This window comes from Arthrobacter sp. NPDC058130 (assembly GCF_042884475.1).
Taxonomy (GTDB): domain Bacteria; phylum Actinomycetota; class Actinomycetes; order Actinomycetales; family Micrococcaceae; genus Arthrobacter.
In genome coordinates this window covers 1-56933 of record NZ_JBHVTV010000019.1, presented here as the reverse complement: position 1 = coordinate 56933, position 56933 = coordinate 1, and the positions used below count along the sequence as shown (strand labels likewise).

Here is a 56933-nt window from a genome sequence, read left to right as displayed (position 1 = left end):
ACCAGCACCACGCCCGCCTGCGCCTGCATGGCTAGGCGTACCCGAGCCGGCTCGTGTCGGCCGTACAGGGCGGTGAAGGCACCGATCGCCGCATACAGCAGCAGGTCGCCGCGACCGGACGCCAAGCAAGCCACCAGCGGCACGAAGATCGCCAGGCTTGCGCGCAGGGCGGTCCAATGGGCGCCGGCATGCGGGCCCAGGTCGAAGACTGCCGCCCACCAGGACCGCGCGGGGGTGGCCTGCGTCATTTTAACCTTCCGAGGTGGTACAGGAATGAAGTACTTCAAGGTTACTACACCTATGAACTACTATTGTGGTTGACCGAGGCGACGGCCACGGGGGCGCGGAGGAGCCGGATGGATCAGGACACAGACGGCCTGCCCGCTCATGGCGACGTCGTGGACCGGATGCAGCGTGAGTGGGCCCGGCTGCGCCCGGACCTGAGCTTCACCAGCCTCGGGGTGATCCACCGCGTGCTGCGCGCTTCCCGCCTCATCCTCGAAGCCAGCGACGCCTTCCTCGCCGACTACGGGCTCACCCGCGGCGAGCTGGACGTGCTTTCCGCGCTGCGCCGTACGGGCGAACCTCTGAGCCCAACGACGCTGGCCCAGACGCTGCTTGCCCCGCGCTCCGCGATCACCATGCGGCTGAACGCCCTCCAGGCTCGGGGACTGCTGAGCCGGACGGCCAACCCGGCCGACGGCCGCTCGTCCCTGCTCGTCCTCACCGACACTGGCGCCGCGCTCGTGGACGAGGTGATTCCCGCCCAGCTCGCCCTCGAAGATGCCCTACTCGCCGAAGCCCCGGCCTGGGCCGTCGAGGGCTTGGTCGATCCCCTGCGGGCACTGACCTCCGTGTGGGAGCAAGGACGCGGCCACCAAGCCGGGTCCAGCAAGGACCGGCGGAACGACGCGCTCGAGCCCTCCGGATGAGCCGCAGCAGCGCGCGCTTCGGGTGAGCATCAGCCGACGCGCTACCGGGTTCCGCGTGGTAGACCACCAACGGCGCTCTTCTCCAACCTGAGGACGAAGAACTACCGCGCGATGTGTCCTGTCGCCTGAGTCCACCCGTGTCTAGTCCCGCCGCTGCACCGGTCTGATCGGCGGCCAGACGGCCGAGCACGGCGAACCCAAGCCCTTGCCCGGTTCAACGATCCTCTCGGTGGACCAGCCGTAGGCGTGTCCGCTCATGCCGCATTCCGCGCAGCGCCGCGCCGGCGGCGCTCTACGGACCTTGCAGACCAGCCGCAGGGAACGCATCAGCTTCAGAACCGTCTTCTTGGCGACCGTCCGTCCTAGCTTGAGCAGTTCAATATGGATCCGGCGGTGCCCGTAGCGGCTGTGGTTCTTCGTGAAGATACCTGTGATAGCGGCCTTCAGGGACGCCCGACGATCGGGGCCATTAATTCGGGACTGGTGGTAGAAGAATGTGGACCGGGCTAACCCGGCTACGTCCAGGAGAACTTCCAAACGGTGTTGAGCCTTGAGAGCGATGACAGCACGGACCTTTAGCGCCCTTCCTCGTCCCTCAAGGCATTTACTTTTCCCAGGAACGCCACCTCGGCGCGCAGGCGTTCGTTCTCACGGCGCAGTCGCTCTACCTCAGACTCAGGGTTCCTGGCTGTCCCAGGATTCGTCCTCGGACGGCCTTTCGGCTTGGGGCGCAGCCCTTCTTCGCCTTCGGTCCGGACTGACGCGCCCACTTCTCGAGCAACATTGGAGAGGACAGCCCAAGCTCTTTCGCCAGGGCGACTTTGGGCTCACCCGCGCGGTATCGCTTCACAGCATCAAGTTTGAACTCAAACGAGAACACCGGTCGTGTTGGCTTCGCCACGGGTCGCTACCGCCCAAGCACCCCAACCCGTTTCAAACAACGCTACCGCGGCCTCGCGCTGCTCCTCGGACAACGAACTTCCATGCATAAAACTGCTCCCCGAAAGTCGGAACTGATTTCTCAGTCCAACTTTCGGGGAGCAGTTCAATCGGCCGGGTCCCTCTGCTCTTGAGTGTGCTTTAGACGAATGATTTTCCGGCGGCTATTTCCGGCCGATGAACCAGTCCTGGAGCTTCCGCAGGCGGGTCTGCAGCTGCTCCTCGTTGGCCTGCGCGACGGCGGGGCCGCCGCAGACGGTCCGGAGTTTGGTGTGGATGACGCCGTGCGGGGTCCCGGTCCGGGCCGACCAGGCCGCCACGTTCTTGGCCAGCTCGGTGCGCAGGTCCATGAGCATCCGGTGGTCGGGCACGGCCGGGGCCGCCGCGGGTTCGGCGCCGGCCTGCGGGGCGCGTTTGTTCTTCCGGTTGAGCTGTTCGTGCTGGCGCTGGCGCAGCAGCGTGCCGACCTGTTCGGCGTCGAGCAGGCCGGGGATTCCCAGGAAGTCGAGCTCGTCCTCCGAGCCCACCTCGCCGCCGGTGCCGAACTCGCCGCCGTCGAAGAGCACCCTGTCAAAGGACGCCTGGGAGTCAAGGGCCTCGAACTTGCCCTTCATCAGCGAGTCGGAGGCCTTTTCCTCGCGGTTGGCCTCGTCCATGAGCGAGTCCTCGGGATTGAATAGGCCGTCGCTGTCTTCCTTCTCGGGGCGGTCCAGGGCGTGGTCGCGCTCGGCCTCCATCGAGTTCGCCAGCGCCATCAGCTGCGGCACGGAGGGCAGGAAGACCGACGCCGTCTCGCCGCGCTTGCGGGCACGCACGAAGCGCCCCACCGCCTGGGCGAAGAACAGCGGGGTGGACGTCGAGGTGGCATAGACGCCGACAGACAGCCGCGGGACGTCCACGCCTTCGGAGACCATCCGGACAGCCACCATCCAGCGCTTCTCGCCGGCGGAGAACTCCTCGATCTTGCTGGAGGCCTTGGCGTCGTCGGAGAGGATGACCGTGGGCGATTCGCCGGTGATCTTCTTCAGCTGGCCGGCGTACGCCCGGGCGTCCTCGTGGTCGGTGGCGATGACCAGGCCGCCGGCATCCGGGACACTGCGCCGGACTTCGCTGAGCCGCTTGTCCGCGCCCGCCAGGACAGCCGGGATCCATTCGCCGGCCGGGTTCAGCGCGGTCCGCCAGGCCTGCGAGGTGATGTCTTTCGTGACGGCCGACTCGCCGAGCGAGGCCGCCATTTCGTCGCCGGCACTCGTGCGCCAGCGCATCTGGCCGGAGTACGCCATGAACATGACCGGACGGACCACGTGGTCGCGCAGCGCCTTGCCGTAGCCGTAGGTGTAGTCGGCCTTGGAGCGGCGGATCCCGTCCCTGTCCTCGGCATACTCCACGAACGGGATGGGCGAGGTGTCGGAGCGGAAGGGGGTGCCGGTCAGGGAGAGCCGCCGGGCCGCGGGGTCGAACGCCTCGCGGAGGCCGTCGCCCCAGGAGAGCGCCTCGCCGCCGTGGTGGATTTCGTCCAGGATCACCAGCGTGCGGGCGGCTTCGGTCTTGGCGCGGTGCAGCATGGGCTTGCTGGCCACCTGGGCGTAGGTCACGGCGACGCCGATGAACCCGCGGCCGTGCTGGCCGTCGGCGTTCTTAAAGTTCGGGTCGATTGCGATGCCCACTTTGGCGGCGGCGTCGGCCCACTGGCGCTTCAGGTGGTCGGTCGGCGCCACGATCGTCACGCGGTTGACCACACCGGAGTCGATGAGCATGGACGCCACGCGCAGCGCGAAGGTGGTCTTACCCGCGCCGGGGGTCGCGACGGCGAGGAAATCCTTGGGATGGGTGCTGAAGTAGTTGTCCAGCGCCTCCTGCTGCCAGGCGCGCAGCTTGGGCGCGGTGCCCCAGGCAGCCCGCTCGGGATAGGCGGGAGGAAGCGTGGGGCCGCCGAAAAGTGTCTCCGTCATTGAGGCGCCCTCCATCCGCGCATGGCTGCAGCCGACGGAGAAACCCAATTAAGCACAAAAACACCAATCTCTTTCGGATGGACCCGGCGGAACCCCGCACAGGGCAGTATCCGGACAGCAGGGACGGGAGAACAGGAGAACAGGAAAACAGGAAAACAGGAAAAACCCAGTTGCGCAGCGACGCACCTAAAGAAGCGCAAAAAATGACGCGCCGTGAAGCAGCGCCGTGAAGAGGCGCCGTACTAAGGGACGGCTAACGGATCCCGTGCGGGCGTTACTTGTCGCCGGAGCCCTTGCCGCCGTCGTTCCCGGGGCGCAGGCCCTCGTAAACTTCCTTGCATTCGGGGCAGACGGGGAACTTCTGCGGGTCCCGGCCCGGCGTCCAGACCTTGCCGCAGAGCGCGATGACCGGTTCACCGGTCATCGCGGATTCCATGATCTTTTCCTTGCGCACGTAGTGCGAGAAGCGTTCCCGGTCGCCGGGTTCCACTTCCTGGCGCAGTTCCTCGCGCTCGATCGTGGCCGTTGACGTCCCGGCTCCGGAGAGCTCGCGCATCGGATCGTTCTCGAGAGGATCGGTCATGCTAGTCATGACACCCATCTTAGCCGTTGGATGGGCTCCGCCGGACCTGCGCAATGGCACCGCCGGAGCCTAGAGGCCCTGCCAGGCTGGTTTGTGGTCATAGCTGTGGCGGTAGTAGTCCGCCAGCCGCAGCGACGACGCCGCCGCCTCGTCCACGAGGATGGTGGCATGCGGGTGCAACTGCAGCACGGACGCCGCACAGATGGCGGCCACGGGGCCCTCGACGAGATCCCGGACGGCCTGGGCCTTTTGCGCACCGGTGGCGGCCAGGATGACGTGGCGGGCATCCAGGATGGTGCCCAGGCCCTGGGTCAGGACATGGTGCGGCACGGCGGCCAGGCTGCCGAAAAAACGTGCGTTGTCCCGGCGTGTCTGCTCGATCAGGGTCTTGATCCGCGTCCGGGAAGCCAGCGATGAGCCCGGTTCATTGAAGCCGATGTGGCCGTCCGTTCCGACGCCGAGCAGCTGCAGGTCCACTCCCCCGGCGTCGCGGATGGCGTCCTCATAAGCCCGGCAGGCAGCAGGGATATCCTCCGCGGCGCCGTCGGGCACGTGGACGTTGGCCGGGCTGATGTTCACGCGCGCGGTGAATTCGCGCGCAATCACCTCCCGGTAGGACTCCGGGTGGCCCGCCGGCAGGCCCACGTACTCGTCCAGGGCGAAGGCATGTGCCTGGCTGAAGTCCAGGCCGTCGCGCTCGTGCCGCAGGGCCAGCTCACCGTAGATCGGCAGCGGTGTGGAACCCGTCGCCAGGCCCAGGACGGCGTTGGGCTTGCGGCGAAGGAGGGCCTCCACCGCATCCGCCGCGAGCGAAGCGATCTGCTTGCTGCCGGGAAGGATGACAACTTCCATGGTCCCTGCCTTTTGCCGGGTGCTCGAGACTGTGCAGTCCCGATACAGTGCAGTCCCGATACTGTTCAGTCCCGATACAGTGCAGTCCCGATACTGCGCACTCCCAGCATGCACCCGTCAGCGGTTGACGGCCAGTTGTGCCAGCAGCTCCGGCGCCCGCCGGTCCAGCCATGCCCCGCCCGCCCGGACACCTGTGGCGAAAAGCGCGAGGCCCAGCACGGGTCCAAGGACCAGGGCAATCCAGCCCGGCACGGGGCTCCCGGTGATGAACTGCGCGGCCACAAGCGCCACCTCGGGCGCCACGAGGACCATGAGGACGGCCATGCCGCCGAACTGCACGGCGAGGGTCTGGGCCACATTTCCCGGCGGTTTCTTGAACGGGCTGTCCCCTGGCAGCGGGACGCTCACGGTGTAGCGCGCGGAGATCACCGAGGCCAGGCCCAGGCCGGTGAAGAGAACCCCGAGCGAGAGGCCCAGGACCGCGGGCAGCTTGTCCCAGTCGCCGGTGAAGAAGAAGGGCCCGACGCTGAAAACAAGCACCACGGGCAGCGCGAAGCTCAGGCACGCCAGGGCCCGGCCGAGCCGGTCGTCGGCGCCGCGCACACCGGTGGCCACGTGCAGGGCGAACGCTGTGCTGTCATAGGAGACGTCCGAGGAGATGGACCAGGCCAGGAGGAAGGCCGTCAGCGGCCCCACGAACTGGAACGGGCCGTAGAATCCGCTCTGGCTGCCCTGGAACAGGAACAGCACAGGCAGGAGCGGAACCACCACGAGCGCGCCGGCGTAGCGGGGGTCCCGCAGCCAGTAGTACAGGCTCCTCGCGGCGACGGCGGCGGCCGGCGTGGCCGGGAGCAGCCTGAACAGGCCCGCGCCGCCGGTGCGCCGCTTGGAGGTCCCGGCGTAGGGCGGCGTCACCAGGGCACGCTGCAGCAGGACCTTCCATGCGACGGCCAGGCCCGCCAGCGTGGCCATGGCGATGAGGAATTTCACGGCCGCCGGGCCGTAATGGCCGGCGGCGAGCTCGCCGCCAAGCGCGAAGGCCGCACCGGCCGGCGTCCAGGACAGTGTTCGGGCCAGGCCGGTCAGGAAATCGCCCGACCCCGCGATCCCCCTCGCGATGCCCGCCACGATGGGGCCCGTGAGCACCAGCGGGATGAGGAAGGCGACGGCACTGATGTCCTTGAAGCGCCGGGAGCTGGCCAGGCCGGCCGTCGCGGTGGTCACGACCTTGGAGAGCACAACGCAGCTCAGCACGCCCAGGACCGCGCCCACGAGCGCACCGGCCGCGGCAGGCACACTGCGGGACCAGGTGCCCACGGTGGCGAGCGCAACCAGCGACGTCGCGAGGCCCGGTATGCCGATCAGGCCGCCCAGCGCCAGGCCCGCCAGCATCTGCGGCATGGGCACGGCGAAGGTGGTGAAGCGGGCCGGGTCCAGGGTCATGTCGGCGGCGGAAACGGCGACGGGGATGATGGCCCAGCCCAGGAGTGCCGCCGCGCCGCCCAGGACCACCACGGTCTGCGCGAGCTCGATCTCCTGGCCGCGGAGGACCAGGAGCCCGGCCACGCAAACACCGACCAGTCCCAGGGCATAGAGGGCGCCGATCCCGAGGCCCACAAGCTGCCACGGGCTGCGCCGGACGCTGTTGCGCAGCAGGGTCAGCTTCAGCCTCAGAAGGTGCGCAACCATTCCAGGCCTTCCGTGTGGTTCCGGCCGCCCACGAGCTGCACGAAGCGGTCCTCGAGGCTGGCCCCGGCGCGGACGTCCTCCACGGTGCCGGCTGCGAGGACCCGGCCGCCGGCGACGACGGCGACGTGGTCGCACATGCGCTGGACCAGGTCCATGACGTGGCTTGAGACGATGACGGTTCCGCCCGAGGAAACGTAGCGTTCCAGGATGTCGCGGATGTTCGCCGCCGAGATGGGATCCACCGATTCGAACGGCTCGTCGAGGACCAGGAGCCGCGGGGCGTGGATCAGCGCCGAGGCCAGTGCGATCTTCTTGGTCATGCCGGCGGAGTAGTCCACCACCAGCGTGCCGGCGTCGTTGCCCAGGTCCAGCGCGGCGAGCAGTTCCGCCACCCGCGAGGCCACCATTTCCCGGTTCATCCCGCGCAGCAGGCCGGCGTAGGTGACCAGCTGTTCGCCGCTCAGGCGGTCGAACAGCCGGACGCCGTCGGGCAGGATTCCCATCAGCTTCTTGGCTTCCAGCGGATGCTGCCAGACGTCGACGCCGTGCACCAGCGCGGTCCCGAAGTCGGGCCGCAGCAGGCCCGTCGCCATGGACAGCGTGGTGGTCTTGCCGGCGCCATTGGGGCCGACCACCCCGTAGAAGGATCCGGCCGGAACGTTCAGGCTGATGCCGTCGACGGCGATTTTGTTGCCGAAGCGCTTGGCGAGGCCGAGCAGGGACAAGGCAGGCACCTGCGGGACAGACGCCGGCGGCGACGACGGGCCAGGCGGCAGCGGGGGCTGGAAAGTCATGACGCCAGACTAACCGTCCCCTTGCGCGATAAGGATCGTCCGCAAGGCGTAAGTTGCCGGAGCACTCCCGGAGGAGGTACCGCCCTAGAACGAGTGCCGCGGCCTGGCGCGCTCGTACTGCGGCGGCCACGAGAGGTCGTGGCCGAGCTCGAACGCGGCCCGCAGCCACCAGTGCGGGTCCCGCAGCGCGGCCCGGGCAATGAACACGCCGTCGGCCTGGCCGGTGGCCACCGCGTGCTCGGCCTGCCCGGCCGAGGTCAGGAGCCCCACGGTGCCGGTCTTGACCCCGGTTTCGCGCCGGATCCGGGCCGAGAATTCGGTCTGGTAGCCGGGGCCGACGGGAATCTGCTGGTGGGCGACGGCACCGCCGCTGGAAACGTCCACCAGGTCCACGCCTCGCTCCGCGGCGGCGCCGGCCAACCGCACCGAGGCCTCGGCCTCAATGCCGCCCGGTGCCCAGTCCGAGGCCGAAATTCGCAGCAGGAGTGGCATCGAGTCCGGGATGACGGCGCGGACGGCGTCCACCACGGCAAGCGTGAGCCTGTTCCGGCCCGCCTCGTCGCCGCCCCAGCGGTCGGTGCGGTCGTTGACCAGCGGGCTCTGGAACTGGTGCAGCAGGTAGCCGTGGGCGCCGTGGATTTCGATCGTGTCGAACCCCGCGCCGACGGCCCGCACGGCTGCGGCGGCGAAGTCGGCGATCACGCCGTCGATCTGCGCTTCAGTCATGGCCGACGGCGGCGCGTACCCGTCGAACGCACCGGTTCCTGGCCCCACGGTGTCCCAGCCGCCCTCGGATTCGGGCACGCTGCCCGTCTTGCCGGAGAACGGCCAGTAGGAGGACGCCTTCCGGCCGGCGTGCGCCAGCTGGGTGCCGATCTTGGCCTCTGCCGTGCCGTGGCGGTGCACGAAGGTGGTGATGCGTTCCCAGGCCGCGGCCTGGTCGTCGTTGTAGAGGCCGGCGTCGCGGGGGCTGATCCTGCCCGCGGCGTTCACGGCGTTGGCCTCGGTGAGGATGAGGGCCGCTCCGCCGGCGGCAAAGGAGCCCAGGTGCATGAGGTGCCAGTCGGTGGGCACCCCCTCGCCCAAACCGGGCTCGCAGCTGTACTGGCACATCGGGGACACCCAGCCGCGGTGCTGCAGCCGCAGGGACCTCAGGTCCAGCGGCGCGAAGAGGGCCGATCCCACTAGAACAGCACCCGGGCCAGTCCCTGGCGGGCCTTGGCGACGCGCTCGTCGCCGGTGCCGACGACGTCGAAGAGTTCCAGCAGCCGGACCCGGGCAGTCTCCCGTTCCGGGCCGAAGTTCCGGCCAATGAACGTCACGATCCGGCCGAGGCCGTCCTCGATATGGCCTCCGGCGATGTCCAGGTCCGCGACGCCGAGCTGGGCCTCGAGGTTGTCCGGCTCATCGGCGGCGAGCCGGCGGAGGGCATCTGCCTCGGGCCCGGAGAAGGACTGCAGTCGCTCCATGAGTTCCACCTGCGCCAGGCCGGCCTTGGCCTCGGCGTCGGTGGGCATTTCGGTCAGGGCCTGCCGGTAGGCCGCAGCGGCGGCCGCGTAGTCGCCGGCCTCGATCGCGTCGAACGCTTCCTGATGCAGCGGCGGCAGCGGCGGGGCCTCAGGTTCCCCGGCGCCGGGGGCGCCGGCCCCGATCTGTCCGGTCACGCCGTTGGCGGCCGCGACCTTGAGGAGTTCGTCGAACAGGCTGCGTATCTGCTGCTCGTCCGCGCCGCCCTGGAAGAGCGGAACGGGCTGGCCCTTGACGACGGCGACGGCGGTGGGCACGGCCTGGACCTGGAAGGCCTGGGCAAGCTCCGGGAAGACATCGATGTCCGCGGCCCCTAGGACCAGGCGGCCGTCGTAGCTCTCGACGATGCGTTCGAGGACGTCCACCAGCTGGTCGGAGCCCGGCGAGTAGGTGGCCCAGAGGGCGATCACCACGGGCACCTGGGCCGAGAGCTGCACGAGCTCCTGGAAGTTGCCCTCGGTCACGTCCACGCGCAACGGCCGGCCGTGCTCGGCGGCTTCCGGCGCGGGCGCAGCGGCGGACCCGGCGGCTCCGGAGGCGGCTGGGCCCGGAGCGGCGGGGGCCGGACGCTGTTTCAAAGCGGAAAGATCGACGGCGCCGCGCAGGTTCAGCGGGCTGGCGGCAACTGGCGGGACCGGGCGGGAAGCTGGCGTTGTCATAGCACCACTCTAGCCATTGAAGTCCCTCCCGGCGCCACCGCGCCCGCCGGCGACGGCTACTTGAAAGCCGCCCCGACCAGGCCGCGGGTGGCGGCCACGAGCTTCATCGGATCCGATGAACCGGCGGGCGGAACGTAGACAGCCACGGACTCGGCGAAGTTCAGCACCATGCCGGTGCTGGTCTCCTTGCCGCCGGCCAAGGCAGCCGCGTCGTCGCCGATCGTTAGCTTGTCTCCGTCAGCCTTCGGGGTGCCGTCGAACGCGAAGTTCAGGCGCCCCAGGACCAGAGCCCCGCCGTCGGCGGTACGGAACACGACAGTGTTCTCGGGGGCCACCTTGTGCGTAAAGGCGAACGTGCCGTTGACGCCTGAATTGACGACGTCGGTCTGGTACGCGAGGGTGTCCGCGATGTACGGGGAGGACTGGCCTTCGACGAGCTTGTCCTTGAATGCGGAGTCGGTCTTGGTCAGGCGGTCACCCAGCCCGGCGAGCGCCTCGTCACCGCTGTACAGGAGCCCAGACTTGTCCGAGGACGCCAGCGTCTCCGTGCCGGCCCGACCGATCGCCGGGAAGGTGGCGCCCGGCTGCAGCGGCGTGCTGCTGACCAGCTTGTAGTTCTCCCGCGGGGAGGCCTGGGTCAGGGTCAGCAGCTGCGGCACAACGTTGCCGTCGCCCTGCGTCACGGCCATCACAGAGCGGGGCCAGCTGCGCTTGTTGGTGACCACTGTGGTCAGGAGCTTGGTGGAGCGGACGGGCATGCGGGCCTCAACGGAGCCCACCTGGGAGCGGATCTTGTAGTTCTGCGTACGCACCTCGAGCTCGGATTTCGCCACCCGCGGCGCCAGCTTGGCGGCGTCCTTGGCAGCGTCTCCGGCATCGACCGCACCGGCAACCTGTTCCAGGACGCGGCGGAACTGGGCGTCCAGCAGCACCGGCGCATCGCCGGCCTGCTCCGCAGGAGAACCGCCCGGGGTCGCTGCGTCAGAAGCCGGAGCGCTGGCGGCCGGAGCGCTGGGAGACGGCGCAGGCGTCTGGCTGGCCTGGGCCGCCACCGACGTTCCTGCCACGGCGGCGGCCGTCAGGACGGCCACCACGATGCCGGAACGGCGCGCCGCGCCGGAGAAACCCATGCTGGAGAAGGCAGAGCCCCTGCGCTGCTCGGGGGCTGATTTCCCCGGGGTGGCCTGCCCGGGCGCTGCCTTCCCGGGCACGGCCGGCTGCCGCGCGGTTTCGGGTGCAGTCGTTTCAGGTGCAGTCGTTTCGGGTGCGGCGGGCTCCTGCGTTCCGGCAGCCGACCCCTGTCCCCCGAGCCGCGCCGCGGCCTTGGCCTGCACGCGGCGGGCGAATGTGCTGTCGCCTGCGCCGCCGTCCCCGCCGCCGGTCCGCTTACCTGTCCCGTTGCCTGACTGATTGCCTGACTTGGGCTTGCGGACCAGCATCGCGCCGCCGGCGATGATCAGCAGGCCGCCGAGCACCATGAACGGAATGGCCCACGGGGTGGAGGTGTCGTTCGGGAAGGTCATCGTGATGGAGCTCGGTGCGGGCTTGGTGCCGTCGGCCGCGAGCAGGAGGGACCAGTCGCCGTCGGCCGGCGCGTTCCAGGAGTATTCCATTTCGCCCGTGGCGTTCTCGGTGGTGACCCAGAGATCCGATCCGGCGGGCGACGGCGCGGCAGCATCGCCGTCGGTATGCGTCAGCTGCAGTGCCTTGCCGTCGTCCGAGACGCCGGCGACAGTATTGTGTGCTGTCTTGCCGACCCAGGCGTCGACGTCGTCCGGCCGGCCCGCGGCCAGCAGGAAGGCACCCTCACCCTTGACCTGGATCTTCACGGTCCCGGGGTGCTGCGTCCTCAGCTTCTCGTCGAAGACGGTCAGCGGGGCGGCAGTACCAGCCGGAGCGGTGGCCGTGATGGTCTCCGGTGGAGCCCAGAACGTCTTCTGGCCAATTCCGGCCAGCAGTGTCAGGAGGCCGAGCAGCACCAGGGCGACTGCAGTCTTGAAACGCAAAATACTACCTATCATCAGCGGACAGTTAGCTTCAATAGTAACCATTTTGTTACCCGTGAGTCAGATCGGCGGCCCGTTCCGCCCCCATCCACAGCCCCCGCGCCGGCCCGCCACCCCTGCGCTGACAAGCCTGCTGATAGTGTTTGCGGTGATCATCACACCAGCGCCGCCCCAGGGGCGCCGCAGAGAATTAAGGGCCTTCAACGCAGTGACTGAACACACGGATTCGTCCGCCGCCGGACCAGATGAAGCCCAGGAATCCGGCAGCCAGGAACTCGGGCCCCAACCATCTGATTCCAGCCCCCGGCCGGCCGCCTCCAGCCCCAGGAATGCCGCGGCCAACGTCCTTTTGTCCGCTGCCCGGCGCCTGCGCCAGCCGCTGCCGGGGGCCCAGCCGAGAATCCGCTTCGAGATGCCGCCGGAGCATGAAGCCGAGGCCGGGGCCGGGTCCGAGGCCCCCTTCGGCAGTCCAGGCCCCCGGATGTCCGCCCAGCACCCGCTGTACATGGGGTTCATGGGCACGGTCGGCGTCGGCGTCGCGCTCCTGGTCTACTGGATCGGTTCGAACACGACGCAGCTGCTCTTGTGGATCGTCACGGCGCTCTTCATCACCCTTGGGCTGGACCCGGTGGTGCGCTGGCTCGAACGCAGGAATGTCCCCCGGGCGGCCGGCATCCTCCTGTCCGTTTCCACCCTGGCAGTGGCGGTCGCCGCGTTTTTCGCCACCCTGATCCCCACGATCGTGCAGCAGGTGACGCAAATCGTGCAGCAGGCGCCCAAGTGGGTCCAGGAGTTCATTGACTCGGAATTTTTCCGGTCCGTTGACAGCCAGTTCGGCATCCGGGACCGCATCTCACAGGAGCTGGAGAAGTTCGTCAACAACCCCGAGGCCATGGGCGGCATCTTCGGCGGGGTGGTCGGCTTTGGCTCCACCGTGGCAAACGGGCTGTTCGGCGCGCTGATCGTGCTGGTCCTGAGCCTGTATTTCCTCGCTGCCCTTCCGGCCATGAAGAAGTGGGGCTACCGTCTCGCGCCGCGCTCGCGCCGGCCCCGGGTCGAGGCCCTGTCGGAGGAAATCACGGGTTCGGTGGGCAACTACGTGATTGGCCAGGCTGCGGTGGCAGTGCTGAACGCCACCTTCGCCTTCATCGTGATGTCGATCATCGGAGTGCCGTTCGGCACGCTGCTGGCGTTCGTGGTGGCCCTGCTGGCGTTCATCCCGCTTGTGGGCGGCATGATTGCCGGGTTCCTGGTGACGCTCGTGGCGCTGACCGCCGGCTGGCAGACGGCGCTCGTCTTCGCTATCTGCTACTTCGCCTACCTCCAGTTCGAGGCGTACTTCATCTCGCCGCGGATCATGCAGAAGGCCGTGGCGGTCCCCGGGGCTGTGGCTGTCATTTCCGTGATCGCCGGAGGCAGCCTGCTTGGCGTGCTCGGCGCCCTGATCGCGATCCCGACCGCGGCGGCGATCATGCTGCTGATCAAGGAAATCTACATCGTCCGCCAGGACAGCCGCTGACTCGTTTTCGCGCCGAAAAAGGACAGCCGCACCGTGGATCCACGGTGCGGCTGTCCTTTTTCGTAGCGGTCTTCCGTGCGGGCTCAGGCGTGCGCCGTGGCGACCGGACCGTCCCATTCCTGCGGCAGCACCGTTCCTGCGCTTCCATTTCCGGCGCTTCCGGGGAGGACCTCGTCCACGATCTCGTTGAGCACCCGTCCGGCGTACTTCTCCCCCACCCACAGGTGCTTGGCGCCGTCGACCCCGGTCACCTGTGCCTGCGGCACGAGCGCGAACCTCGCGGCGGCGGCCGCCGGCTGCAGGTAGTCATCATGCTCGGGGACCAGCACCTTCAGCGGTTTACCGGCCTGCGCCCATTCCTTCAGGTGCACGTCCGTGGCCCGGTGCAGCGGGGGCGAGAGTAGGATGGCCCCCTCGATCTCGGTGGCGACGGGCTCAGTGGCGCCGTACATGAGGGCAAGCTCGGTGCCGAAGGACCAGCCCACCAGCCACCGGTTCGGCAGGCCCCGGTCGACGGCGAACCGCACGGCGGCCTCGACGTCGAGACGCTCGCCGATGCCTTCCTCGAACGCCCCCCCGCTGGTTCCGCGCGGCGAGGAGGTGCCCCGCGTGTTGAAGCGCAGCACGGCGATCCCGGCGAGGGCCGGCAGCCGGTAGGACGCCTTGCGGTAGACGTGCGAATCCATGAAGCCGCCGTGCGTCGGCAGCGGGTGCAGCGTGATGAGTGTCGCCTTGATCTCGCCGGATTCCGGGACTGCGAGCTCGCCCACCAGCCGGTGCCCGTCCGAGGTGCGGAGTTCGACGTTCTCACGGCGGGCCGGGAGGACGGTGGAAGCGCGGATGGCGGTCGGCGCAGACGGCTGGGTGAAGACGTACGACGCGGGATCAAAAGTCATGCTCTCCACCTTAGCGAAACAGCTTAGCGATACCGGTAGGTCCGTGAGGTCCAACAGTTGGTATGCCAGTGGCGGCGTTCGGCGAGGCCCGCGGCGGCGCCGAAAAGGTGGTCCTCGGACCAGACCACCAGGTGAGCGATCCCCGGCAGCACGGCAGTGGAGCAACCGGGGCAGATGTAGGTCTTCTCTGCACGGCTCGCGGTCATGGAGCGGACCATCCATTCACCGTCCGGAGCGCTTTCCCGCCGGGCGAAACCGGAGCGGGCGCGCTCCAGATCAAGCTCCGGCGCCGGGCCGTGCTTGGCGCCGGCTTTGCCCTTTCCGGCGGCTGCGCCCTGGCCGGAGCCTGTCTTGGCAGAGCCTGTCTTGGCAGAACCTGCTCGGCGGGGTCGGTTGGAACGGGGCATGATTCCATTCTGCCCCAGCCGGACGCCCGCCCCAGCCCCGGGGACCGCTGCGCAGACGGTAGAGTGGACCGGGTGCGTTTAGTCATAGCCCGCTGCTCCGTTGATTACGTCGGCCGCCTCAAAGCCCACCTGCCGCTGGCCACAAGGCTCCTGCTGGTCAAAGCCGACGGCTCCGTCCTGGTCCATTCCGACGGCGGATCCTACAAACCCCTGAACTGGATGAGCCCTCCCGCGTCCCTGCGGGTCTCCACGCCGGACGAGGTCGACGTCGAGGTCGGCGTCGTCGAGCAGTGGACGGTTCAGTCCGCCAAAACCGATGACCGGCTCATCATCAATATTCATGAGCAGCTGCACGACACGTCCCATGAACTGGGCCAGGACCCCGGGCTGATCAAGGACGGCGTCGAGGCGGACCTCCAGCGGCTCCTGGCCGCCCAGATCGAGCTGCTCGGCACCGGGTTCTCGCTGGTCCGCCGCGAGTACTTCACCGCGATCGGCCCCGTGGACATCCTGGCCCGGGACGCGGACGGCGCCACCGTGGCCATCGAGCTCAAGCGGCGGGGCGACATCGACGGCGTCGAGCAGCTCACCCGGTACCTGGAGCTGCTCAACCGGGATCCGCTGCTGGCCCCGGTCCGGGGCATCTTCGCAGCCCAGCAGATCAAGCCGCAGGCCAAGGTCCTCGCCAAGGACCGCGGAATTGACTGCGTGACCCTGGACTACGACGCCATGCGCGGCGTTGACGACAGCGAGTCCAGGCTCTTCTAAGCACGCTGCAGGGGTCTTTGCGCGGCGAGGATTCGGGTTAATCGGTTCTTTGCACAAAATTTATGCAATTCTCCCGTTCGCCCGTTGACCTGACGCAAGTGTCATGAAATTCTTATACGAGTCTTTGTGTAGGTGTTTTTTCATGCTCGCAAGACATGTTGCGAGCGTGAAGCTCCTGCCGCCAAGGTCCGGGAATCCGGCCGACGCCAAAGGTTCTTCTCGCAGAGTGACCAAGTGCGGTGCGAAGTGCGCCGGGCTTATTCAAGATCCACAATGAGGAGAAACAAATGGCACAGGGAACCGTCAAGTGGTTCAACGCAGAAAAGGGCTTCGGCTTCATCACCCCGGATGACTCCGACGGCGATGTCTTCGTTCACTACTCCGAGATCCAGACCGGCGGCTTCAAGACCCTCGACGAGAACCAGCGCGTTCAGTTCGAGATCGGCCAGGGCGCCAAGGGCCCCCAGGCTACCGGCGTAACGCTGGTCTAGTCTCCCGCTAGGAAGTGCCTTAGGGCAATTCCGGCATCAAAAATGATCCCCGGCATTTGTGCCGGGGATCATTTTTTGTGCATTGTTGGGCGCTGCGTTCCGGTCCCGTGCTCTTGCCCGGAGGCATTGTTCATCCGAATTGCACGGCCTTGCGAATGACAAACGCTTCAGGCTAACGCACCAGGGTGCGCAACAGGCGGGCGCTCTGCCGGACGGATAACCCGGGAAGATACGCCCGGCTCAGCGCACGGCCCATCGCGGGCAATTGCAGCGGATCCTGGTAGTAAAGGTAAAGCGTGCGGTAGTCCGGCTTGAAACGCGACTTAAAGGTTGCCAGCGAACGGAAGCCGTAGACCGGTTCCAGGGCCCGGCCCACCACGTCAAGAATCCCGGCCAGCCCCTCCGGTCCGGACCCGCCGGCCCCGGCAGCGCCGCCGGCGGCATCCCCGGCTTTGTCCCCATCCCCGGGAACCTGAACAGCAGTGTCTCCGGCCTGGTCCTTCGCCAGTGGCGAGCCGGACAGGGAGATCACTTCGACCGTGCGCTTGAGCTCCTGCACGGCAGACGCAATGAGGAACTCCATCACGCCAGGGAAGGCGTCCCCGCGCCGGCGCATGAAGTCCAGGGTCCAGCTCACCAGCTGCCCGTCCCGGTACACCGGCAGCCAGCTGGTGACGCCCTGCACCCGTCCCTCGGCGTCCACCGCCAGGCAGCACAGCACCGCGTCGTCGTCGAGCTCGTCCATGCTGCCGAGGGTGAATCCCATTTCCGGCACCTGCTTTTGCGCCGCCCACTCTTCGGAGACCTCGCTGAGCTGGGTCCGCAGCGGCGCCGGGAATTCGCTGTAGCGCCCCCAGACGGCCTGGACACCGGTCTTCGCCGCGCGGTTCAGCGCGGTGCGGACGTTCTGCCATTCCTTGCCCTTGAACTCCAGTTCGCGCACGGCGAGCCGGGTTTCCTGGGCCACGGCCACCCGGCGGAAACCACGGGCCTGGAGCATTGGCCAGAGCTGGTCGGTGCAGGAGTAGAAACACGGGATCAGGGCGTGCTCGGCGCAGTAGCGCATGAAACCCGCCGCGGTCTCCTCATGGTGGGCAGCGGGTCCGAACGGACCCGCCAGGGTCAGGGCCACGTTGCCGTGCTGCTGATAGGCCACACCGCCGCGCCGGTCCGGCGTGAACCAGTATTTGTTCGGTTCCCAGAGCGCCATCCAGGACAGCGAGTCTCCGCCCTGGCGGATGAGCTCACGGGCCGTGTCCCGGTCCCCGGAGCCGACGTCGGTGCTGTTCATCCCGGTACCGTGCAGCCGCCGCCGCAGGACCAGCCAGACCGCTGCCAGGGCGACGCCCCAGAAGATGATCCCGGCGAAGGCGAACAGAAAGGACTCGACGGGATAGCGGTTCTGGAAGAGCCTGCTGTAGACCCCGGGAATCGGCAGCGGCAGGTACTGCCGGGTGAGTTCAGCCGCGAGGCCCAGCAGTCCGCCGTCGCGGTCCATCCCGCCGGCCGCCAGCCACGCCACCGTGTAGGCCCCGGCGAGCCCCAGCCAGGTCCCGCCGACCACCATGCCCAGAATCTGACGGGCCCGGGTAGCCGTCTCCACCCGGAACTGTCTGCGGTTCAGCCATAGCAGCACTGCCAGCAACAGCGGAACCGCCACGAGCGGAAGGACGTGGACGAAGCCTGAACCCATCACGGCCGTGCGCGGCCGGTTGGGGTAGTGCGGAATGCGGGCGAACAGGGACAGGTATACGGCGGCCAGGGCGGTCACGGCCAGCTGGACGATGATGGCGATCCGCAGGGCAAGGCGGCGCCCGTGCCGCATGCCGTCCGCACAGATCAACAGCAGGACCACCGGGACGACTGCCAGCGCGAAGCCTAGTGGACCGGCGAATCCCGCCCGGCCGGCCTCCAGGCAGCTGACATCAACCGTCCCGCCGCAGTTTTGCTCCAGCTGGCTCAGCGTGGGCAGCGGGTTCAGCACGACGTCGCGCAACAGGGCCAGGGGCCCGGTGGGGCTGCTGACGGCGGCCGTGAGGATCGGCCCCACGGCAAAGATCGCGATCGTGAGAGCCAGCAGGTTGCGCGTTTCGCGTCCCGTGGAACGGTGGCGGTGCAGGGTTCCCCGGTCGTCCTGGATCCACCAGCCCGCGGCCAGGCCGGCGAGGGCACCGCAGAGCCCGACGACCGTCTCCGGATGCCCGACGTAGAGCACCAGCAGCAGGGACGCTGACAACGCGGCGGTCCGCAGCCGCCGCTGCCAGAGCGTGGGCAGCAGACCGCTGGCGGCCAGCGCAACGGCCAGGACCGCGGCGTACGGGCCGATCAGCCGGGCATCGACCATGAGGCCAAGCCAGCCGTCCCCGATATACCGGGCCACCTGCGTGATCAGCAGGAACAGCGTCACAGCCGCGAACTGGCCAACAAAGAAGAACACGGCGGTCCGCAGAGTGCCCAAGTGCCGTTCCGCGAGGCCCAGGAGCAGCAGGATCATCAGTGAAGCCGCAAGGTAGGCCAGCAGATTGGTGGCAAAGAACAAGGAAGTGAACATCGACCACCAGTGCCCCGCCATCAGCCCCGGCGCGGTGACGGAGGCGATGGGCAGCAGGGCGTGCGGCGGTCCGGACAGGAAACTGCCCGTGAGCGCCCCGATGACCAGAAAAGCCGCGAGGACTGCCAGGGTGAACGGGACGGCACGGAAATGTGCGAGTGTCCGGCGCAGGCCGTGCCGCCCGACGCCCAGCAGCGACGCCCCCTGGGGTCCCTGGCCTGAGCCGGTCCGCGTGCCGCCGGGCCGGGTGCTGCCGGTGTTGGCCTGGCTCATGGCGAGATCCCCCAGCGCCGCGCCAGGAAGTCCAGGCCGCCGGGCAGTCCGTTGGAGGCCGTGTCCCAGGAGTGCCCCGTGTTGGCGACCCGGTGTGATTCGACGCTGAATCCGGCGCGGCGTGCCGCGCCGGAGAGCACGTCCATGTAGCCGGTGAATTCCGGGTCACGGTCTCCGGCGGCGAAGTACACGCCGTGGCCATCGAACCGCTGTTCCGCCATGACACGCAGCGGAGTCTGCCGGTCGAAGGCCGCCGTGTCATCGCCGAAGGAGGCCTCAATGGTCTTCGCGCGCTCCTTCGCGAGGGCCGGCTCGTTCTCGCTGGAGAAGGCCAGCGCCGCGCTGTAGATGTCGGGGTGCCTCGTCACCATCTGCATGGCGCACGTGCCGCCGAAGGAAAACCCGCCCACGGCCCACTGCCGGGGATCCGGATCGACGTCGAGCGTGCTGTTGATCCAATCCGGAACGTCACGGGACAGGAAGGTGTCCGCCTGGGCAATCCGGCTGTCCATGCACAGGGTGTTTCCCGACGGCGACCCGTTCGGATCGACCACCACCGTCACAGGCGCCACCCCGGCGTGCTGGGCGGCGAACCGGTCCAGCCGGCCCCGGAGCGCTCCCCCGGTGAGCCAGTCCGCCGGCGACCCGGGCTGGCCGGAAAACAGGACCAGCACCGGCAGCGCGGGACGGGGTGAACTCTGGTAGGCCGGCGGCAGGTAGATGTAGGCCTCCCGGCTCTGGAAACCGGAGAGCGTGCCGGGGATGACAGCCTTGCGGACGACGCCGCCGGGAAGGTCCGCGGGCGCGTGCCAGTGGGCGAGCCCGGACGCGGCAGGGCCGCCGGCCGCGCGTGTCAGGCCGGCCTCGAGCGGCTGGATGCGGGCCACGGCCGTGCCGGTGAGGTCACTGACGGTGTGGTTCAGCCCGAAGTAGATGTTGATCTGGGCGGCGGAAAGCAAGAAGACGGCCAGGACGGCGCCCGTGGCTGCGGCGCCCGGGCGCCAGCGTTTGGTGCGGTTGCCTCCGCGGGCCCAAAGGCCGGGCAGGCCCATGAGCCACAAGAGCAGGGCGACGACGGCGGCCACGGACCAGGCGAGGGTCTCCCCCGGCAGTTCGTCGGGGAACACGGAGATCGCGTAGATCAGGAACCAGTGCACGGCCGCAGTCAGCGCCGCGGCGAGCAGGATCACGGCGGACAGAACGACGGCGGCCGGAACGGGTTGGCGCTGCCCTGTTTGCCGGAAAGTAGTTTGCCGGAAACCCTGCCGGAAACGGGCCCGAAGAACGGCGTGCCAGAGGAGGTAGGCGAGGCCGGCCGCACCGGCGAACCAGGTGAACCACACCACCGGCCCGTCAACCAGGCGGAGGTCATTGAGGTAGTCCACGGGGGCTAGCGCCAGGTCCCGACGCCGATGACGGGTCCGGCCTCGAGCCAGGACGACAACCCTGCGTAGGCGTCGAATCGCATGGCGAGAAGGACCTGTTGCCCCTCGTAGCGGAGCTCCACGATCACGGCGTCGGGCTGGACCTTGAGGAGTTCGGATTCAGTGGGTTTGCGCCGGCCCAGCAGCTCCAGGGAGCTGCGCCGGTACGTGTGTTTGGGACGGACGCTGAGTGAGGCCAGGCGGAACCACTCGAGGTCGTTGTCCTGATAACGACAAACCCCCATCTGCCAGCTTTTTCCAGCTGTGCAAATGGAGGCGTCCACTGTGCCGAGGGCGCGCCGCAGATTGAAGCGGCGCACCCCCGCAAGGCACAGTGCAAAGGCCAGCAACGCAAACGCAGTTGCCAGGACGATGAACGGCAAACCAATATCGTTCATCAAGGTCGTGCTAGCGGATCCCCGCAGTAGCCGATTCGCCCATTTGGGCGTTGTCAGCAACAATAACCACCCTGTTGTTGTCGACGGAGAAGAATCCGCCGTCGACAGTTACAGCAATACGGTCACCGGACACCGGCTCGATTGCCAGCTCACCTTCGGCCAGAATCGCCAGCAGGGGCGAGTGGCCGGGCAGGATTCCGATTTCACCATCGCTGGTGCGGGCCTTGACCATCTTGGCCGCTCCGGACCACACGAAGTGGTCCGCTGCGACAATCTCAACCTCAAGCTCAGCCATATTACTTGGTCTGTTCCTGGATCTTGGCCCACTGGCGCTCGACGTCGTCCAGGCCGCCGACGTTGAAGAACGCCTGCTCTGCTACGTGGTCGAGTTCGCCGTCGCAGATCGCGGTGAAGCCTTCAACGGTGTCCTTGATGGACACGGTGGAGCCCTCGACGCCGGTGAACTGCTTGGCGGTGTAGGTGTTCTGCGAGAGGAACTGCTGGATGCGGCGTGCACGCGACACGACGATCTTGTCCTCTTCGGAGAGTTCGTCAACGCCAAGGATGGCGATGATGTCCTGGAGTTCCTTGTTCTTCTGCAGGATCTGCTTCACACGGACAGCCGTGTTGTAGTGGTCCTTGCCGATGTACTGGGGGTCCAGGATTCGGGAGGTCGACGTCAGCGGGTCAACGGCCGGGTACAGACCACGGGAAGCGATCTCGCGGGAAAGTTCCGTGGTCGCGTCCAGGTGTGCGAAGGTGGTGGCCGGAGCCGGGTCGGTGTAGTCATCTGCGGGAACGTAGATGGCCTGCATCGAGGTGATGGAGTGGCCCTTGGTGGACGTGATGCGCTCCTGGAGGAGACCCATCTCGTCAGCCAGGTTGGGCTGATAGCCCACGGCCGACGGCATGCGGCCGAGGAGGGTGGAAACCTCGGAGCCTGCCTGGGTGAAACGGAAGATGTTGTCGATGAAGAGCAGCACGTCCTGGTTCTGCACATCGCGGAAGTACTCCGCCATGGTCAGGGCGGACAGGGCCACGCGCAGACGCGTTCCCGGCGGCTCATCCATCTGGCCGAATACAAGGGCGGTGTCCTTGAGGACGCCTGCCTCTTCCATTTCAACCCAGAGGTCGTTACCTTCACGGGTACGCTCGCCGACACCGGCGAACACCGAGGTGCCACCGAAGTTGCGGGCAACACGGGTGATCATTTCCTGGATCAGAACGGTCTTGCCGACACCGGCGCCACCGAACAGGCCGATCTTTCCACCCTTGATGTACGGGGTGAGGAGGTCGATGACCTTGATGCCGGTTTCCAGCATTTCGGTGGAACCTTCGAGCGTCGCGAAGGCGGGAGCCTTGCGGTGGATCGCCCAGTGGTCCGAAGCCTGGATCTCGGACTCGTCAACGTCAAGCGGCTTGCCGAGAACGTTGAAGATGTGGCCCTTGACGCCGTCGCCGACGGGAACCGTGATGGGCGAGCCGGTGTCCACTACGTTGGTACCGCGGACGAGTCCGTCGGTAGCCTGCAGGGAGATGGCGCGAATGAGGTTGTCACCCAGGTGCAGGGCGGTCTCGAACGTGATGGTCTTGGTCTCACCGTTGAGAGTAATCTCCGTGGTGAGTGCGTTGTAAATCGCGGGGATTGCGTCAGCCGGGAATTCGACGTCGACAACCGGGCCAATGACACGTGCAATACGGCCGGTTGCACCGGTCGTTGCGGCTACGTGTTCGGTAGCGGTGGCAGTCATCTCTCTCACTTCACTCAGTAGATGGCGTGGGGGTTAAGTTTATCTTTGGTGCAGGTACAGCTGGATCCGGAACCGTGCTGGCTAGGACGCGCTCAAGGCGTCGGCGCCGGCCACAATTTCAGAAAGCTCCTGCGTAATCTCAGCCTGGCGGGCAGTGTTGCGCAGACGCGTGTACTTCTTGATGAGGTCCGTGGCGTTGTCGCCGGCGGACTTCATCGCCCGCTGACGGGCTGCCAGCTCGGAAGCTGCGGCCTGCAACATGGCGGCGAAAATGCGTGATTCGATGTAGCGCGGAAGCAGGGCGTCGAGAACCTGCTCGGCTTCCGGCTCGAATTCGTAGAGCGGCAGGAGGTCCGATTCGGACGCAGCCTGCTCTTCGACAACCTCGAGGGGAAGCAGGCGGACGACCGTCGGCTCCTGGGTGACCATCGACTTGAAGCGGGTGTAAACAACGTGGATCTCATCCACGCCTTCCTCTTCAAATGCCGTGCCAAAGTCCTCGAGCAGTGCGGCGCCGATTTCCTGCGCGGTAGCAAACTCCGGTGCGTCCGTGTTGCCCGTCCATACCCGTGCGTAGGGACGGCTGCGGAAGTCGAAGTACGCCTGCGCCTTGCGGCCGAGAACGTACGTCTTGACTTCTTTGCCTTCCTCACGCAGCAGCTCGGTGAGGCCTTCGGCCTGCTTGAGCACGCTGGCCGAGTAGGAACCTGCAAGGCCGCGGTCCGAGGTGATCACCAGGACGGCGGCGCGGCGGATCTGCTCGGGCTCGGTGACCAGCGGGTGGTCGATTTCGCTCTGGCTTGCGACAGCAGAAACGGCACGCGTAATCGCGTTTGCGTAAGGCAGTGAAGCCGCTACGCGTGCGCGGGCCTTGCCGATGCGCGAGGTAGCGATCAGTTCCATCGCCTTGAAGATCTTGCGCATCGACGTCGTCGAGCTGATCTTCTGGCGGTAGACCCGAATCTGGGCTCCCATACTTATCCTTTCCTAAGATCCCGGTGGCCGGGACTGCCGGAACCCCTCAGGGTTCCGGCAGTCCCCGCCAGCGAAACTAGCGCTTCTGCTTGACGATTTTTTCCTGGTCGACCTGAGCCTCGTCGATGGCGGCGTGCTCCTCGTGCCCCGCACCCACCAGGAGGCTGTCGCCCTCGCCGAAGAAGCCCTTCTTGAAGGCCACGATCGAGGTCTTCAGCGCTTCCGCGGTGTCATCGTCCATGACGTTGGTCTGGGCCAGCGTCGTCAGGATGGAGGACTTGTGCTTCAGGTGCTCCAGGAACTCGGTCTCGAAGCGGTTGATGTCCTCAACCGGAACGTCGTCCAGGTAGCCGTTGGTGCCGGCCCAGATGGAGACAACCTGGTTCTCGACCGGGAACGGCGAGTACTGGCCCTGCTTGAGCAGTTCCATCAGGCGTGCACCACGGGTCAGCTGCTGGCGCGATGCGGCGTCCAGGTCCGAGGCAAACATGGCGAAGGCCTGCATGTCGCGGTACTGGGCCAGTTCCAGCTTCAAGGTACCGGAGACCTTCTTCATGGACTTCACCTGAGCGGCGCCACCGACGCGGGAGACGGACACACCGACGTCGACAGCGGGGCGCTGGTTGGCGTTGAAGAGGTCCGACTGCAGGAAGATCTGGCCATCGGTGATGGAGATCACGTTGGTCGGGATGTAGGCGGAAACGTCGTTCGCCTTGGTCTCGATCAGCGGCAGGCCGGTCATCGAGCCTGCACCGAGCTCGTCGGAGAGCTTGGCACAACGCTCCAGCAGGCGGGAGTGCAAGTAGAAGACGTCGCCCGGGTAGGCTTCGCGTCCCGGCGGGCGGCGGAGCAGCAGTGACACTGCACGGTAGGCCTCGGCCTGCTTGGACAGGTCATCGAACACGATCAGGACGTGCTTGCCGCCGTACATCCAGTGCTGGCCGATGGCCGAGCCGGCGTACGGTGCCAGGTACTTGAAGCCTGCGGGGTCGGACGCGGGGGAAGCCACGATCGTGGTGTATTCCAGTGCGCCGTTGTCCTCGAGGGTCTGGCGGACGGCCGCGATCGTGGACGCCTTCTGGCCGATGGCGACGTAGATGCAGCGCACCTGCTTGTTGACATCGCCCGAAGCCCAGTTGGCCTTCTGGTTGATGATCGTGTCGATAGCGATGGCAGACTTGCCGGTCTGGCGGTCACCGATGATCAGCTGACGCTGGCCGCGGCCGATCGGGATCATGGCGTCGATAGCCTTGAGCCCGGTCTGCATCGGCTCGTGGACCGACTTACGCTGGGTCACGCCCGGTGCCTGGAGTTCCAGGGCGCGGGTGGTCTCGGCCTTGATGTCGCCGAGGTCATCGATGGGCTGGCCCAGCGGGTCAACCACGCGGCCGAGGAAGGCGTCGCCGACCGGCACGGACAGAACCTGTCCGGTGCGGTGGACTTCCTGGCCTTCTTCGATTCCGGTGAAGTCACCGAGGATGATGACACCGATCTCGCGGACGTCGAGGTTCTGGGCCAGGCCCAGGGTGCCGTCTTCGAAGCGAAGCAGCTCGTTCGCCATGACCGAGGGAAGGCCCTCAACACGGGCGATGCCGTCACCTGCGGTTGTTACACGGCCGACCTCTACGCGCTCTGCGTTTCCGGGTTCGTAGGACGCCGCGAACTCGTTCAACGCATTACGGACGTCGTCGGCGTTGATGGTCAATTCGGCCATCTGCAGTCCCTGCTCTCCTGTTTTCGTGATCATCGTTGCTCACGATGACCGGGGTTTCTTGTCGTTAAGTTGTGCTTGTCCGGCTGGCTAGGCAAGCTGACGCTGGAGCTGGGCCAGGCGGGCGGCGATCGAAGCGTCAACCACTTCGTCACCAACCTGGATCCGGATTCCACCGATCAGTGCCGGGTCAACGTTCAGGTTGATCTTGAGCTCGCGCCCGTAGAGGGCGTTCAGCCCCAGCTGCAAGCGGCTGGTCTGGGTCGCCGTCAGCGGACGGGTGACGCTGACCTTTGCAATCCAGCGCTGCTGGCGCTTGGCGGCAAGCTCGGCGAAACGGCCAACCAGCTTGGTGACCTTGAGCCCGCGCGGTGCCGTGACGGCCTGTCCGATCAGGACTTTCGCTTCCTCGCTCGCACCGGGTACGAGCTTTTCGGCGAGGGACACCTTGGCGGCCGGGCTGGCCTGCGGCTCGGACAGAGCACGCTGGACCTCGTGGCTGGACTCGACGGACTGGATGAAGGAGAACAGATCGTTCTCCAGCGCTTCCAGTCCGGTGAGTCCGGAGGCAGAGACGGCCGACTTGTTCTCGGCAACAGCGATGACCACCGAAGCGGCAAGAGTCTCGAGTGCATCGCCGATATCCCGTGCGGATGCCCAGCGGGAGCTGGCCAGTCCGGCAACGATCTGGACAGCGTCAGCGGATACTTTCCCGCTGAAGAGCTTCTTGACCAGCGCCGACTTTTCGTCACCGCTGCGGGACGGGTCAGTCAGGGCGCGGCGCAAGCCAGCCGAGCTGTCCACCGTTCCCAGGATTCCGAAGAGTTCCGTTGCCAACTGCAGCGACGCGGAGGGAAGCTTGGCTTCCAAGGCCGCCAGCGCAGCGGCCAGCGATTCGCTCGATACACCTGCCATTACTTAGCTACACCCGCGTTCTGGTTCTCCAGATCTGCCAGGAAACGGTCCACCACTCGGGCCGACCGTGCGTCGTCGCTCAGTGCTTCGCCGACGATGCGGCTCGCCAGCGTCGTGGCCAGCGTGCCGACCTCCGCGCGGAGCGACACAACGGCCGCCTGGCGCTCGGATTCGATCTGTACGTGGGCCTGCGCGGTGATGCGTGCCGACTCGGCAGCCGCCTTCTCCTTCAGCTCTGCAAGGATCTGGGCACCTTCGGCGCGTGCTTCCTCACGGATGCGGTTGGCTTCGGCGCGGGCGTCCGTGAGCTGCTGCTTGTACTCTTCGAGGGCTGCGGAGGCCTCGGCCTGGGCCTGTTCGGCCTTGGCGATGCCGCCCTCAATGGCCTCGGCCCGCTCGGCAAAGGTCTTCTCGAACATCGGGACAACGTACTTGACCACAATGAACAGGAGGAGAGCAAAGCCGGCGAAGACGACAAGCATTTCCCAGGGATTGGGAACGAGGGGGTTAGTACCGCCTTCGGTGGCGGCTGAGATGATCGCTTGATTCATATTTCACCCGTCCTTATCTACTCGGTTCTGGATTTTCGGTTTGTTCTGTTTACTTGAGAACGAACGCGAAGACCAGGCCCAGGATGGCGAGGGCTTCAGTCAGCGCAAGGCCGAGGAATGCGATCGGCTGCAGGACGCGCTGGGCTTCCGGCTGACGTGCCACGCCGTTGATGTAGGCCGCGAACACGAGACCAACACCGATACCACCGCCGATGGCGGAGAGGCCGTAGCCGACGAGGTTGAGGGAGCCGTTGATGGAGCCTTCCATTTTTTGTTCCTTTCAAGATGCCACCCATGTGGCAGGTTGTTTGGGTTGCTTCATCCCCGTGAGGGGAAGTCTGTGTGTGCCTGCTGGCTTTGCGCCTCTGGCAGTGTGCCTAGTGGCTGTCGGCGTGCAGCGCGCCCTCGATGTAGATCGCGGTCAGCAGCGTGAACACGTAGGCCTGGAGCACCATGATCAGTGCTTCGAGCATGTACATGGCAATCGCGCCGCCGAGGACGAGTACGGACGCGCCCTTCAGCAGGACGCTTTCCTGCATCACGAGGAACTCAACGCCTGCGCCCGCGATCATGACGATCAGGTGGCCGGCCAGCATGGTGGCGAACAGACGGAGGCTGTGCGTGACCGGGCGGACCAGGAAGTTGGAGATGATCTCGATCGGGATGACGATCGGGAGGATGTACCACGGAACGCCGGTAGGAACCGTTGCGAGCTTGAAGTACTTCAGTCCGTTCTTCCTGACGCCGATGGCGATCCAGGTGACGTACACGATGCCCGCGAGCACGTAGGCTCCGCCGACGTGCGAGAAGGTCGGAAGCTGGATTACGGGGATTGCACCGTAGATGTTGTTCACCAGGATGAAGAAGAACAGGGTGAACAACAGCGGGACATACTTCATGAAGTCCCGGCCGCCGATGATGTCCTTGGCGATGCCGTTGCGGACGAAGCTGTAGGCGGCCTCGCCTGCGAACTGCAGCTTGCCGGGAACCAGCTGCTGCTTCCGCGCGGCCAGCACAAAGAATGCAGCGATAATGACAACCGACAGGATCACCAGCAGCATCTGCTTGGAGAATCCTTCGGCTGCACCCCAGGGGATGATAGCCGGCAGGTGAAGTTCTTCAATTCCAGGAGGCGTGAAGGTTCCTGAATCTTGGGCCGGGAGCGCAAGCGCGATCAACGCGTTTCCTCTCTGCAGTGTCCATCATTGGGCGTTGGGCGGGGACCGGCGACATTGGTGCCCGCCTCTCCCCCTGTGAAATTATTTGGCATTACTGTTCCTCGTCCTTGGACGGGCCACGTGCAGCATTGCCGTCATCAGCTGAAAGTCTGTTACTGGTGAGGCCGTGCATATGAGAAAGATAGAACCCTCCCGCAGCTCCAAGCAGAGCGCCTGCGAGCACAATCCAGCGGGTTCCCCACAGATTATCCAGTCCCCACCCTATCAAACTCCAGACGATGATTCCGCCAACAATGTAGCTGAAGACGGCGATTCCGGCGTTGTATCCGCCGTCGCTGCCGTCGGTCGATACACCGGGGGCACCGGCCGTGATTTTAGGGGTTTTAACTGGCTTGTTAATTGGTCTGGCAAGTGGCCTGCGACCAGTTTTACGGCTAAACATCGGTGCCGTCTTTTCGGGTTTCGGGGTCGTTGTAAATTTGGAGCCTGGCCTTGCTGAAACCGTAAATTTCGGCTGCCTGCCAAAACACCACGGTCACGACAGCGCCGATAAGGAACCAGCGGCCGTGCAGCCAGGCCGGAGCCCCGATGACGAAGAGGACCACGGCAAAGCCGACAACCTTGACGAAGTATGTCGCGACGAACAGTCCGATCGCTCCGGAAGGATTGTTGCGGCCAACGAAGTGGCCCACCGCGAGGCTGATGGCAAAGAACGCCATCACCAGGGCTCCCCCGAAGAGGGCGGACCAGAACCCGACGGCACCATTGAAGACGAAGGCGGCGATGCCGGTCAGGACAAGGGCGACGGCGGAGGCGGCGGAGCTCATGGCCAGCAGTTTGAGCCACAGGGATTTTGTGGGGCCAGAGACACCAACGGGTCCGTTGCCGGACGCGGGTCCGGGTTCGGCGTTGGAGGTCATGAGATCCCAATCGTCGATGGCGTAATGCTGGTCAAGGTGGTGGTCGGCGTAGCGCCGCCCCTGAATTCTACATTAGATAGAAATTATTCGGAAAAGCGCGTCGGACGCCGGCGGTAAAGGTTACTCCGGTGTGCTGGCCACCTGCCCCGGGCCCCGCTGCCGCAGGTACGGCCAGGCCGTCACCACAGCCATGATGACCGCGGCAGCCAGGTCGATGGCGAGGACGATGTGCCAGGGGAAGATCGCGAAGGCGAGGCCGCCGAAGGCAAGAATGCAGGTCCACAGGTACATCAGCACCACGGCGCCGCGGTGCGAGTAACCGATGTCCAGCAGCTTGTGGTGCAGGTGCCCGCGGTCGGCCGACCACGGCGATCGTCCGAGCGCCGTGCGCCGCACCACCGCCAGGCCCAGGTCCAGCAGCGGCAGGAACAGCACAGCGAACGGCAGCAGAATCGGGATGACCGTGGGGATACCGTTGGCCCGGTCGTAGAGACCGGAGCTGATCTGCCCGGTGGACACGATGCCGGCCGAGGCCATGATCAGGCCGATCAGCATGGCGCCGGAATCGCCCATAAAGATCTTTGCGGGGAACCAGTTGTGCGGCAGGAAGCCGACGCAGCTGCCGACCATGATGGCTGTCAAAAGGGTCGCCAGGTCCGAGCGGTCCAGTAGGACGGCCGTGCGGTGGACCCAGTAAGCGGTAAGGAAGAACGCCGCTCCCCCGATGATCGCCACACCGGCGGCGAGGCCGTCGAGTCCGTCGATGAAGTTGAACGCGTTCATTGTCGTCACGATCAGCCCGGCCGTCAGCACGATGCTCAGGGCCTCGTTCTGAATCACGAACGGCTCGGGGACGAACGGGATGATCGTCATCCGGACCCCCCACGTGGCCACAACCAGCGCCGCGGCGCTCTGGCCGATCAGCTTGATCCACCACCGCAGATCCAGCAGGTCATCCGCCACACCGACCAGGACGATCACGGCGGCGCCGGCAAGGATCCCCCAGGGTGCCGTGTTGTTCCGGAAGATGTCCTTGACGAAGAACGAATTGCTCGCCGTGACCAAGGCGACCAGGACCCCCGCGAAGATGCCCAGGCCGCCAAGCCTGGAAATCGGCGTGGAGTGCATGTCACGGCTGCGGATCGGGGAATACAATTCCAGCCTGTTGCCCACCAGCCGGGCACCCCATGTAGCCGCGTAGCTCACGAGCGCTGCCGTCAGCATCATGAGCAGGTACATGATCACGGGAAGACCACCAACCAGGTACCGTCCGCGCAGGCGAGACAAGGCGGCACGCTCCGCAGCAGCGGAGGCACCGGTGAGCTGCGGAAATGGGGGGAATTAAGTTGCCGTGGAACAGTCTTTCGAAAAATGAAACTTCTCCGTCGCCGTGCGCAGGGCAGGCAGTGCGTAGTGCCTGACAGGGCTGTATTACAGTGGACTCTAGTCAAGATACTAATGCCAACGGCCACCTGTCTTCGCGTCACACGGCCCTCCGCCGGCGGGAAAACCACTGACGGTCGTGCTGAAAGGACCCCGCGATGACCCCCTCGGTTGCAGTCGCTGCCGTGACGTTTGACCGTCCCAGGGAGCTGGCGGTCCTACTGGACGCCATCAACAGCCAGACCGCTGAAGTGCGGTCCATCTGCCTTGTAGACAGCGGCACCGCGCCCTCGAAAGAAGTCGCCGACCGGCACGCCAACGTGGACTATGTCAGGTCCGAGGCAAACCTCGGCGGAGCCGGCGGATTTTCCCTCGCCATTCTCAAGGCCGTGGCCAGCGGGGCTGACTGGATCTGGATGATGGACGACGACGCCGAGCCGGCCGACCCCGCATGCCTCGCCACGCTGCTGCGTGAGGCACAGGCACGCGACCTGGACGCTGTGGTTCCGCTGGTCGTCGCGCCCGGCCACCCGGACCAGTTGTCCTTTTTCTTCCGCCTCGACGGCAAGGTCACCCATGAGCGTGCCGAGGTGGAAAAGGTCGGGTTCCTGCCCAACGACGGCCACTTCTTCAACGGCGCCCTGATCCGTTCCGATGTCTTCTTCAAGGTGGGCCTGCCGGACATGCGCCTGTTCATCCGCGGCGACGAGGTGGACTTCACCCTGCGCCTGAGGAAGGCCGGGATCCGCTTCGGCACAGTCACCACCGCTGCCATCACCCACCCGCACGCGTTCTCCGAGACCAAACACGTCTTCGGCGCACGGTGGCACGTGATCGTTCCGGACTCCGCGTTCAAGCGGTACTTCTACTACCGGAACCGCGGGTACATGATCCGCCGCCATTTCCGGGTCAAGTCTTTCGTCGCGGATGTGGGCGGGTACCTCGGCTACTTCCTGCGCAGCGGCGATTTCCGCGGGCTCGCAGACTGGTTCCGCGCCTTTTCCGCCGGGCTCCGGGGCAAGGGCTTCGGTCCGCTGGAGGACCAGAAGTTCTGACCGCAGGCGCCGCAGGCGCCAGGGTTGCCGACCCTAGGGCTGCCGGCCCAGCCGCCGGCGCAGCAGCAGGCCCAGCAGCACCCAGGGCTCGCCGAACACCCGGTAGGCCACTCGTTGCGGGTGAAGCATGAGCCGCCAGGCCCACTCGAGGCCGAGCCGCCCAATCCAGCGCGGCGCCAGCTTCTGCACACCGGCAATCTGTTCGATGGCGCCGCCCACGGCGCAGTAGACAGCCGGCGGGAGCATGGTAAGCCGCCGTGCCAGGACCTGTTCCTGCAGCGGCATCCCGAGGCCCAGGAGCACAAGTTGCGGGCGGAGCCCGGTAAGCCATTCGACGGCGGCGTCCTCGACGTCCGTGTTCCAGTCTTCGCCGGGCATGCCGTCCACCCGCGCCCCGGGCACGATCTCCCGCAGCTTGGCCACGGCACCGGCGTTGGCCACGGCACCAGCCCCGATGACCGCAATACGCTTCAGCCCCGCGACATTGCCCAGCGCGGGAATCCAGTCGGTCGATCCCAGCCGGTAGTCCATCACCGGTCCCCTGCCGTCGTCCTCTTCGCCCGTCTTGGCCCAGAGCCAGAGCACAGGAGCGCCGTCGATCAGCACCACGTCGCTGTGGTCGTAGAAGGACCGGAAGCCGGGATCGGAGTGCAGCAGCGTGACGCTGTGCAGGTTGTGCCCCACCACGGTCCGGGTCCGGCCCTCGGCCACGTAGGCGCTGAGGACCGCGGTCAGCTCGGACACCGTCACGGGGGTAGCGTCGACGTCGAGGAAGGGGACGTGCTGGCGCTCCAGCGTCATGCCGAGCCGGGCTCAGGCGCGGCGGGCCGGGGTGAGGATTCAGGCACATCGGACTCCGCAGCGTCAGCCGCAGGTTCAGCAGGCGCAGCGTCAGCCTCAGGCTCGGCCGCCTCAGCAGCGTCCTCGCCGTCGGCGGGGTTGCCGTCGACGTCCAGGAGGTCTGGAACCACACCGCGCAGGCGTTCGAGGCTGATGGCTCCCTGCCGGACTACCCGCAACGGCTGGACTGTCGCGTCGACGATGGTTGAGGCCAGGGCTTCGGCACCCTCGGTGGGCCGGGGCCCGCCCTCAAGGTAGACCTCCACGGATTCCGCCAACTGGGCCTCGGCGTCCGCGGCGGTCTGCGCCGCGGCTTGTCCGGTGCGGTTCGCGGAGGACACGGCGAGCGGGCCGGTGAGCGTCAGCAGGTCCTGGGCGATCTCGTCGGCCGGGATCCGCAGGGCCACCGTTCCCTTGGTCTCACCGAGGTCCCAGTCCAGTGACGGCTGGGCGTGCAGGATCAGGGTCAGGCCGCCGGGCCAGAACGCTTCGGCAAGTCTCCGCGCCTCGGCCGGAACATCCGTGGCGAGGCCATCGAGGGCGTTCAGCCTGGGGATCAGCACGGGCGGCGGCATCTTCCGGCTCCGGCCCTTGGACGCAAGCAGCAGGGTCACGGCGAGTGGTGAGAAGGCGTCGGCGGCAATCCCGTAGACCGTGTCGGTCGGGAAGACCACACACTTGCTCTCACGGATGGCCCGCTGGGCGTGTTCAAGTCCTGCGGCGCGCTGCTCAGCTGCCGTGCAATCGTAGCTTGTCGTCACTGGCCTATTCTTTCATCACTTGTCACACGATTTTTGCGGGGGCGTCAGGGCCGGAATGTCAGCCCTGTCAGGACAGCGCTGGTTGCACGGTCCTTGCCGTTGAGGTCGCGGTGCGTCCTTACCTCGGAGAAGACCCCGGTGCGCCTTAGCATCGCGGCGATCCATTCCGATTGGACTTCGGCGTGCTCCATCACGAAGTACCCGCCGGGCACCAGCAGGCGGGCAGCCGAGGCCGCAGCCGCCGTCGGAAGTTCCATCCCGTCCGCTCCCCCGCCGTAAAGCGCCTCGGGCGGGTCGTGCAGCGCCACTTCGGGTTCGTTGGGGATCGCTTCGGCGGGTATGTACGGCGGGTTGGACACGACGACGTCGAACGTGCCGTTGTGTTCGCCCAGCGCGTCGCGCAGATCCCCGCGGATAAGGTGGACGCCCAGGGGCAACAGGTTTTTGGCGGCCCAGGCATGCGCGAATTCGCTGTACTCCACCGCATGGACTTCCGCGCCCGGAACCTCGTGCGCGATCGAGCCTGCTATCGCGCCGGATCCGGTGCCCAGGTCCACTACTTTGGGGTGCGCCGCATCCTGCAGATGGTCCGTGTCCTTCAGCCAGTCAAGCACCAGTTGCACCACGGACTCGGTTTCCGGACGGGGAATGAACACGCCGGGACCAACCGCGAGTTCGAGGTAGCGGAAATGCGCCACGCCCGTGATGTGCTGCAGCGGGATGCGCTGCGCCCGCTCTGCCACGAGGTCGGCATAGCCCGCCGGTGCCGGCGAGTCGCCGAGCATCAGCGCCCGCAACCGGCCAAGCCCAACGCCGAGCAGGTGCTCGGCGAGGAGCTCGGCGTCCACGCGCGGGCTGGGCACGCCCGCCGCGGCGAGCACCGCCGTCGCCTCGCTGACGGCCTCCGCGAGGCTCGGACCATCACCTGCTGTCATCACGGGTGAGCCGCGCCTATTCGCCGATGGCGTCGAGCCGGGACTGCTCGTCCAGTTCGATGGCCGACTGGATCACCGGTTCAAGGTCGCCGTTCATGACCTGGTCCAGGTTGTAGGCCTTGTATCCGGTGCGGTGGTCCGCGATCCGGTTTTCCGGGTAGTTGTACGTCCGGATGCGCTCGGATCGGTCCATGGTGCGGATCTGCGACTTGCGCTGCGCCGAGTTTTCGGCGTCGATCAGCTCCTGCTGGTGGGCAAGGATGCGGGCCCGCAGCACGCGCATGCCGGCTTCACGGTTCTGCAGCTGCGACTTCTCGTTCTGCATCGCAACAACAATTCCGGTGGGAAGGTGGGTGATGCGCACCGCGGAGTCGGTGGTGTTAACTGATTGCCCGCCGGGACCGGAGGAGCGGTAGACGTCGATCTTGAGATCGTTCTGGTTGATCTCGAGTTCCTCGGGCTCGTCCACTTCGGGCAGCACCAGCACGCCGGCGGCCGAGGTGTGGATGCGGCCCTGGGATTCGGTGACGGGCACCCGCTGCACGCGGTGCACGCCGCCTTCGAACTTGAGCCGCGCGTACACGCCCTCGGCAGGATCGTTCGAGTTGCCCTTGACGGCCATCTGGACGTCCTTGTACCCGCCCAGGTCCGATTCGGTGGCGGAGATGATCTCGGTCTTCCAGCCGCGGGATTCCGCGTAACGGCTGTACATCCGCAGGAGGTCCGCGGCGAACAACGCAGCCTCGTCCCCGCCTTCGCCGCCCTTGACCTCAAGGATCACGTTGCGGGCATCGTCCGGATCCCGCGGGATCAGCAACCGGCGAAGCTTGGCCGCGGCCGTCTCCAGCGAAGCCTCCAACTCGGGCACCTCCGCCGCAAACTCCGGGTCCTCGTCCGCCATTTCCTTGGCAGCAGCCAGGTCATCGCTGATGCCTTCCCAGCGGTGGTAAGCCTCCACAATGCCGTTCAGCTGAGCAGAACGCCGCCCCAGCTTCCGGGCCAGCCGCTGGTCAGCATAAACAGCAGGATCCCCAAGCTGGGCCTGGATAGAATCGTGCTCATCCAACAACCCCTGTACGGACTCAAACATTTTCAAAACCTTTCGTTCTGCACCTAGTTTAAGCAGGCGCAAAATCGGCGCGCTACGGTGAGCGAGCCCCATAACTGCCGCGAGGATGTTCCGCCCCGGGAGTGGCATCGGGCCTGTCGGAGCGTTGCAGCTGACGTACGCAGTACGTCAGCTGCAACGCGAAGGGGCGGGGGCGGAACATCCGTGCGGCAACCACCGCACGAACGCACCGGCGCCCGCCCCTAGCTCAGCTACTTGTCGTTATCGGACTTCGCACCAAGCGTCGTCTTCTGCACCTGCATGAGGAACTCGACGTTGCTCTGGGTCTCCCGGATCTTGTTGGTCAGCAGCTCAAGGCTCTGCTGCGTTTCGAGTCCGGAGAGGACGCGGCGCAGCTTCCACATGATCTTGACTTCCTCGGGGGAAAGCAGGTTTTCCTCACGGCGAGTGCCGGACGCGTTGACGTCCACGGCCGGGAAGATGCGCTTGTCAGCCAGCTGGCGGGACAGGCGCAGTTCCATGTTGCCGGTGCCCTTGAACTCTTCGAAGATGACCTCGTCCATCTTGGAACCGGTCTCGACGAGCGCGGTCGCCAGGATGGTGAGCGAGCCACCGTTTTCGATGTTGCGGGCTGCACCGAAGAAGCGCTTCGGCGGGTACAGCGCCGCGGAGTCCACACCACCGGACAGGATGCGGCCGGAAGCCGGTGCTGCCAGGTTGTAGGCACGGCCCAGGCGGGTCATGGAGTCCAGGAGCACCACAACGTCCATGCCCATTTCCACCAGGCGCTTGGCGCGTTCGATGGAAAGCTCGGCCACGGTGGTGTGGTCGTCGGCGGGACGGTCGAAGGTGGAGGCAATGACCTCGCCCTTGACGGTGCGCTGCATGTCCGTGACTTCTTCGGGGCGTTCGTCAACAAGCACCATCATGAGGTGGACCTCAGGATTGTTGGTGGTGATGGCGTTGGCAATGGACTGCAGGATGAGCGTCTTGCCGGCCTTCGGCGGCGAAACGATCAGGCCGCGCTGGCCCTTGCCGATCGGGGCCACGAGGTCGATCACGCGGGGGCCGATCTTCTTCGGGTCCGTCTCGAGGCGCAGGCGCTCGGAGGGGTACAGCGGGACGAGCTTCGCGAATTCGACGCGCTCCTTGAGTTCTTCCGGCGTCTTGCCGTTCACCGAGGTGACGCGGACCAGCGCGTTGAACTTCTGGCGCGCAGACTGCTGGCTGCGGTCTTCGCCCTCGCGCGGTGCGCGGATGGCACCGACGCAGGCGTCGCCCTTGCGCAGGTTGTACTTCTTGACCTGGGCGAGCGAGACGTAAACGTCGTTCGGGCCCGGCAGGTAACCCGAGGTGCGGATGAACGCATAGTTCTCCAGCACGTCGAGAATACCGGCGACCGGCAACAGGACGTCGTCCTCGGTGACCTCGACGTCGTCGACGTCCGGTCCCTGCTGGCGCCCGCGGCGGCGGTCGTTGCGGTCACGGAAGCGGTCGTTGCGCGAGGAGTTGTCGCGGCTGTCCTGCTGGCCCTGACGGTCACCGCGGTCGTTGCGGTCACGACGGTTGCGGCGGTTCCGGCGGCTTCCGCCATCCGTTTCATCGCTGTCACGCGTGTTGTCGCGGGTGCCGGCGGATTCGTCGCGGCCGCCACGGGTGCGGGAGGCGTCGCGGCGCTGGCCGTCTTCGCTGCCCGGCTCGCCCTGGCGCTGCTCACGCTGTTCCGTGCGTTGGTCGCGCTGCTCAGTGCGCTGGTCGCGCTGCTCAGTACGCTGTTCGCGCTGCTCGGCGGCGGGCTGCTCGGCCTGGGCTTCGCCGGCGCCTTCCGCGGCCTGGGCCGCTGCTTCGCCGCGACGGCGGTTGCGGGTGCGCGGCTGCCGGGTACGGTCGGAAGTTTCCGGCGCGGAAGCGGCTGCAACGGACTCGCCAGCACCGGATTCGGCGGAAACCGCGGGGGCCTCTGCCGGGGCGGCGGCGGGTGCCTCGGTGGCGGGCGCCGTGACCACTCCGTCGCTGCCTGCGCGGCGGCTGCGGCCGCGGCGGGCGCGGGGGCTTTCCTGGGCCGGGGCTTCTTCGGCGGCCGCAGCGGGCGCGGCTGCGGGCTCAGCTGCCCGGGCCGCCGCCTGGGAAACAGTGCCGTTGTCGCTGGCCTTTTCGGCAGCGCGGGCCGGGCCCTTGCTTACCGGAGTGCCTGCGCGGTGGGCGGAAATGGCCGTGACCAGATCGCCCTTGCGCATGCGGGAACCGCCGGAAATGCCCAGCTGGCTGGCGAGAGCCTGGAGCTGTGCGAGCTTGAGGCCTGCAAGGCCGCTGCTCTTGGCGGGTGCTGCCGTTGATTCGGCAGCAGAAGATGTATCCACAGCCGGAGACAGCTCAGTGGTTTCGGTCACGAAGGATCCTTCCCCCTCGACGGCGTCCAGGCTAAGAGCTGGACGCGGTGATTTGATCTGGGCTGCAGTTCAGATCTGCAGCCGGGATTTCGGCCTTGCCGGATGGAGTTCGGCCAGCAGGGCCGGATACTGCTTCACCATGCACGATCCGAGAAATGAGGAACGGCGGGCTGACATATGAGGGGGCAGAACAAATCTGCTGAGTCCTGCGTCAGACCGAAAGCAGGTGGCACCGGAAAATATTGCGCAGTGAAAGATGAGAGAGGCTACGTGGCCAACATCGCGGTCTTTAGAACGGTTACTAATTTACCGCCTGCGTATTTACCGCCGGTGCACTTCCACTTTAGCACCTTCGACGTCCACGGCCAGCTTCATCACACGCCAGCCAACTTCCGGCGTGTTGCCCGCGGTGTGGGCGGCGATGAAGTCCACGACTTCATCGGCTTCCGATTCCCCGTTGGCCAGGACCAGTACCGTGGGTCCTGCACCGGAGACGACGGCGGCGTGCCCGGCCCGGCGCAGCGCGCCGATCAGCTCCGCGCTGGGCCGCATGGCCTGGGCGCGGTAGCTCTGGTGCAGGTAATCCTCGGTGCCCGGCAGCAGAAATTCCGGGTTGGCGGTGAGGGCGTGGATCAGCAGGGCGGCGCGGCCGGAGTTCATGGCCGCGGCATGGTGGCCCACCGAGGCGGGCAAGAGTGCCCGGGCTGCCTCTGTGGAGAGCTCATAGTCCGGCACCGCGACAACCGGGACCACCGCGGCGGCCACGGACGCGCACGTGCTGCTGTACTGGTCACTGTCCTGCCATGACAGCGCCAGTCCGCCGAAAATGGCGGGTGCAACGTTGTCCGGGTGGCCTTCCATTTCGCTCGTGAGCTGCAGGATCCAGTCCCGGTCGCGCCGCGATACTTCCGGCACCAGGGCATTCGCGGCGCTGACGGCAGCCACCACGGCCGAGGCCGAGGAACCCAGGCCCCGCCCGTGCGGGTTGACGTTGTCCGCCGTGATCCGCAGGCCCTCGTGCCGGTACCCGAGGCGGTGCAGCGCCTCGGTGAGGGCCTTGACCACCAGGTGCGTGGCGTCGCGGGGCAGCGACTCGGCGCCCTCGCCGCTGAGCTCGAATTCCAGTTCCCCGCTGGCCAGGGTTTCCACGGTGAGGGTGTCATGGAGCGTGAGCGCCAGGCCGAGGCTGTCGTACCCGGGGCCCAGGTTGGCGCTGGTGGCCGGCACCCGGACGGTGACGACCTGGCCCGCCGGAACAGCCGGCGAGCCGGCAGCTGATTCGGCCGGGATGGTGAGGGTTGTTTCCAACGTTATTTTTCTTCCAGTCCCAGTGCTGCGGCGACGGTGACGACGTCGTTGGAGACGCTGACCGGCTGCACGTCGCTGCCGTCCTCGGTGCGCAGGGCCCACTGCGGGTCCTTGAGGCCGTGCCCTGTCACCGTGATCACGATCGTCTTGCCGGCCGGCACTTCACCGGCCGCGTGCTTCTTGATCAGTCCGGCGACGCCGGCAGCGGAGCCGGGCTCCACGAAGACGCCTTCGCGGGCGGAGAGCCAGCGGTGCGCGGAAAGGATTTCCTCGTCCGTGACGGCCTCGATCACGCCGCCGGACTCATCCCGTGCCGCAACGGCGGTGTCCCAGGAGGCCGGGTTGCCGATCCGGATGGCGGTGGCGATGGTGTCGGGCTCGGTGATGGGGTGGCCGGCCACGAACGGGGCCGCGCCGGCGGCCTGGAAGCCCCACATGACCGGGGTCTTGGTGGCGACGGCGGGCAGCGACCCGGCGGTGGGTGACTCGAACGGCGCGGAGTACTCCTTGTAGCCCTTCCAGTACGCGCTGATGTTGCCGGCGTTGCCAACCGGAAGCACGTGGAAGTCGGGGGCGTCGCCGAGCGAATCCACCACTTCAAAGGCGCCGGTCTTCTGGCCCTCGATCCGGGCCGGGTTGACGGAGTTGACCAGGAACACCGGGTAGGACTCGCCAAGCTTGCGGGCGATCTCGAGGCAGTCGTCGAAGTTGCCGTCCACCTGCAGCAGCGTGGCGCCGTGCGCGACGGCCTGGCTGAGCTTGCCCATGGAGATCTTGCCCTCGGGGACCAGCACCGCGCACTGCAGCCCGGCCGCCGTCGCGTAGGCCGCGGCGGACGCCGAGGTGTTGCCGGTGGAGGCGCAGACCACGGCCTTGGCGCCGGAGGCCACCGCTGCGGTCATGGCCATGGTCATGCCGCGGTCCTTGAACGAACCGGTCGGGTTCATCCCTTCGACCTTGAGGTAGACGGTGCTGCCGGTCAGCTCGGAGAGGTGGCGGGCGTGCACGAGCGGGGTGCCGCCCTCGCCCAGGGTGATGACCTTAGTGGCTTCCGTGACAGGAAGACGATCAGCGTATTCGCGGATGACACCGCGCCATTGGTGAGCCACTTAGACCCCTTCTACCCGCAGTACGGATGTGACGGAATTGATGACGTCCAGGCGCTTGATGGCCTCGACGGTTGCTGCAAGTGCGGATTCCCGTGCCTGGTGGGTCACGATCCGCAACTCGGCCGACTCCACATTGGAATCGGTGTCGCGGTGGATGGTCTGCCGCATGATTTCAATGGACACGCCGTGCTCCGCGAAGAGGTGGGCGATCCGGGCCAGGACGCCGGGCTGGTCCGCGACGTCGAGTCCGATGTAGTAGCTCGTGACGGCCGCGCCGATGGGCAGCGCGGGCACGTGCCCTGTGGTGGTTTCGGTCCGGCCGGGGCCGCCCAGGACGATGCGGCGGGCCGCGGACACGAGGTCGCCCAGCACGGCGGACGCCGTCGGGGTGCCGCCGGCGCCCTGGCCGTAGAACATCAACTCGCCGGCGTTTTCGGCTTCGATGAAGACGGCGTTGAACGCGCCGCGGACGGCGGCGAGGGGGTGTTCGCGGGGCAGCAGTGTGGGGTGGACGCGGACGGAGACACCGGTCTTGCCGTCTGCGTCAGCCAGCTTCTCGGCGATGGCCAGCAGCTTGATGACGAAGCCGGCATCCTTTGCGGCGGCAATGTCCGCCGCGGTGACCGACGTGATGCCCTCGCAGGAGACATCCTCCAGGGCGAACCGCGTGTGGAAGGACAGGGAGGCAAGGATCGCGGCCTTGGCGGCGGCGTCGTAGCCTTCGATGTCGGCGGTGGGATCGGCTTCCGCGTAGCCCAGCCGCTGGGCCTCCGCCAGCGCATCGGCGAACTGTGCGCCCGTGGAGTCCATCTGGTCGAGGATGAAGTTCGTGGTGCCGTTGACGATTCCGAGCACCCGGGTGATCCGGTCGCCGGAGAGGCTGTCCCGGATGGGCCGCAGGATGGGGATGGCACCGGCCACGGCCGCCTCGTAGGAGAGCTGCACCCCGGCCTTGTCGGCTTCCTCGTACAACGTGGGGCCATCCTGGGCGAGCAACGCCTTGTTGCCGCTGACAACGCAGGCACCGTGACGCATGGCCGTCAGGATCAGGGTCCGGGCCGGTTCAATCCCTCCCATGAGCTCGATGACGACGTCTGCGTCCTTGACGAGGGTTTCGGCGTCGGTGGTGAACAGCTCGTGCGGCAGCTCGACTTCGCGCGGGGCATCTACATTGCGGACCGCGATGCCCTTCAGTTCCAGGCGTGCGCCCGTGCGGGCGGCGAGGGCATCGGCGTCGTCAATGAGAATCCGCGCAACCTGGGCCCCAACGTTGCCACAGCCCAGCAGGGCCACTTTCAGGGTTCGCAATTCGGTCATTCAGACTCCCATGTCGCGGTTGAGCAAATCTTCTTCGGTTTCCCCGCGGACAATGAGCCGGGCAGATCCGTCGCGGACAGCGACAACGCCCGGCCGGGCCAGATAGTTGTAGTTGCTTGACAGGGCCCAGCAGTAGGCGCCGGTCCCCGGTACAGCAAGCAGATCACCGGCTGCCACGTCCTCGGGCAGATATACATCTCTAACAACTATGTCGCCGCTCTCGCAATGTTTGCCCACCACTCGGGACAGCTGCGGCCCCGCTTCGGAGGTCCGCGAGGCGAGAATTGCCGAATAATCCGCGTCGTACAGCACCGGCCGGGGGTTGTCGCTCATCCCGCCGTCCACCGACACATACCGGCGGGGGTACGTAACGTCGTCTGCGGCGTTGTGGCCGGCCGCGGCACCGTCCGGGGCGGGGGAATCCACACGGACGGTCTTGAGCGTGCCGACCTCATAGAGCGTGAACGTGGTGCTTCCGACGATCGCGCGGCCCGGTTCGATCGATATCCGCGGGGCTGTGATGCCCAGCGCGGCGCACTTGGAACGGACGACGGCGGCCATCGCCTGCGCGATCTCGGCGGGCGGGCGCGGGGTGTCAACCGGGGTGTAGGCAATGCCGTAGCCGCCCCCGAGGTCAAGTTCGGGCAGCACGATCGAGTACTTGGCCTGCATCGCTGCCAGGAAGTCCAGCAGCTTCTCCGCGGCGAGGGCGAAGCCGTCCGGCTCGAAGATCTGCGAGCCGATGTGGCAGTGCAGGCCCAGCAGCTCGATGCTGGCGTGCCCGGTCGCCGCGGCGACGGCTTCCTCGGCGGCGGACAGCCCGGCCTGGTCAGTGGAGTCCCCGGCCATGGACAGGCCGAATTTCTGGTCCTCATGGGCGGTGGCGATGAATTCGTGGGTGTGGGCGTGCACCCCGGGGGTCAGCCGCAGCATGACCCTGGCGGTGTCGCCGCGGTTGGCGGCGATCGCCGCGACGCGCTCGAGCTCGTCGAGGCTGTCCACCACAATCCGGCCCAGCTGCATGTCCAGGGCCCGGTGGATTTCGCCGTCGGACTTGTTGTTGCCGTGCAGCGCCACGTCGGCGCCCGGGATGCCGGCGCGGGCGGCAACGGCGAGTTCGCCGCCGGACGCGGTGTCCAGGCGCAGCCCCTCTTCCTCGACCCAGCGGACCACGGAGGTGCACAGGAAGGACTTGCCGGCATAGTAGACGTCCACTCCCCCGCAGATATCGGCGAAGGCATCGTTGAAGGCGTCGCTGAACGCCCGGGCCCGGGCCCGGAAGTCGGTCTCGCTCAGCACGAACAGCGGGGTGCCGTACCGGCGCTGCAGCTCGCTGACCGACAGCCCCTCGATGGTGAGCTCGCCGTCGTCGTTCCGCGCGACGCCGCCCGCCCACAGCGGTTCGTGGAGGGCGTTGAGGTCCGCGGGGACCTCGAGCCAGGCCGGCGCGAGCGGGGAGCCAGGGTTGCTGATGTTCGGGTTCGCGGTCATGGCGGTTACATCCGTTCCGGCGCCGAGACGCCCAGCAGTTCCAGTCCGTTGGCCAGCACCTGGCTGGTGGCGTCATTGAGCCACAGCCGGGTGCGGTTGGTGTCGGTGATGGGCTCCTCGCCCTGGGGCGCCACACGGCAGGCGTCGTACCAGCGGTGGTAGGCGCCGGCGATGACTTCGAGGTGGCGGGCCACGCGGTGCGGCTCGCGCAGCTCGGCGGCCTTGGCCACGATCGAGGGGTAGCTGCCCAGGTGCGAGAGCAGCTCGTTTTCGGTGGCGTGGTCCAGCAGGCCGGCGTCGAAGCTGTCTTTGCCGTCCACACTGCGCTCCACGCCGGCGGCCACGGCGTTGCGGGCGGCACCGCGGGAGCGGGCGTGGGCGTACTGGACGTAGAACACCGGGTTTTCATTGCTGTGCTTCTTCAGCAGCTCCGGGTCCAGCGTCAGCGGCGAGTCGGCGGGGAACCGGGCCAGGGAGTACCGGACGGCGTCCTTGCCGAGCCAGTCGATGAGGTCCTTGAGCTCGATGATGTTGCCGGCGCGCTTGGACAGCTTGGCGCCGTTGACCGAGACCAGCTGGCCGATCAGGACCTCGATGTTGACCTCGGGGTCATCGCCCGCGGCGGCCGCAATGGCCTTGAGCCGGTTGATGTAGCCGTGGTGGTCGGCGCCGAGGAGGTAGATCTTCTCGGTGTAGCCGCGGTCCTTCTTGGACAGGTAGTAGGCGGCGTCGGCGGCGAAGTACGTGGGCTCGCCGTTGGCGCGGATCATCACGCGGTCCTTGTCATCGCCGAAGTCGGTGGTGCGCAGCCAGACCGCGCCGCCGTCGTCGAACACATGGCCCTGTTCGCGCAGGCGGGCGACGGCGTCTTCGATCGCGCCGGCGTCGTGGAGCTCCTGCTCGGAGAAGAACACGTCGAAGTCGACGCCAAACCCGGCCAGCGTCTGCTTGATGTCGTGCATCTGCGCCTTGTAGGCGGCGCCGCGGATCACCGGCAGGGCCGCGACTTCGGTGAGTTCGCGGATGTCGGGGTGCTCGGTGAGCACTTCGTGGCCGAGGTCAGCGATGTACTGGCCCGGGTAGCCGCCCTCGGGCACGTCCCTGCCGTGCAGCCGGGCGTACACGGAGTTGGCGAACACGTTCATCTGGGAGCCGGCGTCGTTGATGTAGTACTCAGCCGTGACGTCGGCGCCGGAGGCGCGCAGGACGCGGGCGATCGCGTCGCCGAGAGCGGCCCAGCGGGTGTGGCCGATGTGCAGCGGGCCGGTGGGGTTGGCCGAGACGAACTCCATGTTGACCACGTGCCCGGCGAGCGCGGTGTTGGTGCCGTAGGCCGGACCCGCCTCGACGATCGCCTTGGCGAGCGTGCCGGCGGCCGCGGCGTCCACGGTGATGTTCAGGAAGCCGGGCCCGGCGATGTCCACCTCGGAGACGCCGTCGATCGTCTTGAGCCGGGCGCCCAGGACGGACGCGAACTCCCGCGGGTTGGTGCCGGCCGTCTTGGCCAGCTGGAGGGCGACATTGGTGGCCCAGTCCCCGTGATCCCTGTTCTTCGGGCGCTCCACGCGCACCTCATCCGGGATGTCGGCTGCCGAGAGGGCAATGTCACCGGCCGCGACGGCGTCTTTCAGGCAGGCGGATATGGCGAGGGAGAGTTCTTCTGGGGTCACACTTCTAGCCTACCGGTGGGCCCGTAGTGCGGCGGAATCCCGCGCCCGGCATGACGGCCGCCGCGTGGGACAAGGGAGCCTCCGGGAAAACCCAAGGTCTTCGATGTTTCGCACCAAGGGTGAACCGTTACCCTAAAAACAAACGTCGTCAGCTCTGTCAGTGCCACGATTTCTTGGCTGTCCGATCCCGCAACGAATCGAGTCCCGCATGAATACCGCCTTCCGTAAGAGCGTCCTCGTCGGCATCGCCGGCCTCTCCGTCGCCGGAACCGCGGCTGGCTGCGCCCCGGCCGCTCAGCCGCCGGCCGCACAGGGCGCGGCCCCGGCATCCGAGTCCGCTGCAAGCACCGGGTCCTACAAGGACGGCACCTACAGCGCCGACGGCAAGTACACCTCGCCCAACGGCACTGAGACCGTCGGCGTGGAACTGACCCTGGCCGGCGGCGCGGTGTCCGATGTGAAGATCACGCAGCATCCGTCGAATCCGAACACCCGCAAGTTCCAGGGCGAGTTCGCCAGCGGCATCCAGGCCCAGGTGGTGGGCAAAAAGCTGGACGAGATCAAGGTGTCCAAAGTGGCCGGATCCTCGCTGACCAGCGGCGGCTTCAACCAGGCCGTGGCGGATATCAAGACCCAGGCCCAGTAACCCTGCAGGGACAGAGGAATCGTGCCTCATCCGGGCTGGTCGCACTTCAGCTTTGACGGGATCGGGACCCGCTGGGAGATTTCCACGCCGTCCCGGCTCTCCGGCAAGCACCGCCGTGGACTGCTCGCCATGGTGGAGAGGTACGACGCCGCGTGGTCCCGGTTCCGGCCCGACTCACTCATTGCGGACGCCGCCCGCGCGCCCGGCCGTGTTGAGCTGCCCGCCGAATCAGCCGCCCTGGCCGAACTGTACGGCATGCTGTACCGGCTCACCGACGGTGCGATGACCCCGCTCATCGGCGGCAGCCTGGAGCGCCTGGGCTACGACGCCAGCTACTCCCTGCGCCCGGGCGGTGCGCCACTTCCCGCGCCGCGGTGGGAGGATGTGCTGGACTGGCAGGGCACCGCGCTCACAACCACCGCCCCGGTAGTGATCGACGTCGGCGCGGCCGGCAAGGGGCAACTGGCCGATCTGCTCTCCGCGCACCTCCGGGACTGCGGCTTCGCCGAGCACTTCATCGATGCCAGCGGGGACCTGCTGAATCCGGGGCCGGACCCAGTGGTGGTGGCCCTGGAGCACCCGTACGATCCCACCCAGGCGATCGGCACTGTCAAGCTGGGGGCCGGCGCCCTGTGCGCCTCCGCCGCTAACCGGCGGGCCTGGGGCGACGGGTTCCACCACGTCCTGGACGGCACCACCGGAGCGCCGGTGCGGACCGTCGTCGCCAGCTGGGCCATGGCCGGGACGGCGATGGTGGCCGATGCGCTGGCCACAGCGTTGTTTTTTGTCGACGGTCCGCGGCTTGAGCAAGAGTTCGATTTCGCCTGGCTCACGGCCTATTCGGACGGGCACGCGGAATATTCAGCCGAATTTGAAGGGGCGCTGTTTTCATGACTGCCATCACCACCACTCCGCTTGGCTCGAGGCTGGACACCGCCTTGGGTCGGCTCACGATGTACCGGCTGGTGCTGTGGGTCCTGGCCGTCCTGGCCGGCTACAGCCTGCTGCTCAATGTGCTGGGCTGGCTGACGTTCGGGCTGCCGGAAATGCTGGCGCACCTGGCCCTGTGCCTTGGCCTGACCTACGCCTCCAGCCAGGGGCTTGCCGCGCTTTTCCACGTGCGTCCGCACACAGAGTCCTCGCTCATTACGGGCCTGCTGCTGTACTTCCTGTTCTGGCCCAGCCAGCTGACCCAGGGACTCCAGGTGGCCGAAATCGGCGGCGTCGCCCTGGCCTGTGTCCTGGCCTCGGCCTCGAAGTATGCGCTGGCCTGGCGCGGCCGCCACATCTTCAATCCGGCCGCGGCCGGCGCCTTCCTTGCCGGACTGACCGGGCTCAACATTGCCACCTGGTGGGCGGCGACGCCGTCGATGCTTTGGCTGGTGCTGCCGGGGGTGCTGCTGGTGCTCTACCGGACCCGCAAGGTCACCATGGCTGCCATCTTCACCGTGGTGGCCGTGTCCATTGTGGCGGCGGACCTGCTCCGGGCCGGGCTGGAGCTTCCCGAGGCGCTGTGGCAGACCTTTGCGCAGCGTCCGGTGCTGTTCTTCGTCGGGTTCATGCTCACCGAACCGCTCACGTTGCCTCCGCGGCGCTGGCAGCAGCTGGCGCTGGCCGCCGTCGTCGGGGTGCTGTTCGCCGTCCCCTACAACCTGGGGTTCGTGGCCAACTCTCCCGAGCTGGCGCTGCTCGTGGGCAACGTGCTCGCCTTCGCCGCCGGGCAGCGGGGCGCGGTGCGGCTGAGCTTTGAGGGTTCCCGGCCGCTGACGCCCACGACGACGGAATTCAGCTTCCGCCCGGAGCGCCCGGTGCGTTTCACGCCCGGACAGGCCCTGGAGCTGCACCTGCCGCCGGACAAGGCCCGCGAGAATCGCACGCGCAAGGGCGATGCCATGGGGGATGGGAAGGGAATCCGGCGCGTGTTCAGCCTGACCAGCACCCCGGGCGCACCGCTGCTGACGATCGGAGTGGGGACGGCGGAGCCGGTTTCGTCCGCCAAGCGCGCGCTGCTGGCCCTCGCGCCGGGCGACGGGCTCACCGCGACCTCGGTGAGCGGCGACTTCATCCTGCCCCGGGATCCGGCCACCCCGGTGCTGCTCATCGCGGCCGGCATCGGCATCACCCCCTACATGGGCCAGCTGGCCGGGGCGCCGGACGCGGAGCCGGACGAAACTTCAGCGCTGGACCGTGACGTTGTCCTGCTGTATCTGGCGAAGAACCCCGAAGAACTGGCCTATGCCGAGGAGCTGCAGCGCTCCGGCGCGCGCATCCTGGCGCGGCTTGCCGATGGATCTGCGCCGCCGGCGTTCATGCACAACGCAGGTGCCGGGAGGATTGACGCCGCGGCCCTCAAGGAGCTGGTCCCGGACATCGGCGGCCGGGAAGTCTTCGTCTCCGGATCGCCCGCCAGCGTGCGCTCACTGCGCGCCGCGGCACGTGGCGCGGGCGCCCGCCGGGTCCATGTGGATTCCTTCACAGGCTACTGAGGTGCTGGCTGCGTCGCGGGAGTTTCACGGACATAATCGCCAGTTGACGCGGGCCTGGCTCCACAAATCGGTGCCGATTTTCCGTTGGGGGCCACCTTCCTGCTAAGCTCTAGGACGTCCCGCCGGTAACGGCAGGATCCCTGGATGCCCTCGTAGCTCAGGGGATAGAGCGTCTGCCTCCGGAGCAGAAGGTCGTAGGTTCGAATCCTATCGAGGGCACAAAATATCGGCATCGCCGAGCAACCCCGCCACTTCACGGAAGTGGCGGGGTTTTTTGTCCCCTGCTTCCACCGAAATTCCATCGAAAACGCGGAAATCCAGCGGCTTTGTTCCTGCCGATTGTCGGTCCCCGCTCGTAGGCTGATTTCATCGGTGGCGGCTACCCGGCACGCCCCGTAGCGTGAAGGGGTCTCACATGTCTCATATGCACTGCTCTGATATGCACTGCTCCATCGTTCCGCCATATTTGCTTCGCCGCCTGGCCGCGCAGCGCGAGCCGGAGCTCTCCCGGGCCGCCCAGGCGGCCAGGCAAGCCCTGCAGCACGTGCCCAGCTTCCAGGCCTCCCGTACCGCGCCCGGGCCCGGCAGCCAACCTGGCATGCGGGAGCTCAAGCCGTCCCCGCCGGAACGGACCGTCTACGACGCCAAGTTCGCCGAGCAGCTGCCCGGCAGCGTGGTCCGCAAAGAAGGTGAACCGCCCACCGGCGATCCCGCCGCCGATGAAGCCTATGACGGTCTGGGGCACACGCACCGCCTCTACGCGGAAGCCTTCGGACGTAATTCGATCGATGGCAAGGGACTCCGGCTTGATGCCACGGTTCACTACGGCCGCCTGTATGACAACGCGTTCTGGGACGGCCAGCAAATGGTCTTCGGCGACGGTGACGGCCAGGTGTTCGAGCGGTTCACGAAATCCCTGAGCGTGATCGGCCACGAGCTGACCCATGGGGTCACCCAGTACTCCGCAGGACTTCTCTACCGCAACCAGGCCGGCGCCCTGAATGAGTCGATGTCCGATGTCTTCGGGGCCCTCGTTGAACAGTACTTCCACAAGCAGTCGACGGCGCAGGCCAGCTGGCTGATTGGCGAAGGCCTCTTCACCAACCAGGTGCAGGGGACCGCTTTGCGGTCCATGAAGGCCCCGGGAACGGCGTACGACGACGACGTGCTCGGCAAGGACCCGCAGCCGGACTCGATGGACGGCTACGTGCGAACCAGCGCGGACAACGGCGGCGTGCACATCAACTCCGGCATCCCCAACCGAGCGTTCTGCCTGGTTGCCACGGCCCTCGGCGGCAACGCCTGGGACGCGCCGGCACGGATCTGGTACGAGACCCTGACGGGCGGCACACTGTCCCCCAATGCCACGTTCGGCGCCTTCGCCAAGGCTACGGCCGCCTCTGCCAAGGAGCTTTTCGGGGAGGATTCCAAAGAACATGACGCCGTGCGCTCCGCGTGGGAAACTGTGAAGGTCAAGTTCCCGGGAGCCCGACGATAAGCCAAGCCCCTGCGGATCCGAGTCCCATGCAGATCCCACTCCGATGGAGATCCGAGTCCCATGAAGATCCGAGTCCCATGAAAATAATTGTCCAGCGCAGCGGCGGCGTGGCCGGCATGAAGCGGACATGGACTGTGCAGCCCGAGCCGCCGGAGGACACTGACCGGTGGCAGCCGCTGATCGAGGCCTGCCCCTGGGACGCCGTCGCAGGGACCGTGGGGGCGTCCGGCCAGCCGGACCGGTTCATGTACAGCATCCGGGCCGATCGACGCCGGGCGGTCCTGCCAGAGCGTGAGCTGACAGGTCCATGGCGTGACCTCGTCGAATGCGCCAGGGCCGCGGCCGAGGAAGAGGCGGCTCCGCCGGGCCTTGGCTAACCGCCCCTACCGTTGCCCTGAGCCGGGTCCGGCGCTGGGGCCTGCGCCGTTGCCCTGCGCCGCGGCCTTAGGCCGTGGCCAGGTGCCCGCGGAATGTGCGCCGGTAGGACTGCGGACTGGTGTCCAGCGCCTTTGCGAAATGGTGCCGCAACAGCACCGAATGGCCGAAGCCGGCTTCCCGCGCGACTTCGTCGATATTGAGTTCAGTGGTTTCCAAAAGCTCCTGGGCGCGGAGCACCCGCTGGGAATTGAGCCATGCCGCCGGGGTAGCCCCCGTTTCCGCCCGGAAGCGCCGCGCGAAAGTCCGCGGCGACATATGGACCCGGGCCGCCAGGTCGTTGACCGCGTGCTCCTCGTCCAGGTGCCGCACCATCCACTGCAGCAACTGCTCCATCGGCTCCGAGCCGCACTGCGGAATGGGCCGGTCGATGTATTGGGCCTGGCCGCCGTCCCGGTGCGGCGGGACCACCATGTCCCGGGCGATGGCGGCGGCCACCTTCGCACCAAACTCAACGCGGATCAGGTGCAGGCAGGCATCGATCCCGGCGGCCGTTCCTGCACTGGTGATGATCCGGCTGTCCTCGACGTAGAGCACGTTTTCATCCACCAGGACGGCGGGGTACCGGCTGGCCAGCTCCTGGGAGTAGTGCCAGTGCGTGGTGCAGCGGCGGCCGTCGAGCAAGCCCGCCCGGGCCAGGGCGAAGGCCCCGGAGCAGATGGACATCACCCAGGCGCCGCGGGCATGGGCGGCCCGCAATGCGTCCAGGACAGATTCGGGAACATCCTCGTCGCGGCCGTACGGCGCCATCACCACGAGGTCCGCGTCGGCAGCTGATTCCAGCCCGAGACCGACGTGCATGGACAGGCCGGATTTGAGCGGGACGTCGCCGGGCTCCGGGGCGCAGACGCGGAAATCAAAGGCGGGCACGCCGTTTCCGCGGTCCGACCGGTCTATGCCGAAGACCTCAAAGGCGGTCGCAAACTCGAAGATCGAGAAGTTGGGGACCACGATCATTGCCACTGATTTGATCATGATTCGATTCTGGCAGAACAGTGGCAGAAATTATAGCTTTTTGGTCATTTCTGCCACTTTTTTAAGTGGCCTGACCGGAGAACCATAGAGGTATGGAACTCCTCGGAATCGCCCTCATCATCCTGGTTCTTGCCGGCGTCACCGCCACGATCGCCGCCCTCCGCAAGGATGGCCTCGGCCACACTCCGCCCGTCCGCTCGGAAGAATATTGGATGGCCCGGGACCTGCCGAGCATCAACTACACGATGCGGAACATCTAAGTCCGCGCACGATTAGTCCACCCGCCCATCGGGCCCGGTCATCCAGCCGGGCCCTCAACATGCGCCGGGACCGAACAGGGCAAACACCCCCGGGCTAAACAGCGGGACCTAACAGCCGCCGTCGCCACTCCGGTGGACAGTCCGCCCCAGTAGACTGTCTCCAGCCATGACATTTCATATTTCCTACCCCGCCGAGCTGCCGGTTTCCGAGCGCCGCGAAGATCTGATGGCCGCCATCGCGGCCAACCAGGTGACCATCATCGCCGGTGAGACAGGCTCGGGTAAGACCACCCAGATTCCCAAGATGTGCCTGGAACTCGGCCTGGGCGAGAACGGGCTGATCGGGCACACCCAGCCTCGCCGGCTCGCGGCCCGCACCGTGGCCGAGCGCATTGCGGAGGAACTCGGCGTCGAGATCGGCCAGGAAGTGGGCTTCCAGGTCCGCTTCACCGGCGAGGTCAGCCGGTCCACCAAGGTCAAGCTCATGACCGACGGCATCCTGCTGGCGGAAATCCAGCGCGACAAGCTGCTGCGCAGGTACAACGCCATCATCATCGACGAGGCCCACGAGCGCAGCCTCAACATCGACTTCATTCTCGGCTACCTCAAGCGCATCCTGCCGCAGCGCCCGGATCTGAAGATCATCATCACCTCGGCCACCATCGATCCGGGGCGCTTCGCCAAGCACTTCGGCAGCGAGGAAGAGCCCTCCCCCATCATCGAGGTGTCGGGCCGGACATTCCCGGTGGAGATCCGCTACCGGCCGCTGTCCCAGCCCGCCGGCGGTGCCGGCGCTGGCGCCGAAGACGGAGACGGAGCCGGGGAAGGCGCAGCCGCGGACGATGAGCTCGAGGAGGACCGCGACCCTCTGGACGCGGTGTGCGACGCCGTCGACGAACTTGCAAAGGAAGCCCCCGGCGACGTCCTGATCTTCTTCTCCGGCGAGCGCGAAATCCGCGACGCGGCGGAGGCCCTCAACGCCCGCATCCAGTCCAACCGGCGCCTGGCCGGCACCGAGGTTCTTCCCCTCTTCGCCCGGCTGAGCCTGCAGGAGCAGCACAAGGTCTTCCATCCCGGCGGCAAACGCCGGATCGTGCTGGCCACCAACGTCGCCGAAACCTCGCTGACGGTCCCTGGCATCAAGTACGTCATCGACACCGGCACGGCACGCATCTCGCGGTACTCGCACCGGACCAAGGTCCAGCGCCTGCCGATCGAGCGGGTCTCCCAGGCCTCGGCCAACCAGCGCTCTGGCCGCTGCGGCCGTGTCTCTGACGGTATCGCGATCCGGCTGTACTCCGAGGATGACTTCGAATCGCGGCCGCTGTTCACGGATCCCGAGATCCTGCGCACCAACCTCGCAGCCGTCATCCTGCAGATGACCGCCATGGGCGTGGCCCGCGGGCCGAAGGATGTGGAGAACTTCCCCTTCGTCGAGCCGCCGGATTCGCGCGCAATCAACGACGGCGTCAGCCTCCTGCGCGAACTTGGCGCCCTCAGCGCGGCCCGGCAGCAGGAGCCAACGGACGACGGCGGGAGCCGCCCCGGCCGCCGTCCGGCGGGGACGACCGGCGGACGAAATGGTGCCGGACGAAACGGTGCCGGAAGGAACGGCGGCGGGCTCACCGCCGTCGGGCAGCAACTGGCCCAGCTGCCGGTGGACCCCCGGCTCGGCCGGATGATCGTGGAGGCCGGAAAGCGCGGCTGCGTCCGCGAAGTCATGATCCTGGCCGCCGCCCTGACCATCCAGGACCCCCGCGAGCGCCCCCAGGGGGACGGCTCAGGCAAGCAGCAGCTCGCGGCGGAGAAGCACGCCCGCTTCCGGGACGAGAACTCGGACTTCACCGGTTACCTGAACCTGTGGAACTACCTGCAGGAGAAGCAGCAGGAGCTCTCCTCCACGGCGTTCCGCCGACTCTGCCGCACTGAGTTCATCAACTATCTCCGGGTCAGGGAGTGGCAGGACCTGTTCGCCCAGCTCCGGCAGATGGCCCGGCCGCTGGGCATCAGCCTGGACAACAAGCGCCTTGCCGATCCCGTGGGCAACCACGACGGCATCCACATCAGCCTGCTCTCGGGGCTGCTGAGCCACATCGGCATCCTCGACGAGCGCAAGCGCGAGTACGCCGGAGCCCGCGGCAGCCGCTTCGCGATCTTCCCGGGCTCGGCACTGTTCAAGAAGTCACCCACTTTCGTGATGGCAGCCGAACTGGTGGAGACGAGCCGGCTCTGGGCCCGCGTCGCGGCGAAGTTCGATCCGCTCTGGGCCGAGCAGGTAGCCCCTGACCTGGTCAAGCGCAGCTACAGCGAGCCGCACTGGTCCAAGAAGATGGGCTCGGTGATGGCGCACGAAAAGGTCACGCTCTACGGCGTGCCCATCATCCCGAGCCGGCGCATCAATTACGGCAAGGTGGAGCCGGAGCTCTGCCGTGAGCTCTTCATCCGCCATGCCCTGGTGGAAGGCGACTGGCAGACCCACCACAAGTTCTTCCACCGCAACCGCGCGCTCCTCCACGAGGTCGAGGAGCTCGAGGCCCGGATGCGGCGCCGGGACATCCTGGTGGACGACGAGACGTTGTTCGAGTTCTACGACGCCCGGATCGGCGCTGACGTCGTCTCTGAGCGGCACTTCGACAAGTGGTGGAAGGACGCCCGGCAGCAGGATCCGACGTTGCTGGACTTTGAGAAGTCCCTGCTGATCAGCGAGGACGCCGCGGCCCTGGACGACTCGGCCTACCCCAAGACCCTCCTGCATAAGGGTTTCGAGCTGCCGCTGAGCTATGAGTTCCACCCCGTGGCGCCCGGCTCGCCGCCGAATCCGTCCGACGGCGTCACCGCCGAGGTCCCCGTGCTGTTCCTGAACCAGCTCGACGACGCCGCGTTCCGCTGGCTGATCCCCGGGCAGCGGGTGGAACTCGTGACGGCGCTCATCAAGTCGCTGCCCAAGCAGGTCCGCAAGAACTTCGTTCCGGCTCCGGATGTTGCCCGCCAGGCCGTCGCGGCGCTGGAAGCCGACTTCGATCCCGCCGCGGACGAGCTCGAGCCCTCCCTTGAACTCGTGTTGCGCCGGATCCGCGGACAGGTCATTCCGGCCGGGTCCTGGAACTGGGACGCCGTGCCGTCGCATTTGCGGGTCAGCTTCCGGGTGGTGGATTCCCGCGGCAAGGTGCTGGATGAGGGCAAAGACCTCAACGCGCTCCAGGAGCGGCTGGCTCCGGCCACCCGCCGGGCGATCGCGGAATCCCTCGGCGCCACACCTGGCACCACGGCACCGGCGAAAGGAATCACGGCGCCGGCGAAAGGAACCGCGGAAGCCGCCACGAACGGCACGCCGACCGGGAAGGAAACCGCCGGGAACTCCCGGGCGGGCACGCCGGCGTCTCCCCTCGCGGCTGCCACGGCTTCCGGCGGCTTCGCGGAATTGTCCGGGCTCAAGGACTGGACCTTCGGAACCGTCCAGCGCCAGGTCCAGGGCAGCGTGGGCGGGCACACCGTCACCGGCTACCCCGCACTGGTGGACGAGGGAACTTCCGTGGCGCTGCGGCTGTTCCAGACTGCGTCCGAGCAGCAGGAAGCCATGCGCGGCGGTGTCATCAGGCTCCTGGCCCTCAAGGTGCCGCCGCCGGACCGCTATGTCCTGGAGCACCTGAACAACACCGAGAAACTGACGTTCAGCCAGAACCCGCACGGCTCCGTGACGGCGCTGATCGCTGACTGCGCCCTGGCCGCCATCGACAAGCTCACGCCGGCCGGGCTGCCGTGGGACGAGGCCTCGTTCAAGGCGCTCTACGAGACCGTCCGGGCGGAGCTGATCGATACGGTCTTCACGGTCACCGCCGTCGTTGAGCGCATTCTGGCCAGCACCCGCCGGATCGAAAAGCAGCTCAAAGGCACCACGAGCCTGGCCCTGATCAGCGGGCTCAACGACGTCAAGAGCCAGCTGGAGCAGCTCGTATATCCGGGCTTTGTGGCACGGACGGGCTACGCCCAGCTCAGCCAGCTGCCCCGCTACCTCTCGGCGATCGAGAAGCGCCTCGAGAAGCTGCCGGGCAACGTCCAGCGGGACGCCCTGCACATGGCCGCCGTCCAAGCGCTCGAGGACGACTACGACGACGCCGTCTCCGCGCTGCTGCCCGGACGGCGGGCCGGCGCCGAGTTAACCCACGTGCGCTGGATGATCGAAGAACTGCGGGTGAGCCTTTTCGCCGTCGAACTCGGGACCGCCTATTCGGTATCCGAGAAACGCATCCGGGCGGCGCTGAACAAAGTGCTGGCACCGGCGTAGACCCCTTGGGGTGCTACGCCGGCGCCAGGTGCTGGCCGCCGGCCTGACCGTGCGCTGAACGGGGCCTGGCTCAGGCGTCCGGAACGTGCTCCGCGTGGCCGGCGGCGCGGAGGCCTTCGCGGAGCTTCTCCGCGTTGGCGTCCAGCGTGGCCGGATTCGGGTGCTGGTCCGCCGAGCCGAAATCAAAGTCGGCCATGGAAGTGGAGGGCCACACATGGACGTGCAGATGGTTGATTTCGTAGCCTGCCACGATCAGCCCTGCCCGTGCGGCGTCGAACACGTCCACCTGGACGGCACCGATCTTGCGGGCAACTTCCATGACCCGGCCGAGGACCTCCGGCGACGCGTCCGTCCAGCGGTCCACTTCCTCGGTGGGCACCACGAGGGTGTGGCCGTCGGCCAGCGGACCCATGGTCAGGAACGCCACGACGTCGTCCTCGCGCCAGACAAAGCGGCCCGGGATCTCGCCCTTGATGATTTTGGTGAAGAGAGTGCTCACGCGTCTGCCTTTTCTGCCGGGGACCCCAGGGTGCTGGCGTCCAGGACAAAACGGTACTTCACGTCGCCGGCCACCATGCGGTCGTAGGCTTCGTTGAGCTGGTCTGCCCCGACCACCTCGACGTCGGACACCACGCCGTGCTCGGCGCAGAAGTCCAGCATCTCCTGAGTCTCGGCGATGCCGCCGATCAGCGAACCCGCATACGCGATTCGGCGCCGGATCAGCGCCCCGGGATTGACAGGCGGCATCGCCGTCGGGGGCAGGCCCAGCTGGAACAGCGCGCCGTCCCGGCGCAGTGTGCGGAAGTAAGGGTTCAGGTCGTGCGGTGCGGCGACGGTGTCGATGATGACGTCGATGCTGCGGTTCGCGGCTTCCATCGCGGCTGGGTCAGTGGAAAGGACGACGTCGTCGGCGCCCAGCTCGCGCGCCGCGGCGAACTTGTTCTCCGACGTCGTAAAGACCTTGACCTCGGCGCCCATGGCCTTGGCGATCTTGACGGCCATGTGGCCGAGTCCACCCAGTCCGACGACGCCGACCACGTCGCCTTCCTCGACCTCGAAGTAGCTCAGGGGCGAATACGTGGTGACGCCTGCGCACAGCAGGGGCGCCGCGGCGGCGGGGTCCAGGGTTTCCGGGACCCGCAGGACATAGTTCCGGTCCACCACGATGGAGGTGGCATAGCCGCCCTGGGTGATGGCGCCGTCGTTCCGGGGATCCTTGGCGCCGTAAGTTCCCACCAGGCCGTTTTCGCAGTACTGCTCGAGTCCGTCCAGGCAGCTCTCGCATTCGCGGCAGGAATCCACCATGCAGCCCACGCCCACGCGTTCGCCCACCGTGAAGTCGTCGACGGCGGAACCGAGCCGGCTGACGCGGCCGACGACCTCATGGCCCGGAATCAGCGGGTAAGTGTCGCCGCCCCATTCGCCCCGGGTGGCGTGCACGTCCGAGTGGCACAGTCCGCAGAATTCGACAGCGATCTCGACGTCGTCCGCTTTCGGCTCCCGGCGGGACACGGTCAACGGGACCAGTCCGCTGTCCGGTGCGGTGGCACCGTACGCGGCGGCCAGGGTGGGGCCGGCGGTTTGCGCGACGCTGCCCGCGGTGGTGTTCGGAGTGGTATCCGCTGTGGTGCCTGCGGGAGTGCCTGCCGTGGTGCCGGGATCCGGCAGTGGCTTGGCAAGGGGCGGGGGTACGGGACGTCCTGGTGTCATACGTTGACGCTACCCCCGGTCCCGTCATCTATTCCACTTTGTTGTGGCCCGTCGCGCTGTGGCACTTTCCTTCGGTCACCGCTGCTCTCGGCGGCCGTATGGGCCGGTACGCCAAACGCACGACGCCGGGCACCGCTCTAGGGGCCGCCTGCGGGCGCCGGGCGGCTGAGGGAGTTCCCCGGGGGCGATCACGGACCATCCTCCGGCCGCTGCTCAGCGGGCCGTCAACGCAATCGCGGACCCAGACCGCTGGGGCCGCGGGCTACAGGGTGCGGGCGCCAGGCTACTGAGGGCCAGGTTGCTGCGGGGGTACCCCACGGCGGTGGGCATCGACCTCATTATTCCTTAGCCAACCGGCCGAGATATCCCGCCTGCACCACGGGCTGGCACCACTCGGTCAACCAGGCGGTTCTTCCCGCCTGCGCCAAAAGACCACCCCTGTCCGGGACGGTCATCTGACGGCAACGGGCGGCAAGCACGGGATCGAGGCATAGATCGGGATTGGGCGGAAAGGGACTTAGGATGCCCAAGCGGGGCGCGATCTTTTTGTCGTAGGTCCCTGAAAGACTGGATTCATGGACGGCAATCAGGGGCCCGAAGTGGTTCCGGCAGGACACGGCGATACCGGCTTCGGCCGCGCCGCTTCCGG

52 protein-coding genes and 1 tRNA gene (1 of these 53 running past the window's edge) are annotated in these 56933 nt (G+C 67.1%); 13 read left to right on the top strand and 40 right to left on the bottom strand.

Annotated elements, in window-relative coordinates; translation table 11 throughout:
* Nucleotides 1–248 carry the start of an FUSC family protein gene (locus ACFVTM_RS21885; protein ID WP_390206240.1) on the bottom strand. Its footprint begins 823 nt before the window's first position, so only the first 248 of its 1071 coding nucleotides appear in the window; its start codon is at nt 246–248; its stop codon lies off the left edge, out of view.
* A 108-nt stretch (nt 249–356) separates the two neighbouring features.
* On the opposite strand from ACFVTM_RS21885, the gene ACFVTM_RS21880 reads away from it, so the two are divergent.
* Nucleotides 357–932: a MarR family winged helix-turn-helix transcriptional regulator gene (locus ACFVTM_RS21880; RefSeq protein ID WP_390206239.1), complete on the top strand. Its 576-nt coding sequence runs from the start codon at nt 357–359 to the stop codon at nt 930–932.
* A gap of 141 nt (nt 933–1073) precedes the next feature.
* On the opposite strand, the gene ACFVTM_RS21875 is transcribed toward ACFVTM_RS21880, so the two are convergent.
* The 9 genes from ACFVTM_RS21875 to ACFVTM_RS21835 all read right to left on the bottom strand — a co-directional run bounded on the left by ACFVTM_RS21875 (nt 1074) and on the right by ACFVTM_RS21835 (nt 11948).
* Nucleotides 1074–1469, bottom strand: coding sequence for an IS3 family transposase (locus tag ACFVTM_RS21875; RefSeq protein WP_390206238.1), 396 nt, complete (start codon nt 1467–1469; stop codon nt 1074–1076).
* A gap of 566 nt (nt 1470–2035) precedes the next feature.
* Complete coding sequence (locus ACFVTM_RS21870) at nt 2036–3823, bottom strand: DEAD/DEAH box helicase (RefSeq protein ID WP_390206236.1); 1788 nt, start codon at nt 3821–3823, stop codon at nt 2036–2038.
* Nucleotides 3824–4097: 274 nt separating this feature from the next.
* Complete coding sequence (locus ACFVTM_RS21865; RefSeq protein ID WP_390206235.1) at nt 4098–4415, bottom strand: DUF3039 domain-containing protein; 318 nt, start codon at nt 4413–4415, stop codon at nt 4098–4100.
* A gap of 60 nt (nt 4416–4475) precedes the next feature.
* The gene (gene nagB / locus ACFVTM_RS21860) at nt 4476–5258 is read right to left on the bottom strand and encodes a glucosamine-6-phosphate deaminase (protein ID WP_390206234.1); all 783 of its coding nucleotides are present in this window, start codon (nt 5256–5258) and stop codon (nt 4476–4478) included.
* Between the two features lie 117 nt (nt 5259–5375).
* Nucleotides 5376–6947 carry a transporter gene (locus tag ACFVTM_RS21855; RefSeq protein WP_390206232.1) on the bottom strand — a complete coding sequence of 524 codons (1572 nt, stop codon included), beginning with the start codon at nt 6945–6947 and terminating at the stop codon, nt 5376–5378.
* Nucleotides 6929–7741, bottom strand: coding sequence for an ABC transporter ATP-binding protein (locus ACFVTM_RS21850; protein ID WP_390206230.1), 813 nt, complete (start codon nt 7739–7741; stop codon nt 6929–6931). Before ACFVTM_RS21850 ends, ACFVTM_RS21855 begins: the two co-directional genes overlap by 19 nt.
* A gap of 84 nt (nt 7742–7825) precedes the next feature.
* Nucleotides 7826–8926 (bottom strand): NADH:flavin oxidoreductase/NADH oxidase, encoded by a 1101-nt coding sequence (locus tag ACFVTM_RS21845; RefSeq protein WP_390206228.1) that lies wholly within the window; start codon nt 8924–8926, stop codon nt 7826–7828.
* A complete protein-coding gene (locus ACFVTM_RS21840) occupies nt 8926–9927 on the bottom strand; it encodes a co-chaperone YbbN (RefSeq protein ID WP_390206227.1) in 1002 nt (333 codons plus the stop codon). The genes ACFVTM_RS21845 and ACFVTM_RS21840 overlap by 1 nt, the downstream gene beginning before the upstream one ends.
* A 56-nt stretch (nt 9928–9983) precedes the next feature.
* The gene (locus ACFVTM_RS21835) at nt 9984–11948 is read right to left on the bottom strand and encodes a hypothetical protein (RefSeq protein ID WP_390206226.1); all 1965 of its coding nucleotides are present in this window, start codon (nt 11946–11948) and stop codon (nt 9984–9986) included.
* Nucleotides 11949–12141: 193 nt separating this feature from the next.
* Here ACFVTM_RS21835 and ACFVTM_RS21830 point away from each other — a divergent pair, with 193 nt between their 5' ends.
* Nucleotides 12142–13452: an AI-2E family transporter gene (locus ACFVTM_RS21830; RefSeq protein WP_390206225.1), complete on the top strand. Its 1311-nt coding sequence runs from the start codon at nt 12142–12144 to the stop codon at nt 13450–13452.
* 83 nt (nt 13453–13535) lie between these two features.
* On the opposite strand, the gene ACFVTM_RS21825 is transcribed toward ACFVTM_RS21830, so the two are convergent.
* Both ACFVTM_RS21825 and ACFVTM_RS21820 read right to left on the bottom strand, forming a co-directional pair.
* The gene (locus tag ACFVTM_RS21825) at nt 13536–14348 is read right to left on the bottom strand and encodes an alpha/beta hydrolase (protein WP_390206223.1); all 813 of its coding nucleotides are present in this window, start codon (nt 14346–14348) and stop codon (nt 13536–13538) included.
* A 23-nt stretch (nt 14349–14371) separates the two neighbouring features.
* Complete coding sequence (locus ACFVTM_RS21820; RefSeq protein WP_390206221.1) at nt 14372–14755, bottom strand: ATP/GTP-binding protein; 384 nt, start codon at nt 14753–14755, stop codon at nt 14372–14374.
* 72 nt (nt 14756–14827) lie between these two features.
* Here ACFVTM_RS21820 and nucS point away from each other — a divergent pair, with 72 nt between their 5' ends.
* Together nucS and ACFVTM_RS21810 are read left to right on the top strand one after the other, a co-directional pair.
* A complete protein-coding gene (gene nucS, locus ACFVTM_RS21815) occupies nt 14828–15523 on the top strand; it encodes an endonuclease NucS (RefSeq protein ID WP_390206220.1) in 696 nt (231 codons plus the stop codon).
* Nucleotides 15524–15810: 287 nt separating this feature from the next.
* Complete coding sequence (locus tag ACFVTM_RS21810; RefSeq protein WP_011692441.1) at nt 15811–16014, top strand: cold-shock protein; 204 nt, start codon at nt 15811–15813, stop codon at nt 16012–16014.
* A 172-nt stretch (nt 16015–16186) separates the two neighbouring features.
* Here ACFVTM_RS21810 and ACFVTM_RS21805 read toward each other — a convergent pair whose 3' ends face one another.
* The 14 genes from ACFVTM_RS21805 to ACFVTM_RS21740 all read right to left on the bottom strand — a co-directional run bounded on the left by ACFVTM_RS21805 (nt 16187) and on the right by ACFVTM_RS21740 (nt 29906).
* Nucleotides 16187–18838: a bifunctional lysylphosphatidylglycerol flippase/synthetase MprF gene (locus tag ACFVTM_RS21805; RefSeq protein WP_390206219.1), complete on the bottom strand. Its 2652-nt coding sequence runs from the start codon at nt 18836–18838 to the stop codon at nt 16187–16189.
* Nucleotides 18835–20223: an alpha/beta hydrolase gene (locus ACFVTM_RS21800; protein ID WP_390206217.1), complete on the bottom strand. Its 1389-nt coding sequence runs from the start codon at nt 20221–20223 to the stop codon at nt 18835–18837. The genes ACFVTM_RS21805 and ACFVTM_RS21800 overlap by 4 nt, the downstream gene beginning before the upstream one ends.
* A 5-nt stretch (nt 20224–20228) precedes the next feature.
* Entirely contained in the window at nt 20229–20660 is a 432-nt protein-coding gene (locus tag ACFVTM_RS21795) for a DUF2550 domain-containing protein (protein WP_390206216.1), read from the bottom strand.
* 10 nt (nt 20661–20670) lie between these two features.
* Nucleotides 20671–20955 (bottom strand): F0F1 ATP synthase subunit epsilon, encoded by a 285-nt coding sequence (locus tag ACFVTM_RS21790; RefSeq protein WP_390206215.1) that lies wholly within the window; start codon nt 20953–20955, stop codon nt 20671–20673.
* A 1-nt stretch (nt 20956) separates the two neighbouring features.
* On the bottom strand, nt 20957–22411 hold the full coding sequence (gene atpD, locus ACFVTM_RS21785; RefSeq protein ID WP_390206213.1) for a F0F1 ATP synthase subunit beta: 1455 nt from the start codon (nt 22409–22411) through the stop codon (nt 20957–20959).
* An 81-nt stretch (nt 22412–22492) separates the two neighbouring features.
* Nucleotides 22493–23386, bottom strand: coding sequence for a F0F1 ATP synthase subunit gamma (locus tag ACFVTM_RS21780; protein ID WP_390206211.1), 894 nt, complete (start codon nt 23384–23386; stop codon nt 22493–22495).
* A gap of 76 nt (nt 23387–23462) precedes the next feature.
* Nucleotides 23463–25100 (bottom strand): F0F1 ATP synthase subunit alpha, encoded by a 1638-nt coding sequence (gene atpA / locus ACFVTM_RS21775; RefSeq protein WP_390206210.1) that lies wholly within the window; start codon nt 25098–25100, stop codon nt 23463–23465.
* Between the two features lie 87 nt (nt 25101–25187).
* Nucleotides 25188–26012, bottom strand: a complete 825-nt coding sequence (locus ACFVTM_RS21770) for a F0F1 ATP synthase subunit delta (protein WP_390206209.1) — start codon at nt 26010–26012, stop codon at nt 25188–25190.
* The gene (locus ACFVTM_RS21765) at nt 26012–26563 is read right to left on the bottom strand and encodes a F0F1 ATP synthase subunit B (RefSeq protein WP_390206208.1); all 552 of its coding nucleotides are present in this window, start codon (nt 26561–26563) and stop codon (nt 26012–26014) included. Before ACFVTM_RS21765 ends, ACFVTM_RS21770 begins: the two co-directional genes overlap by 1 nt.
* Nucleotides 26564–26612: 49 nt before the next feature.
* Nucleotides 26613–26831 carry an ATP synthase F0 subunit C gene (gene atpE, locus ACFVTM_RS21760; RefSeq protein ID WP_028276067.1) on the bottom strand — a complete coding sequence of 73 codons (219 nt, stop codon included), beginning with the start codon at nt 26829–26831 and terminating at the stop codon, nt 26613–26615.
* Nucleotides 26832–26940: 109 nt separating this feature from the next.
* On the bottom strand, nt 26941–27741 hold the full coding sequence (atpB, locus tag ACFVTM_RS21755; RefSeq protein WP_390206206.1) for a F0F1 ATP synthase subunit A: 801 nt from the start codon (nt 27739–27741) through the stop codon (nt 26941–26943).
* Between the two features lie 91 nt (nt 27742–27832).
* Nucleotides 27833–28183, bottom strand: a complete 351-nt coding sequence (locus ACFVTM_RS21750; protein WP_390206205.1) for a hypothetical protein — start codon at nt 28181–28183, stop codon at nt 27833–27835.
* Nucleotides 28176–28661 (bottom strand): hypothetical protein, encoded by a 486-nt coding sequence (locus ACFVTM_RS21745; RefSeq protein ID WP_390206203.1) that lies wholly within the window; start codon nt 28659–28661, stop codon nt 28176–28178. The genes ACFVTM_RS21750 and ACFVTM_RS21745 overlap by 8 nt, the downstream gene beginning before the upstream one ends.
* Nucleotides 28662–28781: 120 nt before the next feature.
* Nucleotides 28782–29906, bottom strand: a complete 1125-nt coding sequence (locus tag ACFVTM_RS21740) for an MraY family glycosyltransferase (protein WP_390206244.1) — start codon at nt 29904–29906, stop codon at nt 28782–28784.
* Between the two features lie 296 nt (nt 29907–30202).
* Here ACFVTM_RS21740 and ACFVTM_RS21735 point away from each other — a divergent pair, with 296 nt between their 5' ends.
* Nucleotides 30203–31099, top strand: coding sequence for a glycosyltransferase (locus ACFVTM_RS21735; protein WP_390206201.1), 897 nt, complete (start codon nt 30203–30205; stop codon nt 31097–31099).
* Between the two features lie 33 nt (nt 31100–31132).
* Here the strand turns inward: ACFVTM_RS21735 and ACFVTM_RS21730 are convergent, their stop codons facing one another.
* From ACFVTM_RS21730 to argS, 10 genes are all read right to left on the bottom strand, one after another.
* The gene (locus tag ACFVTM_RS21730) at nt 31133–31900 is read right to left on the bottom strand and encodes a WecB/TagA/CpsF family glycosyltransferase (protein ID WP_390206200.1); all 768 of its coding nucleotides are present in this window, start codon (nt 31898–31900) and stop codon (nt 31133–31135) included.
* Nucleotides 31897–32700: an L-threonylcarbamoyladenylate synthase gene (locus ACFVTM_RS21725; protein ID WP_390206199.1), complete on the bottom strand. Its 804-nt coding sequence runs from the start codon at nt 32698–32700 to the stop codon at nt 31897–31899. Before ACFVTM_RS21725 ends, ACFVTM_RS21730 begins: the two co-directional genes overlap by 4 nt.
* A 44-nt stretch (nt 32701–32744) precedes the next feature.
* Entirely contained in the window at nt 32745–33635 is an 891-nt protein-coding gene (prmC, locus tag ACFVTM_RS21720; protein ID WP_390206242.1) for a peptide chain release factor N(5)-glutamine methyltransferase, read from the bottom strand.
* Between the two features lie 16 nt (nt 33636–33651).
* Entirely contained in the window at nt 33652–34725 is a 1074-nt protein-coding gene (prfA, locus tag ACFVTM_RS21715) for a peptide chain release factor 1 (RefSeq protein ID WP_390206197.1), read from the bottom strand.
* A gap of 230 nt (nt 34726–34955) precedes the next feature.
* Nucleotides 34956–37094 carry a transcription termination factor Rho gene (gene rho / locus ACFVTM_RS21710; protein WP_390206196.1) on the bottom strand — a complete coding sequence of 713 codons (2139 nt, stop codon included), beginning with the start codon at nt 37092–37094 and terminating at the stop codon, nt 34956–34958.
* A 321-nt stretch (nt 37095–37415) separates the two neighbouring features.
* Nucleotides 37416–38402 (bottom strand): homoserine kinase, encoded by a 987-nt coding sequence (thrB, locus tag ACFVTM_RS21705; protein WP_390206195.1) that lies wholly within the window; start codon nt 38400–38402, stop codon nt 37416–37418.
* Nucleotides 38403–38404: 2 nt separating this feature from the next.
* Nucleotides 38405–39511, bottom strand: coding sequence for a threonine synthase (gene thrC, locus ACFVTM_RS21700; protein ID WP_390206193.1), 1107 nt, complete (start codon nt 39509–39511; stop codon nt 38405–38407).
* Complete coding sequence (locus tag ACFVTM_RS21695; RefSeq protein ID WP_390206192.1) at nt 39512–40828, bottom strand: homoserine dehydrogenase; 1317 nt, start codon at nt 40826–40828, stop codon at nt 39512–39514.
* A complete protein-coding gene (gene lysA / locus ACFVTM_RS21690; RefSeq protein ID WP_390206190.1) occupies nt 40829–42319 on the bottom strand; it encodes a diaminopimelate decarboxylase in 1491 nt (496 codons plus the stop codon).
* Nucleotides 42320–42324: 5 nt separating this feature from the next.
* On the bottom strand, nt 42325–43989 hold the full coding sequence (gene argS / locus ACFVTM_RS21685; RefSeq protein ID WP_390206189.1) for an arginine--tRNA ligase: 1665 nt from the start codon (nt 43987–43989) through the stop codon (nt 42325–42327).
* A 208-nt stretch (nt 43990–44197) separates the two neighbouring features.
* Between argS and ACFVTM_RS21680 the strand changes: the two genes are divergently transcribed.
* From ACFVTM_RS21680 to ACFVTM_RS21655, 6 genes are all read left to right on the top strand, one after another.
* A complete protein-coding gene (locus ACFVTM_RS21680; protein WP_390206188.1) occupies nt 44198–44635 on the top strand; it encodes a hypothetical protein in 438 nt (145 codons plus the stop codon).
* A gap of 21 nt (nt 44636–44656) precedes the next feature.
* Nucleotides 44657–45529: an FAD:protein FMN transferase gene (locus ACFVTM_RS21675; protein ID WP_390206187.1), complete on the top strand. Its 873-nt coding sequence runs from the start codon at nt 44657–44659 to the stop codon at nt 45527–45529.
* Nucleotides 45526–47121 (top strand): FAD-dependent oxidoreductase, encoded by a 1596-nt coding sequence (locus tag ACFVTM_RS21670; protein ID WP_390206186.1) that lies wholly within the window; start codon nt 45526–45528, stop codon nt 47119–47121. Before ACFVTM_RS21675 ends, ACFVTM_RS21670 begins: the two co-directional genes overlap by 4 nt.
* A gap of 146 nt (nt 47122–47267) precedes the next feature.
* Nucleotides 47268–47340 (top strand) — tRNA-Arg (locus ACFVTM_RS21665).
* 196 nt (nt 47341–47536) lie between these two features.
* Complete coding sequence (locus ACFVTM_RS21660) at nt 47537–48619, top strand: M4 family metallopeptidase (protein ID WP_390206184.1); 1083 nt, start codon at nt 47537–47539, stop codon at nt 48617–48619.
* Between the two features lie 77 nt (nt 48620–48696).
* Nucleotides 48697–48996 (top strand): protealysin inhibitor emfourin, encoded by a 300-nt coding sequence (locus ACFVTM_RS21655; protein WP_390206182.1) that lies wholly within the window; start codon nt 48697–48699, stop codon nt 48994–48996.
* Between the two features lie 67 nt (nt 48997–49063).
* Here ACFVTM_RS21655 and ACFVTM_RS21650 read toward each other — a convergent pair whose 3' ends face one another.
* Nucleotides 49064–50029, bottom strand: coding sequence for a GlxA family transcriptional regulator (locus ACFVTM_RS21650; protein WP_390206180.1), 966 nt, complete (start codon nt 50027–50029; stop codon nt 49064–49066).
* Between the two features lie 92 nt (nt 50030–50121).
* Between ACFVTM_RS21650 and ACFVTM_RS21645 the strand changes: the two genes are divergently transcribed.
* Together ACFVTM_RS21645 and hrpA are read left to right on the top strand one after the other, a co-directional pair.
* The gene (locus tag ACFVTM_RS21645; RefSeq protein ID WP_377985543.1) at nt 50122–50289 is read left to right on the top strand and encodes a hypothetical protein; all 168 of its coding nucleotides are present in this window, start codon (nt 50122–50124) and stop codon (nt 50287–50289) included.
* A gap of 166 nt (nt 50290–50455) precedes the next feature.
* Nucleotides 50456–54574, top strand: coding sequence for an ATP-dependent RNA helicase HrpA (hrpA, locus tag ACFVTM_RS21640; RefSeq protein WP_390206178.1), 4119 nt, complete (start codon nt 50456–50458; stop codon nt 54572–54574).
* A gap of 70 nt (nt 54575–54644) precedes the next feature.
* On the opposite strand, the gene ACFVTM_RS21635 is transcribed toward hrpA, so the two are convergent.
* The 3 genes from ACFVTM_RS21635 to ACFVTM_RS21625 form a co-directional block, all read right to left on the bottom strand.
* Nucleotides 54645–55073, bottom strand: a complete 429-nt coding sequence (locus ACFVTM_RS21635) for an HIT family protein (RefSeq protein WP_390206176.1) — start codon at nt 55071–55073, stop codon at nt 54645–54647.
* On the bottom strand, nt 55070–56284 hold the full coding sequence (locus ACFVTM_RS21630; RefSeq protein WP_390206175.1) for an NAD(P)-dependent alcohol dehydrogenase: 1215 nt from the start codon (nt 56282–56284) through the stop codon (nt 55070–55072). The genes ACFVTM_RS21635 and ACFVTM_RS21630 overlap by 4 nt, the downstream gene beginning before the upstream one ends.
* 338 nt (nt 56285–56622) lie before the next feature.
* Nucleotides 56623–56933: hypothetical protein (locus tag ACFVTM_RS21625; protein ID WP_390206173.1), on the bottom strand; the 311-nt coding region annotated here is incomplete at its 5' end.

Bases quoted from the DNA above. Each gene is read 5' to 3' on its own strand.
- ACFVTM_RS21880 (WP_390206239.1), top strand. From the start codon at position 357: ATGGATCAGGACACAGACGGCCTGCCCGCTCATGGCGACGTCGTGGAC.
- ACFVTM_RS21870 (WP_390206236.1), bottom strand. From the start codon at position 3,823: ATGACGGAGACACTTTTCGGCGGCCCCACGCTTCCTCCCGCCTATCCC.
- ACFVTM_RS21865 (WP_390206235.1), bottom strand. From the start codon at position 4,415: ATGACTAGCATGACCGATCCTCTCGAGAACGATCCGATGCGCGAGCTC.
- nagB (WP_390206234.1), bottom strand. From the start codon at position 5,258: ATGGAAGTTGTCATCCTTCCCGGCAGCAAGCAGATCGCTTCGCTCGCG.
- ACFVTM_RS21855 (WP_390206232.1), bottom strand. From the start codon at position 6,947: ATGGTTGCGCACCTTCTGAGGCTGAAGCTGACCCTGCTGCGCAACAGC.
- ACFVTM_RS21850 (WP_390206230.1), bottom strand. From the start codon at position 7,741: ATGACTTTCCAGCCCCCGCTGCCGCCTGGCCCGTCGTCGCCGCCGGCG.
- ACFVTM_RS21840 (WP_390206227.1), bottom strand. From the start codon at position 9,927: ATGACAACGCCAGCTTCCCGCCCGGTCCCGCCAGTTGCCGCCAGCCCG.
- ACFVTM_RS21835 (WP_390206226.1), bottom strand. From the start codon at position 11,948: ATGATAGGTAGTATTTTGCGTTTCAAGACTGCAGTCGCCCTGGTGCTG.
- ACFVTM_RS21825 (WP_390206223.1), bottom strand. From the start codon at position 14,348: ATGACTTTTGATCCCGCGTCGTACGTCTTCACCCAGCCGTCTGCGCCG.
- ACFVTM_RS21820 (WP_390206221.1), bottom strand. From the start codon at position 14,755: ATGCCCCGTTCCAACCGACCCCGCCGAGCAGGTTCTGCCAAGACAGGC.
- ACFVTM_RS21810 (WP_011692441.1), top strand. From the start codon at position 15,811: ATGGCACAGGGAACCGTCAAGTGGTTCAACGCAGAAAAGGGCTTCGGC.
- ACFVTM_RS21805 (WP_390206219.1), bottom strand. From the start codon at position 18,838: ATGAGCCAGGCCAACACCGGCAGCACCCGGCCCGGCGGCACGCGGACC.
- ACFVTM_RS21795 (WP_390206216.1), bottom strand. From the start codon at position 20,660: ATGAACGATATTGGTTTGCCGTTCATCGTCCTGGCAACTGCGTTTGCG.
- ACFVTM_RS21790 (WP_390206215.1), bottom strand. From the start codon at position 20,955: ATGGCTGAGCTTGAGGTTGAGATTGTCGCAGCGGACCACTTCGTGTGG.
- atpD (WP_390206213.1), bottom strand. From the start codon at position 22,411: ATGACTGCCACCGCTACCGAACACGTAGCCGCAACGACCGGTGCAACC.
- ACFVTM_RS21780 (WP_390206211.1), bottom strand. From the start codon at position 23,386: ATGGGAGCCCAGATTCGGGTCTACCGCCAGAAGATCAGCTCGACGACG.
- atpA (WP_390206210.1), bottom strand. From the start codon at position 25,100: ATGGCCGAATTGACCATCAACGCCGACGACGTCCGTAATGCGTTGAAC.
- ACFVTM_RS21770 (WP_390206209.1), bottom strand. From the start codon at position 26,012: ATGGCAGGTGTATCGAGCGAATCGCTGGCCGCTGCGCTGGCGGCCTTG.
- ACFVTM_RS21765 (WP_390206208.1), bottom strand. From the start codon at position 26,563: ATGAATCAAGCGATCATCTCAGCCGCCACCGAAGGCGGTACTAACCCC.
- atpE (WP_028276067.1), bottom strand. From the start codon at position 26,831: ATGGAAGGCTCCATCAACGGCTCCCTCAACCTCGTCGGCTACGGCCTC.
- ACFVTM_RS21750 (WP_390206205.1), bottom strand. From the start codon at position 28,183: ATGTTTAGCCGTAAAACTGGTCGCAGGCCACTTGCCAGACCAATTAAC.
- ACFVTM_RS21745 (WP_390206203.1), bottom strand. From the start codon at position 28,661: ATGACCTCCAACGCCGAACCCGGACCCGCGTCCGGCAACGGACCCGTT.
- ACFVTM_RS21735 (WP_390206201.1), top strand. From the start codon at position 30,203: ATGACCCCCTCGGTTGCAGTCGCTGCCGTGACGTTTGACCGTCCCAGG.
- ACFVTM_RS21730 (WP_390206200.1), bottom strand. From the start codon at position 31,900: ATGACGCTGGAGCGCCAGCACGTCCCCTTCCTCGACGTCGACGCTACC.
- prmC (WP_390206242.1), bottom strand. From the start codon at position 33,635: ATGACAGCAGGTGATGGTCCGAGCCTCGCGGAGGCCGTCAGCGAGGCG.
- prfA (WP_390206197.1), bottom strand. From the start codon at position 34,725: ATGTTTGAGTCCGTACAGGGGTTGTTGGATGAGCACGATTCTATCCAG.
- ACFVTM_RS21695 (WP_390206192.1), bottom strand. From the start codon at position 40,828: ATGACCGAATTGCGAACCCTGAAAGTGGCCCTGCTGGGCTGTGGCAAC.
- lysA (WP_390206190.1), bottom strand. From the start codon at position 42,319: ATGACCGCGAACCCGAACATCAGCAACCCTGGCTCCCCGCTCGCGCCG.
- ACFVTM_RS21680 (WP_390206188.1), top strand. From the start codon at position 44,198: ATGAATACCGCCTTCCGTAAGAGCGTCCTCGTCGGCATCGCCGGCCTC.
- ACFVTM_RS21670 (WP_390206186.1), top strand. From the start codon at position 45,526: ATGACTGCCATCACCACCACTCCGCTTGGCTCGAGGCTGGACACCGCC.
- ACFVTM_RS21660 (WP_390206184.1), top strand. From the start codon at position 47,537: ATGTCTCATATGCACTGCTCTGATATGCACTGCTCCATCGTTCCGCCA.
- ACFVTM_RS21655 (WP_390206182.1), top strand. From the start codon at position 48,697: ATGAAAATAATTGTCCAGCGCAGCGGCGGCGTGGCCGGCATGAAGCGG.
- ACFVTM_RS21650 (WP_390206180.1), bottom strand. From the start codon at position 50,029: ATGATCAAATCAGTGGCAATGATCGTGGTCCCCAACTTCTCGATCTTC.
- ACFVTM_RS21645 (WP_377985543.1), top strand. From the start codon at position 50,122: ATGGAACTCCTCGGAATCGCCCTCATCATCCTGGTTCTTGCCGGCGTC.
- hrpA (WP_390206178.1), top strand. From the start codon at position 50,456: ATGACATTTCATATTTCCTACCCCGCCGAGCTGCCGGTTTCCGAGCGC.
- ACFVTM_RS21630 (WP_390206175.1), bottom strand. From the start codon at position 56,284: ATGACACCAGGACGTCCCGTACCCCCGCCCCTTGCCAAGCCACTGCCG.